Annotated in this window: 51 protein-coding genes and 3 tRNA genes (2 of these 54 only partly in view); 35 read left to right on the forward strand and 19 right to left on the reverse strand. The window is 73.1% G+C overall.

Annotated features, from left to right (window positions below):
- The 4 genes in view from AB0Q96_RS33565 to AB0Q96_RS33580 are tightly spaced (at most 14 nt apart) and all read left to right on the forward strand, a layout consistent with a single transcriptional unit that may run on beyond the window.
- On the forward strand, positions 1 to 94 hold the end of the coding sequence (locus tag AB0Q96_RS33565) for an ABC transporter ATP-binding protein (RefSeq protein WP_365332255.1). Its footprint begins 863 nt before the window's first position; the window shows 94 of its 957 coding nt (coding positions 864-957); its start codon lies off the left edge, out of view; the stop codon is at positions 92 to 94.
- Complete coding sequence (locus AB0Q96_RS33570; protein ID WP_365332154.1) at positions 91 to 996, forward strand: ABC transporter permease; 906 nt, start codon at positions 91 to 93, stop codon at positions 994 to 996. The genes AB0Q96_RS33565 and AB0Q96_RS33570 overlap by 4 nt, the downstream gene beginning before the upstream one ends.
- The gene (locus AB0Q96_RS33575) at positions 993 to 1,907 is read left to right on the forward strand and encodes an ABC transporter ATP-binding protein (RefSeq protein WP_365332155.1); all 915 of its coding nucleotides are present in this window, start codon (positions 993 to 995) and stop codon (positions 1,905 to 1,907) included. Before AB0Q96_RS33570 ends, AB0Q96_RS33575 begins: the two co-directional genes overlap by 4 nt.
- Positions 1,908 to 1,921: 14 nt before the next feature.
- On the forward strand, positions 1,922 to 2,641 hold the full coding sequence (locus AB0Q96_RS33580; protein WP_365332157.1) for an ABC transporter permease subunit: 720 nt from the start codon (positions 1,922 to 1,924) through the stop codon (positions 2,639 to 2,641).
- A 59-nt stretch (positions 2,642 to 2,700) separates the two neighbouring features.
- Here the strand turns inward: AB0Q96_RS33580 and AB0Q96_RS33585 are convergent, their stop codons facing one another.
- On the reverse strand, positions 2,701 to 3,951 hold the full coding sequence (locus AB0Q96_RS33585; RefSeq protein WP_365332257.1) for an MFS transporter: 1,251 nt from the start codon (positions 3,949 to 3,951) through the stop codon (positions 2,701 to 2,703).
- An 80-nt stretch (positions 3,952 to 4,031) separates the two neighbouring features.
- Positions 4,032 to 4,712 (reverse strand): FadR/GntR family transcriptional regulator, encoded by a 681-nt coding sequence (locus AB0Q96_RS33590; RefSeq protein WP_365332259.1) that lies wholly within the window; start codon positions 4,710 to 4,712, stop codon positions 4,032 to 4,034.
- 175 nt (positions 4,713 to 4,887) lie between these two features.
- Between AB0Q96_RS33590 and lpdA the strand changes: the two genes are divergently transcribed.
- Positions 4,888 to 6,291 (forward strand): dihydrolipoyl dehydrogenase, encoded by a 1,404-nt coding sequence (gene lpdA, locus AB0Q96_RS33595; RefSeq protein WP_365332159.1) that lies wholly within the window; start codon positions 4,888 to 4,890, stop codon positions 6,289 to 6,291.
- Positions 6,292 to 6,337: 46 nt separating this feature from the next.
- Complete coding sequence (locus AB0Q96_RS33600) at positions 6,338 to 7,012, forward strand: rhomboid-like protein (RefSeq protein WP_365332161.1); 675 nt, start codon at positions 6,338 to 6,340, stop codon at positions 7,010 to 7,012.
- A 186-nt stretch (positions 7,013 to 7,198) separates the two neighbouring features.
- Here the strand turns inward: AB0Q96_RS33600 and AB0Q96_RS33605 are convergent, their stop codons facing one another.
- The 9 genes from AB0Q96_RS33605 to AB0Q96_RS33645 form a co-directional block, all read right to left on the reverse strand.
- Positions 7,199 to 8,005, reverse strand: a complete 807-nt coding sequence (locus AB0Q96_RS33605) for an HAD family hydrolase (RefSeq protein WP_365332163.1) — start codon at positions 8,003 to 8,005, stop codon at positions 7,199 to 7,201.
- Positions 8,002 to 9,291, reverse strand: coding sequence for a serine--tRNA ligase (gene serS / locus AB0Q96_RS33610; protein WP_365332165.1), 1,290 nt, complete (start codon positions 9,289 to 9,291; stop codon positions 8,002 to 8,004). Before serS ends, AB0Q96_RS33605 begins: the two co-directional genes overlap by 4 nt.
- Before the next feature lie 398 nt (positions 9,292 to 9,689).
- Positions 9,690 to 10,625, reverse strand: a complete 936-nt coding sequence (gene pheA, locus AB0Q96_RS33615) for a prephenate dehydratase (protein ID WP_365332167.1) — start codon at positions 10,623 to 10,625, stop codon at positions 9,690 to 9,692.
- A gap of 38 nt (positions 10,626 to 10,663) precedes the next feature.
- A complete protein-coding gene (efeB, locus tag AB0Q96_RS33620) occupies positions 10,664 to 11,968 on the reverse strand; it encodes an iron uptake transporter deferrochelatase/peroxidase subunit (protein WP_365332261.1) in 1,305 nt (434 codons plus the stop codon).
- A gap of 53 nt (positions 11,969 to 12,021) precedes the next feature.
- A complete protein-coding gene (locus tag AB0Q96_RS33625; protein ID WP_365332168.1) occupies positions 12,022 to 13,947 on the reverse strand; it encodes a copper resistance protein CopC in 1,926 nt (641 codons plus the stop codon).
- Positions 13,948 to 13,970: 23 nt separating this feature from the next.
- A complete protein-coding gene (locus AB0Q96_RS33630; protein WP_365332170.1) occupies positions 13,971 to 14,426 on the reverse strand; it encodes a copper chaperone PCu(A)C in 456 nt (151 codons plus the stop codon).
- A complete protein-coding gene (locus AB0Q96_RS33635; RefSeq protein WP_365332172.1) occupies positions 14,423 to 15,166 on the reverse strand; it encodes an SCO family protein in 744 nt (247 codons plus the stop codon). The genes AB0Q96_RS33630 and AB0Q96_RS33635 overlap by 4 nt, the downstream gene beginning before the upstream one ends.
- Before the next feature lie 30 nt (positions 15,167 to 15,196).
- On the reverse strand, positions 15,197 to 15,958 hold the full coding sequence (locus AB0Q96_RS33640) for a YcnI family protein (RefSeq protein WP_365332174.1): 762 nt from the start codon (positions 15,956 to 15,958) through the stop codon (positions 15,197 to 15,199).
- A gap of 164 nt (positions 15,959 to 16,122) precedes the next feature.
- On the reverse strand, positions 16,123 to 16,911 hold the full coding sequence (locus AB0Q96_RS33645; RefSeq protein ID WP_365332176.1) for a hypothetical protein: 789 nt from the start codon (positions 16,909 to 16,911) through the stop codon (positions 16,123 to 16,125).
- Between the two features lie 219 nt (positions 16,912 to 17,130).
- Here AB0Q96_RS33645 and AB0Q96_RS33650 point away from each other — a divergent pair, with 219 nt between their 5' ends.
- Complete coding sequence (locus AB0Q96_RS33650) at positions 17,131 to 17,574, forward strand: ATP-binding protein (protein ID WP_365332178.1); 444 nt, start codon at positions 17,131 to 17,133, stop codon at positions 17,572 to 17,574.
- A 103-nt stretch (positions 17,575 to 17,677) separates the two neighbouring features.
- Here the strand turns inward: AB0Q96_RS33650 and AB0Q96_RS33655 are convergent, their stop codons facing one another.
- Together AB0Q96_RS33655 and AB0Q96_RS33660 are read right to left on the reverse strand one after the other, a co-directional pair.
- Positions 17,678 to 19,147, reverse strand: coding sequence for an aminopeptidase P family protein (locus AB0Q96_RS33655; protein WP_365332180.1), 1,470 nt, complete (start codon positions 19,145 to 19,147; stop codon positions 17,678 to 17,680).
- A 153-nt stretch (positions 19,148 to 19,300) separates the two neighbouring features.
- Positions 19,301 to 20,707, reverse strand: coding sequence for a GAF domain-containing SpoIIE family protein phosphatase (locus AB0Q96_RS33660; protein WP_365332263.1), 1,407 nt, complete (start codon positions 20,705 to 20,707; stop codon positions 19,301 to 19,303).
- Positions 20,708 to 21,281: 574 nt separating this feature from the next.
- Between AB0Q96_RS33660 and AB0Q96_RS33665 the strand changes: the two genes are divergently transcribed.
- A complete protein-coding gene (locus AB0Q96_RS33665) occupies positions 21,282 to 22,019 on the forward strand; it encodes a bifunctional DNA primase/polymerase (RefSeq protein ID WP_365332182.1) in 738 nt (245 codons plus the stop codon).
- A 142-nt stretch (positions 22,020 to 22,161) separates the two neighbouring features.
- Positions 22,162 to 22,818: a hypothetical protein gene (locus AB0Q96_RS33670; RefSeq protein ID WP_365332184.1), complete on the forward strand. Its 657-nt coding sequence runs from the start codon at positions 22,162 to 22,164 to the stop codon at positions 22,816 to 22,818.
- 220 nt (positions 22,819 to 23,038) lie between these two features.
- Here AB0Q96_RS33670 and AB0Q96_RS33675 read toward each other — a convergent pair whose 3' ends face one another.
- From AB0Q96_RS33675 to AB0Q96_RS33685, 3 genes are all read right to left on the reverse strand, one after another.
- The gene (locus AB0Q96_RS33675) at positions 23,039 to 24,016 is read right to left on the reverse strand and encodes a DUF5926 family protein (RefSeq protein ID WP_365332186.1); all 978 of its coding nucleotides are present in this window, start codon (positions 24,014 to 24,016) and stop codon (positions 23,039 to 23,041) included.
- A gap of 355 nt (positions 24,017 to 24,371) precedes the next feature.
- The gene (locus AB0Q96_RS33680) at positions 24,372 to 24,974 is read right to left on the reverse strand and encodes an ATP-binding protein (RefSeq protein ID WP_365332188.1); all 603 of its coding nucleotides are present in this window, start codon (positions 24,972 to 24,974) and stop codon (positions 24,372 to 24,374) included.
- A gap of 73 nt (positions 24,975 to 25,047) precedes the next feature.
- Positions 25,048 to 25,869 (reverse strand): glycerophosphodiester phosphodiesterase, encoded by an 822-nt coding sequence (locus AB0Q96_RS33685; RefSeq protein ID WP_365332190.1) that lies wholly within the window; start codon positions 25,867 to 25,869, stop codon positions 25,048 to 25,050.
- A 166-nt stretch (positions 25,870 to 26,035) separates the two neighbouring features.
- On the opposite strand from AB0Q96_RS33685, the gene AB0Q96_RS33690 reads away from it, so the two are divergent.
- The 11 genes from AB0Q96_RS33690 (at position 26,036) to AB0Q96_RS33740 (ending at position 36,998) form a co-directional block, all read left to right on the forward strand.
- A complete protein-coding gene (locus AB0Q96_RS33690) occupies positions 26,036 to 27,601 on the forward strand; it encodes a trypsin-like peptidase domain-containing protein (protein ID WP_365332192.1) in 1,566 nt (521 codons plus the stop codon).
- 54 nt (positions 27,602 to 27,655) lie between these two features.
- A tRNA-Ser gene (locus AB0Q96_RS33695) sits at positions 27,656 to 27,742 on the forward strand.
- Positions 27,743 to 28,203: 461 nt separating this feature from the next.
- Positions 28,204 to 28,515: a hypothetical protein gene (locus AB0Q96_RS33700; protein ID WP_365332194.1), complete on the forward strand. Its 312-nt coding sequence runs from the start codon at positions 28,204 to 28,206 to the stop codon at positions 28,513 to 28,515.
- 194 nt (positions 28,516 to 28,709) lie between these two features.
- Positions 28,710 to 29,882 carry an acyl-CoA dehydrogenase family protein gene (locus tag AB0Q96_RS33705; RefSeq protein WP_365332196.1) on the forward strand — a complete coding sequence of 391 codons (1,173 nt, stop codon included), beginning with the start codon at positions 28,710 to 28,712 and terminating at the stop codon, positions 29,880 to 29,882.
- Positions 29,879 to 30,859 (forward strand): bifunctional MaoC family dehydratase N-terminal/OB-fold nucleic acid binding domain-containing protein, encoded by a 981-nt coding sequence (locus AB0Q96_RS33710; RefSeq protein WP_365332198.1) that lies wholly within the window; start codon positions 29,879 to 29,881, stop codon positions 30,857 to 30,859. Before AB0Q96_RS33705 ends, AB0Q96_RS33710 begins: the two co-directional genes overlap by 4 nt.
- Before the next feature lies 1 nt (position 30,860).
- Positions 30,861 to 31,919 carry an acyl-CoA dehydrogenase family protein gene (locus AB0Q96_RS33715; RefSeq protein ID WP_365332200.1) on the forward strand — a complete coding sequence of 353 codons (1,059 nt, stop codon included), beginning with the start codon at positions 30,861 to 30,863 and terminating at the stop codon, positions 31,917 to 31,919.
- A gap of 5 nt (positions 31,920 to 31,924) precedes the next feature.
- Positions 31,925 to 32,323: a MaoC family dehydratase gene (locus AB0Q96_RS33720; protein WP_365332264.1), complete on the forward strand. Its 399-nt coding sequence runs from the start codon at positions 31,925 to 31,927 to the stop codon at positions 32,321 to 32,323.
- Positions 32,320 to 33,486, forward strand: a complete 1,167-nt coding sequence (locus AB0Q96_RS33725; RefSeq protein ID WP_365332202.1) for a lipid-transfer protein — start codon at positions 32,320 to 32,322, stop codon at positions 33,484 to 33,486. The genes AB0Q96_RS33720 and AB0Q96_RS33725 overlap by 4 nt, the downstream gene beginning before the upstream one ends.
- 52 nt (positions 33,487 to 33,538) lie before the next feature.
- On the forward strand, positions 33,539 to 34,459 hold the full coding sequence (locus AB0Q96_RS33730) for a DUF1906 domain-containing protein (RefSeq protein WP_365332204.1): 921 nt from the start codon (positions 33,539 to 33,541) through the stop codon (positions 34,457 to 34,459).
- A gap of 125 nt (positions 34,460 to 34,584) precedes the next feature.
- Positions 34,585 to 35,202, forward strand: a complete 618-nt coding sequence (locus AB0Q96_RS33735) for a SigE family RNA polymerase sigma factor (protein WP_365332206.1) — start codon at positions 34,585 to 34,587, stop codon at positions 35,200 to 35,202.
- Positions 35,203 to 35,345: 143 nt separating this feature from the next.
- The gene (locus AB0Q96_RS33740) at positions 35,346 to 36,998 is read left to right on the forward strand and encodes a long-chain fatty acid--CoA ligase (protein ID WP_365332208.1); all 1,653 of its coding nucleotides are present in this window, start codon (positions 35,346 to 35,348) and stop codon (positions 36,996 to 36,998) included.
- A 143-nt stretch (positions 36,999 to 37,141) separates the two neighbouring features.
- On the opposite strand, the gene AB0Q96_RS33745 is transcribed toward AB0Q96_RS33740, so the two are convergent.
- The gene (locus AB0Q96_RS33745) at positions 37,142 to 41,059 is read right to left on the reverse strand and encodes a PAS domain-containing protein (protein WP_365332210.1); all 3,918 of its coding nucleotides are present in this window, start codon (positions 41,057 to 41,059) and stop codon (positions 37,142 to 37,144) included.
- A 138-nt stretch (positions 41,060 to 41,197) separates the two neighbouring features.
- Positions 41,198 to 41,635: an SSI family serine proteinase inhibitor gene (locus tag AB0Q96_RS33750; protein WP_365332212.1), complete on the reverse strand. Its 438-nt coding sequence runs from the start codon at positions 41,633 to 41,635 to the stop codon at positions 41,198 to 41,200.
- Between the two features lie 306 nt (positions 41,636 to 41,941).
- Between AB0Q96_RS33750 and AB0Q96_RS33755 the strand changes: the two genes are divergently transcribed.
- The 15 genes from AB0Q96_RS33755 (at position 41,942) to AB0Q96_RS33825 (ending at position 55,695) form a co-directional block, all read left to right on the forward strand.
- A tRNA-Ser gene (locus AB0Q96_RS33755) sits at positions 41,942 to 42,032 on the forward strand.
- 280 nt (positions 42,033 to 42,312) lie between these two features.
- Positions 42,313 to 42,385 (forward strand) — tRNA-Arg (locus AB0Q96_RS33760).
- Positions 42,386 to 42,540: 155 nt separating this feature from the next.
- Entirely contained in the window at positions 42,541 to 42,897 is a 357-nt protein-coding gene (locus tag AB0Q96_RS33765; RefSeq protein WP_365332214.1) for a hypothetical protein, read from the forward strand.
- A gap of 193 nt (positions 42,898 to 43,090) precedes the next feature.
- On the forward strand, positions 43,091 to 43,351 hold the full coding sequence (locus tag AB0Q96_RS33770) for a hypothetical protein (RefSeq protein WP_365332216.1): 261 nt from the start codon (positions 43,091 to 43,093) through the stop codon (positions 43,349 to 43,351).
- A 29-nt stretch (positions 43,352 to 43,380) separates the two neighbouring features.
- Positions 43,381 to 44,007: a histone deacetylase gene (locus AB0Q96_RS33775; RefSeq protein ID WP_365332218.1), complete on the forward strand. Its 627-nt coding sequence runs from the start codon at positions 43,381 to 43,383 to the stop codon at positions 44,005 to 44,007.
- A 66-nt stretch (positions 44,008 to 44,073) separates the two neighbouring features.
- Complete coding sequence (locus AB0Q96_RS33780) at positions 44,074 to 44,853, forward strand: Bro-N domain-containing protein (RefSeq protein ID WP_365332220.1); 780 nt, start codon at positions 44,074 to 44,076, stop codon at positions 44,851 to 44,853.
- Positions 44,854 to 44,967: 114 nt separating this feature from the next.
- Positions 44,968 to 45,840, forward strand: a complete 873-nt coding sequence (locus tag AB0Q96_RS33785; RefSeq protein WP_365332222.1) for a DUF2797 domain-containing protein — start codon at positions 44,968 to 44,970, stop codon at positions 45,838 to 45,840.
- Between the two features lie 141 nt (positions 45,841 to 45,981).
- Positions 45,982 to 46,317 (forward strand): antibiotic biosynthesis monooxygenase, encoded by a 336-nt coding sequence (locus tag AB0Q96_RS33790; protein ID WP_365332224.1) that lies wholly within the window; start codon positions 45,982 to 45,984, stop codon positions 46,315 to 46,317.
- Positions 46,318 to 46,444: 127 nt separating this feature from the next.
- Entirely contained in the window at positions 46,445 to 47,293 is an 849-nt protein-coding gene (locus AB0Q96_RS33795) for an amidohydrolase family protein (RefSeq protein ID WP_365332265.1), read from the forward strand.
- 127 nt (positions 47,294 to 47,420) lie between these two features.
- Entirely contained in the window at positions 47,421 to 48,158 is a 738-nt protein-coding gene (locus AB0Q96_RS33800) for a response regulator transcription factor (protein ID WP_365332226.1), read from the forward strand.
- A 6-nt stretch (positions 48,159 to 48,164) separates the two neighbouring features.
- Positions 48,165 to 49,655, forward strand: coding sequence for a HAMP domain-containing sensor histidine kinase (locus AB0Q96_RS33805; RefSeq protein ID WP_365332228.1), 1,491 nt, complete (start codon positions 48,165 to 48,167; stop codon positions 49,653 to 49,655).
- Between the two features lie 171 nt (positions 49,656 to 49,826).
- On the forward strand, positions 49,827 to 51,098 hold the full coding sequence (locus tag AB0Q96_RS33810) for a bifunctional glycosyltransferase family 2/GtrA family protein (protein WP_365332230.1): 1,272 nt from the start codon (positions 49,827 to 49,829) through the stop codon (positions 51,096 to 51,098).
- Positions 51,095 to 53,275 (forward strand): glycosyltransferase family 39 protein, encoded by a 2,181-nt coding sequence (locus tag AB0Q96_RS33815; protein ID WP_365332231.1) that lies wholly within the window; start codon positions 51,095 to 51,097, stop codon positions 53,273 to 53,275. The genes AB0Q96_RS33810 and AB0Q96_RS33815 overlap by 4 nt, the downstream gene beginning before the upstream one ends.
- 71 nt (positions 53,276 to 53,346) lie before the next feature.
- Complete coding sequence (locus tag AB0Q96_RS33820; RefSeq protein ID WP_365332233.1) at positions 53,347 to 54,864, forward strand: MFS transporter; 1,518 nt, start codon at positions 53,347 to 53,349, stop codon at positions 54,862 to 54,864.
- A 36-nt stretch (positions 54,865 to 54,900) separates the two neighbouring features.
- Positions 54,901 to 55,695, forward strand: a complete 795-nt coding sequence (locus AB0Q96_RS33825; RefSeq protein ID WP_365332235.1) for a TetR/AcrR family transcriptional regulator — start codon at positions 54,901 to 54,903, stop codon at positions 55,693 to 55,695.
- Between the two features lie 94 nt (positions 55,696 to 55,789).
- On the opposite strand, the gene AB0Q96_RS33830 is transcribed toward AB0Q96_RS33825, so the two are convergent.
- Positions 55,790 to 56,630, reverse strand: partial view of an MDR family MFS transporter gene (locus tag AB0Q96_RS33830; protein WP_365332237.1) — the 3' portion only. 791 nt of this gene lie beyond the right edge of the window; 841 of the gene's 1,632 nt are visible here — the last part of the coding sequence; its start codon lies off the right edge, out of view; it ends in the stop codon at positions 55,790 to 55,792.

Raw genomic sequence — 56,630 nt, forward strand, 5'->3', positions numbered from 1 at the left:
CCTCGGCCTCGGCCTGGTCCGGATGGAGCAGCGCCGGCACCACATCGCCGAGGTCTTCAAGCCGCAGCAGCAGGAGGAGGTGCCGACGCGATGAGCTCCCAGGCCACTGACAGCACGGCGAACACCCAGATCCACAACATCGGCTACCGCGGCTACGACGGAGCCCGCCTCGGCCGCCCCGCCGCACGCCGGGCGCTGTTCTCCCAGTCGCTGCGCGGCGCGTACGGACTGGGCCGCAGTGCCAAGTCCAAGGTGCTGCCGATGCTGCTCTTCGCCGTGATGTGCGTGCCGGCGCTGATCATCGTCGCCGTCGCGGTCTTCACCAAGTCGTCGAAGCTGGCCATCGAGTACACGCAGTACGCGATCTTCCTCCAGATGGTGATCGCCATCTTCGTGGCCTCCCAGGCCCCGCAGTCGGTCTCCCGCGACCTCAGGTTCCGCACCGTCCCCCTCTACTTCGCCCGTCCGATCGAGCGCGTGGACTACGTGCTCGCCAAGTACGGGGCGATGGCCTCCGCGATGTTCATCCTCACCGCCTCCCCGCTGCTGATCCTCTGGATCGGCTCGCTGCTCGCCAAGATGGACTTCGCCGAGCAGACGAAGATGCTCGGCCAGGGCCTCGTCTCCGTGGCGCTGCTCTCGCTGCTCTTCGGCGGCATCGGCCTCGTCATGGCGGCCCTCACCCCGCGCCGCGGCTTCGGCGTCGCCGCCGTCATCGCCACCCTGGTGATCTCGTACGGGGCGGTCTCCACCCTCCAGGGCATCGCCTACGGCACCGACAACGTCGGCGCGGTCAAGTGGATCGGCCTGTTCTCGCCGATCACCCTCATCGGCGGCGTGCAGGACGCCTTCCTCGGTGCGCCCACCGCCGCCCCCGGCGGGGAGGCCGCCGCACCCGGCACCGCGGTCGGCGCGCTCTACGTGCTGGTCGTCCTCGCGCTGATCGCCGGTTCGTACGGCGTGCTGATGCGCCGCTACCGAAAGGTCGGGCTGTGACCACCCTGAACATCGACCACGCCTCGCGCTGGTTCGGCAACGTCGTGGCCGTCAACGACGTCACCATGACCGTCGGTCCCGGGGTCACGGGCCTGCTCGGCCCCAACGGCGCCGGAAAGTCGACGCTGATCAACATGATGGGCGGCTTCCTGCCCCCCTCCACCGGCACCGTCACCCTCGACGGCGAGGCGATCTGGCGCAACGAGTCGGTCTACCGGAAGGTCGGTGTCGTCCCCGAGCGGGAGGCGATGTACGACTTCCTCACCGGCCGCGAGTTCGTCGTCGCCAACGCGGAGTTGCAGGGCCTCGGCGACGAGGAGGCCCGACGGGCCCTCGCCACGGTCGAGATGGAGTACGCCCAGGACCGCAAGATCTCCACGTACAGCAAGGGCATGCGGCAGCGCGTGAAGATGGCCTCGGCCCTCGTCCACGAGCCGTCCGTGCTGCTGCTCGACGAGCCCTTCAACGGCATGGACCCGCGCCAGCGCATGCAGTTGATGGACCTGCTGCGCCGGATGGGCGCCGAGGGCCGTACGGTCCTGTTCTCCTCGCACATCCTGGAGGAGGTCGAGCAGCTCGCCTCGCACATCGAGGTGATCGTGGCCGGACGGCACGCCGCCTCCGGCGACTTCCGCCGCATCCGCCGCCTCATGACGGACCGGCCGCACCGCTACCTCGTCCGCTCCAGCGACGACCGGGCCCTGGCGGCGGCGCTGATCGCCGATCCGTCGACGGCCGGCATCGAGGTCGACCACACGGCCGAGGGCGGGCTGCGCGTCCAGGCCGTGGACTTCGGGCGGTTCACCGAACTGCTGCCGAAGGTGGCCCGGGAGCGGGGCATCCGGCTGCTCACGGTCTCGCCCTCGGACGAGTCCCTCGAATCCGTGTTCTCGTATCTCGTAGCGGCCTGAAAGGAGCCCGACCGATGTACAACCCCACAGTCGCCCGGCTCACCTACCGGGCCCTGCTCGGCCGCCGACGGGCGCTGATCCTCTTCCTGCTGCCCGCCATGCTGATCGTGATCGCCGCGGCGGTCCGCCTGTTCAACGGCGCCGACGACCAGGTCGCCGCCGACGTCCTCGGCGGATTCGCGCTGGCGACGATGGTGCCGCTGATCGGTGTCATCGCCGGCACCGGCGCCATCGGCCCGGAGATCGACGACGGCTCGATCGTCTACCTGCTGGCCAAGCCGGTGAAGCGGCCGACGATCGTCTTCACCAAGCTGATCGTCGCCATCGCCGTGACGATGGTCTTCTCGGCCGTGCCCACGCTGATCGCCGGATTCATCCTCAACGGCAACGGGCAGCAGGTCGCGGTCGCCTACACGGTGGCGGCCCTGGTGGCCTCCATCGCCTACAGCGCGCTGTTCCTGCTGCTCGGCACGGTCAGCCGCCACGCGGTCGTCATCGGCCTGGTCTACGCCCTGGTCTGGGAGGCCCTGTTCGGCTCCCTCATCGCCGGCGCCAAGACGCTCAGCGTGCAGCAGTGGGCGCTGGCCCTCGCGGAGAAGGTCACCGGCGACGGCCTGGTCACCTCCGACGTGGCCCTGCCGACCGCGGTGGTGCTGCTGGCCGCCGTGACGGTCGGGGCGACCTGGTTCGCCGGCCGGAAGCTGCGGACGATGACGTTGGCGGGCGAGGAGTAGCCCGCCCGTCCCCGGAGCCGTACGTGTCCTCAGACCACGTGTCCTCAGACCACGTGTCCTCAGACCGTACGGTTCCGGGCCGCGAACAGGCCCACCGTGAGGGCCGCCGCGCACACGCCCAGCACGGCGACGATCGGCGTGGTCCAGGTGCCGGTCGCCTGGTGCAGGGCGCCGGCGGCCAGCGGGCCGGCCGCGGCCAGCAGATAGCCGACGGTCTGCGCCATGCCGGACAGCCGGGCCGCCGTCACCGCGTCGCCCGAGCGGAGCACGATCAGGGTGAGCGCGAGGCCCACCGCACCGCCCTGGCCCACGCCGAGGATCCCCGACCAGAGCCAGGCGCCCTCCACCGGAGCCACCATCAGCCCGGTGTAGCCCGCCGCGACCAGCGTCGTGACCAGCACGATCAGCGGGCGCTGGCTGCGCATCCGGCCGGCGAGCAGCGGCACGGCGAAGGCGCCCGCCACCTGGATCAGGTTGTTGAAGGCGAAGACCACACCGGCCGTCGAGCGGCTCATCCCGTGGTCCGTGAAGATCGTCGGCATCCAGGCGATCAGGACGTACGACCACAGCGACTGCAGCCCCATGAACAGCGTCACCTGCCAGGCCAGCGGCGAGCGCCAGACGGACCGGACGGGCGCCGCGGCGGGGCTCCCGGCCCGCACCTCGTGCCCGGTACGGCCCCGGGCGATCAGCACCTGCGGCAGCCAGGCCAGCGCCGCCACCGCGGCGAGCAGCGACCAGAAGCCGAGCGAGGCCTGCCAGCCGCCGAGCGCCCGCTCCAGCGGCACCGAGGAGGCCGCGACGACGGTGGCGCCCGCGATCATCGCGCCCGTGTAGACGGAGGTCATCGAGGCGGCCCGGTCCGGGAAGTCCCGCTTGATGAGGCCGGGCATCAGGACGTTCAGCAAGGAGATGGCGGTGCCGACCAGGACGCCGCCCGCGTAGAGCGCGGCCGACCAGGGCAGGACCCGCGCGAGGACGCCGACGCCGAGCAGCAGCAGCGCCGCGAACAGCACCCGCTCCGCGCCGAAGCGGCGCCCGAGCCAGGGCGCGACCATCGCGCCGATACCGAGGAAGAGCACGGGCACCGAGGTCACCAGGGAGGTCGCGGCCGACGACAGGCCGTACGCCGCGGATATCTCGCCGACCAGCGGTGACACGCTGGCCAGCGCGGCCCGCATGTTGAGCGAGGCCAGCACGATCCCGACCAGCAGCACCGCCGGGTGGGCGAGCAGCGCCCGCCGGGCCGCCCGGCCCGCCGCGGAGGGCCGGACGTCCGCCTCGGCGTCGACGAGGACGTCGGCGGGCACGGCGGCGGGGAGGGCGCCGAGCGCGTCGGCGGGAGAGTCGGCGAGCGGGTCGGCGACGGGTGCCTCGGAGGTCTCCCGGCTCACCGCGACTCCTCCGTCAGCGCCGCGACGGTCTCCATCGGGGGCCGCAGCAGTTCGCGCGTCCGCGCCTCCGCCGCGTCCGGGTCCGCCGCCTCGATCGCCGCGACCAGCGCCTCGTGCGCGTCGATGTCGACCGGCGGCATGGCGTGGTCGCCGAGCGCCTCGGTCAGGGACTCGTGCACCTGGGCGGAGAAGAAGCGGTACACCTCGCGGAAGGCCGCGTTGTGCGTGGCCTCGACGACCGCGAGGTGGAAGGCGACGTCGGCGGCGGCGTCCCGGTCGCCGCACTCGCGCAGGCCGGCCAGGGCCGCCCGCAGCCGCAGCAGGTCATGGGTGTCCCGCCGGACCGCCGCCAGCCGGGCGGCCTCCGTCTCCAGGGCCACCCGGAGCTCCAGGATGTCCAGGGCGCCGGCGTGCCGCACCCCGCGCAGCACGGCGGCCGGGTCGGCGGTGGACCTGACGAAGGTGCCGTTGCCCTGCCGGGACTCCAGGAGCCCGGCGTGGACCAGGACGCGGACGGCCTCGCGCACGGTGTTGCGGCCGACGCCGAGCAGCTCGGCGAGCTCGTGCTCGGTCGGGATGCGGTCGCCGACCGCCCATTCGCCCTCGGCGAGCTGGGTCCGCAGCTGTTCCACCACGGAGTCGACCAGCGAGACCCGTCCCGCCGCCTTCAGCGCCATCACCGTTCCACCACTCCTTGATTCGCCCGGTTGCCCAGTCATCCTACAACTGGCCTGCCGTCACTCCTCCGCACTCCTCCGCCCCTCCGTGGCGGCGGGACTACTGTGGCCTCGTACGGGGGCTCGTAGGACTCGTACGCGGACCGAACACCCTCACCACCCTCGGGAGTCAGTCATGTCAGACCGCTTCGACGTCGTCGTACTCGGAGCTGGCCCCGGCGGCTACGTCGCCGCCATCCGCGCCGCCCAGCTGGGCAAGCGGGTCGCGGTCGTCGAGGAGAAGTACTGGGGCGGTGTCTGCCTGAACGTCGGCTGCATCCCCACCAAGGCGCTGCTGCGCAACGCCGAGCTGGCCCACATCTTCAACCACGAGGCCAAGACCTTCGGCATCAAGGTCGACGGCACGGTGACCTTCGACTACGGCGACGCCTTCGCGCGCAGCCGCACGGTCGCGGACGGCCGGGTCAAGGGCGTCCACTTCCTGATGAAGAAGAACGGCATCACCGAGTTCGACGGCCGGGGCACCTTCCTCGACGCGCACACGCTCCAGGTGAACAAGGCCGACGGCACCGCGCAGACGATCACCTTCGACCACTGCATCATCGCCACCGGCGCGACCCCGCGACTGCTCCCCGGCACCGCGCTCAGCGACCGCGTCGTCTCCTACGAGCAGCAGATCCTCGCCGAGGACGCCCCGAAGTCGATCATCATCGCCGGCGCCGGCGCGATCGGCATCGAGTTCGCGTACGTGCTGAACAACTACGGCACCAAGGTCACCATCGTCGAGTTCCTCGACCGGATGGCCCCGCTGGAGGACGAGGAGGTGTCCAAGGAGCTCGCCAAGCAGTACCGCAAGCTGGGCATCGACGTCCTGACCTCCACCCGCGTCGAGGCCATCGACGAGTCCGGCCCGCAGGTCCGCGTCACCGTCACCGGCAAGGACGGCGCGAGCAAGGTCCTGGAGGCCGACAAGGTCCTGCAGGCCATCGGCTTCGCCCCGAACGTGTCCGGCTACGGCCTGGAGAACACCGGGGTCGCCCTGACCGAGCGCGGCGCCATCGAGGTCGACGGCCGCTGCCGCACCTCCGCGCCGCACATCTACGCGATCGGCGACGTCACCGCGAAGCTGATGCTCGCGCACACCGCCGAGGCCATGGGCGTCATCGCCGCCGAGACCATCGCGGACGCCGAGACCATGGAGCTCGACTACGTGATGATCCCCCGCGCGACCTACTGCCAGCCGCAGATCGCGAGCTTCGGCTACACCGAGGCGCAGGCCCGCGAGAAGGGCTACGACGTCAAGGTCGCCAAGTTCCCGTTCATGGCGAACGGCAAGGCGCACGGCCTCGGCGACGCGACCGGCTTCGTGAAGATCGTCGCCGACGCGAAGTACGGCGAGATCATCGGTGCCCACCTGATCGGCCCCGACGTCACCGAGCTGCTGCCCGAGCTCACCCTGGCGCAGCAGTGGGACCTCACCGTCCACGAGGTCGCCCGCAACGTGCACGCCCACCCGACCCTGGGCGAGGCGGTCAAGGAAGCGATCCACGGCATCGCCGGACATATGATCAATTTCTGAGGTTTCGCACGCGTTTCACTCAGGTTCGGGTGATAGGCACGGTGATGTGCCACGCGAATCCTCTTCTCCCGCCCCGGGTGGCGAACCGTCCCGGCCGATCAGGTCGTGGGTGCGTTCGTCACCCGGTACGCACGTCTGGCTGGCTGTCATCGCGGTCACCAGCCTGTCCATCGCGCTCTCCCCGGACGACCTGGACCGCTATCTGCTGCACCGCAACAGCAGCAATCTGCACGAGCTCTCCCGCAACCCGGTGCAGGCGCTGCTCGGCAGCGCGTTCTGGATCGAGAACCCGGCGAGCCTGCTCCTGTACGCGGTCCTCTTCGAGGTCTTCCACGCGCCCGTCGAGCGCTGGCTCGGTACGGCGAAGTGGCTGGTCGTCGTCGCGACGGCGCACATCGCCGCCACCCTCATCAGCCAGAAGGTCGTCCTGGAGGCGATCCAGCACCACGACGTGCCGCGCAGCATGGCGCACGTCGTCGACATCGGGGTGAGCTACGGCCTGGCCGCCTCGGTCGGCATCCTCACCTACCGGCTGCCGCGCCCCTGGCGCTGGTTCTACCTGGCGGGCGCGGTGGCCTTCTTCGCGGTCCCGCTGGTCTCGAACCATACGTACACCGATCTGGGGCACGCGATCTCGCTGCTCATCGGGCTCGCGTTCTGGCCGCTGACCTGGCACACGCCGGGGGCGGCGGACGCGGCGCACCTGGCCCGTCCGGGATAAACCGGTGGTCCCGGCGAGGGCGTCCGGCCCACACTGGGGGTACGGAAACGGGGCGGCCGCTTCGAGCGCGCGGGGGCGAACCGCGCGGGCCGCCCCGCTTCTTCTTCCCTGTCTTCCGTCGCGGACTTCCCCGCTCAGGCGCTGAGCGGACGCTCCCCGCTCAGGCGCTGAGCGGACGCTCCGCGCTCAGGCGCTGAGCAGCCGCTCCAGGACGAGCGCGATGCCGTCCTCCTCGTTGGAGGCGGTCACCTCGTCGGCCACCGCGCGCAGCTCCTCGTGGGCGTTGCCCATCGCGACGCCGTGCGCCGCCCAGCCGAACATCGGGATGTCGTTGGGCATGTCGCCGAAGGCGATCGTCTCCGCCGCCTTCACGCCGAGCCGGCGCGCGGCGAGGGAGAGCCCGGTCGCCTTGCTCAGGCCGAGCGGGAGGACCTCGACGATCCCCGGGCCGGCCATCACGACGTCGACGAGCCCGCCGACCGTCTCGCGCGCGGCGCGGGTCAGCTGGTCGTCGTCGAGCGTCGGGTGCTGGAGGTACAGCTTGGTGAGCGGGGCCGCCCACAGCTCCGCCGGGTCCTCGTACGGGACGTACGGCAGCGGTCCCTCCTGGACCCGGTAGCCGGGGCCGATCAGGACCTCGCCCTCCAGGCCGTCGCGGCTCGCGGCGAGGGCCAGCGGGCCCACCTCGGCCTCCAGCTTGGACAGGGCGAGCCCGGCGAGCTGCCGGTCCAGGGTGAGCGAGGTCAGCAGCCGGTGCTCACCGGCGTGGTAGACCTGCGCGCCCTGCCCGCACACCGCGATCCCCTCGTAGCCGAGGTCGTCGAGGATGTGCCGGGTCCAGGGCACCGCCCGGCCGGTGACGACGATGTGCGCGGCGCCCGCCTCCGTGGCGGCGACGAGCGCGTCACGGGTGCGGCCCGAGACGGACTCGTCGGCCCGCAGCAGCGTGCCGTCGAGGTCCGTCGCCACCAGGCGGTAGGGGAAGGTGCTCACTTGGAGATCGGCTCCAGGACCTCACGGCCGCCGAGGTAGGGGCGCAGCACCTCGGGCACGCGCACCGAGCCGTCCGGCAGCTGGTGGTTCTCCAGGATCGCGACGATCGTGCGCGGTACGGCGCACAGCGTGCCGTTCAGGGTGGAAAGCGGCTGGACCGTCTTCTTGCCGCCCTGCTCCTCGCGCATGCGGACGGACAGGCGGCGGGCCTGGAAGCCGTCGCAGTTGGAGGCGGAGGTCAGCTCGCGGTACTTGCCCTGGGTCGGGATCCAGGCCTCGCAGTCGAACTTGCGGGAGGCGGAGGAGCCCAGGTCGCCGGTGGCGACGTCGATCACCTGGAAGGGCAGCTCCAGGGAGGTCAGCCACTGCTTCTCCCAGTCGAGGAGCCGCTTGTGCTCGGCCTCGGCGTCCTCCGGAGCGACGTACGAGAACATCTCGACCTTGTCGAACTGGTGGACGCGGAAGATGCCGCGGGTGTCCTTGCCGTACGTGCCGGCCTCGCGGCGGAAGCACGGCGAGAAGCCGGCGTACCGCAGCGGCAGCTTGTCCGCGTCGATGATCTCGTCCATGTGGTACGCGGCGAGCGGGACCTCGGAGGTGCCGACCAGGTAGTAGTCGTCCTTCTCCAGGTGGTACACGTTCTCCGCGGCCTGGCCGAGGAAGCCGGTGCCCTCCATGGCGCGCGGGCGGACCAGCGCGGGGGTGAGCATCGGGATGAAGCCGGCCTCGGTGGCCTGCGCGATCGCCGCGTTGACCAGGGCGAGCTCCAGGAGCGCGCCGACGCCGGTCAGGTAGTAGAAGCGCGAGCCGGAGACCTTGGCGCCGCGCTCGACGTCGATGGCGCCCAGCGCCTCGCCGAGCTCCAGGTGGTCCTTGGGCTCGAAGCCCTCGGCCGCGAAGTCGCGGATGGTGCCGTGCGTCTCGAGGACGACGAAGTCCTCCTCGCCGCCGACGGGCACGTCGGGGTGGACGATGTTGCCGAGCTGGAGGAGGAGCGCGCGGGCCGTCTCGTCGGCCTCGTTCTGCTCGGCCTCGGCGGCCTTGACGTCGGTCTTGAGCTGGTCGGCCTTCTGGAGGAGCGCGGCGCGCTCCTCGGGGGAGGCCTTGGGGATCAGCTTGCCGAGCGCCTTCTGCTCGGATCGGAGCTCGTCGAAGCGGACGCCGGACGACCTGCGCCGCTCATCGGCGGAGAGCAGGGCGTCGACGAGCGCGACGTCCTCTCCACGGGCGCGCTGGGAGGCGCGAACACGGTCGGGGTCCTCACGGAGCAGGCGAAGGTCAATCACCCCACCAGGCTACCGGTGCGCGATCGCGCGACCCCACTCGATAAGGACTTGCGTGTCGCTTTGCCCGAATTGCTTTGTTTTTCCATGATTTCCCCATTCGGACTTCCCTGGGGGATCTCCGGGGGATCTCCGAGGGATCTCTGGGGAAGTCCCAGGGGTTCTCCACAGGAATGCGGGACTCCGAAGGGTTATCCACAGGCTGTGTGGAAGATCTGTGGACCAAGAGGGCCGCCGGCATTTTCCCACTCCTTCGAGTGGGAATACCTCGCCCCAAAGAGTGGGCCCCCGGAGCAGGGGTGACGACGATTTGTCGACCCTGCCGGGGACGGCCCGGGACGGGGTGGACGCGCTTGTCGACTTGTCCCCAGGTCGAGACGCAAGCCTGTGGATAACTCGGGCTAGGCCCGGCCGTCCTGGGCCCGCGCCAGCCAGTCCGAGGCGTCCGTGAACTCGCCGTCCGAGGTCCCGCGCCGCAACGGCCGTACGTCCTCGACCGCCACGCCCGCGCGCGGATACGAACCGAGGAAGCGCACCTTCGGGCAGATCCGCTTCAGCCCCATCAGCGCCTCGCCGACCCGCCGGTCCGAGATATGGCCCTCGGCGTCCACGGCGAAGCAGTAGTTCCCGATGCCCGCGCCCGTGGGCCGGGACTGGATCAGCATCAGGTTGACCCCGCGCACGGCGAATTCCTGGAGCAGTTCCAGCAGTGCGCCGGGGTGGTCCTCGCCCAGCCACAGCACGACCGAGGTCTTGTCCGCACCGGTCGGCGCCGCGGGCCGGGCCGGACGGCCCACCAGGACGAAACGCGTCTCGGCGTTCTCCGCGTCGTGGATCTCGGTGACCAGGGGCTCCAGGCCGTAGGTGGCCGCCGCGAACTCGCCGGCGAAGGCCGCGTCGAAGCGGCCCTCCTGGACGAGACGGGCCCCGTCCGCGTTGGACGCGGCCGACTCCCACACCGCCTCCGGCAGATGACGCCGCAGCCAGTTCCGCACCTGCGGCTGGGCCACCGGGTGCCCCGTGACGGTCTTGATCTCCGACAGCTTCGTCCCGGGCCGTACGAGCAGGGCGAAGGCGATCGGCAGGAGCACCTCGCGGTAGATCATCAGCGGCTCGCCCGAGGACAGCTCGTCCAGGGTCGCGGTCACCCCGCCCTCGACCGAGTTCTCGATCGGCACCAGCGCGGCCGCGGCCTCACCGTTGCGGACGGCGTCCAGCGCGGCCGGGACCGAGACCATCGGGACGAGCTCCCGCGTCGCGGCCTCGGGCAGCGTACGCAGCGCGGCCTCCGTGAAAGTGCCTTCGGGACCGAGATACGTATACCGGGTGGCTGACATACGGTCACCCTAATGGCAGCCGCTCGGCAGCGACGTGCCTACGACTCCAGCAGCCGCTGGCCCACGTACTCGCCCTCCGCGGCCCCGCCCGGCACCGCGAACAGCCCGCTCGCCTCGTGCCGGACGAACGGGGACAGCGCGTCGCCCCGGTCCAGCTTGCGCTGCACGGGCACGAAGCCCCGCAGCGGATCCGCCTGCCAGCAGACGAAGAGTAGCCCGGCGTCCGGGGTGCCGTCCGCGGCGATCCCGTCGTGGAAGGAGAAGGGCCGGCGCAGCATCGCCGCGCCGCCGTTCTGTTCGGGTGCGGAGATCCGGGCGTGGGCGTTGTCCGGGATGACGGTCCCGCCGTCCGGCCCCCGCTTGTCCAGATCCAGCGGGGTGGTCTCGCTCCCGCCGGTCAGCGGAGCCCCGTCCGCCTTCCGGCGCCCGATCACCTTCTCCTGCTTGTCCAGGGACAGCCGCTCCCAGTCGTCCAGGAGCATCCGGATCCGCCGCACGACCGCGTACGACCCGCCGGCCATCCACTCCTGGAAGCCCTGGGACCCCTGAGAGCCCCCGCTGCCCGTCTCCGGGCTCTGCGGGACGAAGATCCGCCGGTCGAAGTCGGCGTCCGTCCGCTTCGGGTTGTTCGTGCCGTCGACCTGGCCCATCAGGTTCCGGGCGGTCATCGGCCGGGCCGTGGCACCGGCCGAACGGTTGAAGCCGTTCATCTGCCAGCGCACCCGCGCCGCGCCGTCCGCGTCCTTCTGCAGCGCGCGCAGCGCGTGGAAGGCGACCAGCGCGTCGTCGGCGCCGATCTGCACCCACAGATCGCCCTCGGAACGCTTCGGGTCGAGCGCGTCGGAGGAGAAGGCCGGCAGCGGGTCCAGCTGCCCGGGGCGGCGCGCGGTGAGACCGGTGCGGTCGAAGAAGGTGCGCCCGAAGCCGAAGGTCACGGTCAGCGAGGACGGCCCGGCGTCGAGCGCGACGCCGGTGTCGCCGGTCGAGGGCTTGCCCGCCATCAGTGCCTTCGCGGTGGCCGACCAGCGGCGCAGCAGCGCGGCGGCCTCCTTGCGGCCGGCGCCCGGGGCGAGGTCGAAGGCGACCAGATGCCCGCGGGACTGAAGCGGAGTGGTGATCCCCGCTTGATGTTTCCCGTGAAACATCACCTCGGTCGAACCGACCGAGGTCAGCGCGGAGGAGCCGCCGGAGCCCGTGCCGGAACCGCCCCCGTCCTCCGTCGAGGCGAAGCCGACACCGCCGGCCGCGCCGATCAGCAGACCGGTCGCGCCCGCGGCGCCGACGGTGCCGAGCAGCCGCCGCCGGGAGATGTCGAGGCGGGCGTCGTCCACGGGGGTGTCCACGGCGTCGGCCGCGGGGGTGTTCGCAGGGGCGTTCACGGGCTCGTTCACGGGGCTCAGCCGATCTTCACGTTCTTGTCGATGGTGGTCTGGTCGATCTCGGACGTCCGCACGGTGACCTGCATCCGCCACTCGCCCGCCATCGGGAGCTGGACGCTCGACGCGGTCCAGTGTCCGGTCTGGATCCGGTCCGGCAGCACCGGCAGCGGGCCGATCTGCTTCTCCGTGAGGGTGAAGGACACCTTCACCTCGGGCACGTCCAGGGGGCGCCCGTTGGGCCGCAGCACGAAGATGTGCAGCGCGTTGGCGCCGGTGCGCCCGGGGGAGAGGGTCAGCTGCACGGTGCCCTTGCCGTCCACGCCGCCGGTGTCGAAGGGCAGCCGGACGTCGATCGGACGGTTGGGCACGGCGGAGGAGCCGGATGACGCCTTGAGGCGGCCCGCCTCCTCTTCCGTACGGGCCGGCTCGGTCGAGGTCAGCACGGTCGTCACGGCGAGGAGCACGACCGCGACGGCCGCCTCGGTCAGCACCGAACGGCGCAGCCCGGCCCGCTCGGGGTCCGCGTCCCGCTCCCGCTTGCGCCGGGCGGTGGCGACGGCGGCCCGCTGCCGCGCGAGCTGCTCGGAACGAGCACCGTCGACCTCGTCGGCCTCGTCGGCCCCGCCGGGGGCAGCACCCTCATCGGCGGCTTCCGAGGACTCCGTGGCGTCCGTCGCCTCCGAGGGCTCCGTGGTCTCCGCCGCCTCCCCCAGCCGCTGCACCCACCGCCGCGACACCCAGGCGATGCCCAGGAGGACGGCGACCAGGCCGATCTTCACGAGGAGCAGCTGTCCGTACCGGGTGTCCGTCAGCGCGGACCAGGTGCCGACCTGCCGCCAGGACTGGTAGACGCCGGTGGCGACGAGCACGACGACCGAGCCGAAGGCCAGCTTCGAGTACCGCTCGACCGCCGAGCGCTCGACCGACGGCGCCCGGTACAGCGCGACCAGCAGCGTCGTCAGGCCGCCGAGCCAGCCGGCCACCGCCAGCAGGTGCAGGATGTCGACCGGCATGGCGATGCCCGGCTGGAGCCCGGTCGAGGCGTGTTCGGCGAGCGCCCAGGTGCCGGCGATGCCGGCCGCGACGACGGTGCCGCCGAGCGCGAGGCCGAAGGTGAGGTCCTTGAGTTCCTTCTCGTCGGTGCGCCGGGCGTACGCGCCGAACAGCACGGCCACGAACAGCGCCGCCGCGCCGAGGAGCAGCATCCGGGAGGAGAGCGCCGCCCCGGTCTTGGTGGCCAGGACGGCCTGGAGCCCGGCCAGGTCGAAGACGTCGGCCAGCTTGCCCGAGCCGGTGTACGGGTTGCGGAGCAGCAGCATCGCGAGGGTGGCGCCGGTCAGCGTGAGCCAGCCGCGGACCACGAGCCGCTGCACCGGCCGGACGCTCGCCCCGCGCGGCCAGCAGGCCAGGACGAAGGCGCCGCCGCCGACGAGGACGACGAATCCGGCGTACGAGAGGTAGCGCGCGATCCCGTACAGCGCGCCGACGATCCCGCCGCCCGCGGTCTGTTCGGGCAGGGCGACGGAGGTGGTCGAGGGGGCGCCGACGGAGAAGGTGAAGGCTCCGGAGACGGGGTGGCTGTCGGCGGAGACGGTCTGCCAGGCCACCGTGTAGGTGCCGTCGGGCAGTCCGGGCAGCAGCTCGACGCCGTAGCGGACGATCGAGCCGCTGCACATGTCACGGATCTCGCCGGTGTCGGCCCGCTTCCCCGAGGGGTCGAGGACCCGGATCGAGTCGGCGCCCATGGCGACCTGCTCGGAGAAGGTGAGGTTGACGTCCTTGGGAGCGGTGGCGACCACCGCCCCGTCCTGCGGGTCGCTGCCGGTCAGGGCCGCGTGCGCGGACGCGGGGCCCGCGGTGGCGAGCAGCGTGCCCAGGAGCGCGGCCACGACGAGCAGCAGCCGGGTGACGGCGTGCCCGAGGCGCGGGGCGGTGGTGGTCATCGTCCGGTTCTCCCTCGACTGGCTCAGTGCTGCTTCGGGTTGTGGTTCGGTGCCTCGACGGGGAGCTCGACCTTGAGGGCGCCGGACTTCTCGAAGTGGAGCTCGATGCTCACCTTCTCGCCCTGCTTGGGCTGCTTCTTCAACTCCATGAACATGAGGTGGTTGCCGCCGCGTTCCAGCTTGAGCTCACCGTTGGCCGGGATGTCGAAGGCCTTCACCTCCTGCATCTTCTGGTTCTTCGTCTCGTGCATCGTGACGTCGTCCGAGAGGCCGCTGGTGACGGAGGTGAGCTTGTCGGCGACGTCGCCGCCGTTGGTGATGGTGAGGAAGCCGCCGGCCATGTCCATCACCGGCTGCGGCATGAACGCGCCGCTCACCTTGAGTGCGGGCTTGTCGTCGCCGGAGGACGAGCAGCCGGTCAGGGCGAGCGCGGCGGCGAGTGCGACGGAGGCGGTCAGGGCGGTGGTGCGGCGGTTCACGGGTTCTCCCCCTTGATGAGCTTCGGCAGGTCCTTGGCGTAGTCGTCGGCGCTGGTGCTCTCGCCGTACAGGACGTAGCCCTGGTCGGTGGTCGGCGAGAAGGCGATGACCTGGGCGCCGTGCATGGAGACCACGGTGTTGCCCTCCTTCTTCGCCGGGTCGATGCCGATGCCCATGGAGCGGGCGCCCGCCTGGATCGTCTTGAAGTCGCCGGTGAGCCCGACGAAGGACGGGTCGCCGGCGGCGGGCAGCCACTTGCCCAGCTCGGCGGCGGTGTCCCGCTCGGGGTCGGTGGTGACGAAGACGACCTGGAGCTTGTCCTGGTCCGCCTTGGGGAGCTGCTTGCGGGCGATGGCGATGTTGCTCATCGTCAGCGGGCAGACGTCGGGGCAGTGGGTGTAGCCGAAGTAGACGAGCGTCGGCTTGCCCTTGGTGGCCGTACGCAGGTCGTACTTCTGGCCCTTGGTGTCGGTGAGGACGAGGTCGGGCTTGGCGAACGGCCGGTCCAGGACGGTGGCGGCCTTGTCGCTGTCGGTGCCGCCGGAGACGTCGGCTACCGGCCCGCTCGTGGTGCCGGGCGTCTTGTCGTCGCCGCCGCCGAGACCGACGGCGGCCGTGATCCCGAGCGCCGCGACGATGGCGACGGCGGCGGCGATCAGCGGGGCACGGCGGCCGGGTCGGCCGCCGTCCTTCGCGTCGTCGGCACCGGACTTCTGAGCAGCTGTCTTGCTGTCGGACATGGTGATTCTTCCGGGTCGATGGAGGGGCCGTCAGGCCGAGCGGCGGCGTCCGGCCAGGACGCCGAAGGCGATGCCGGCGAGGCCCACGAGGATGCCGACCACGCCGAGGACACGGGCCGCGCTGTCGGTGGAGCCGGCGGCCTCCTTCTCCTTGTGCTCGCCGGCCTTCTCGTCGTGGCCGGCCTTGTCGTCGGCGGCCTTGTCGTCGCCGGCCGGGGCGGCGCCACCGTGGTGGTCGGCGCTCGCGGCGGAGAGCTTCAGCACGGGGGCGGGGTTCTCGGGCTCCGGCGCGCCGTCCTTGGGCTCCTCGATCCAGCGCACGACCTCGTTGTTGTCGTAGGTCTGGATGGCCTTCAGGACGAGCCGGTCGGTGTCCTCGGGCAGCTGGCCGAGGGAGAGCGGGAACTGCTGGAACTGGCCGGGGCCGATCTTCGAACCGGCCGCGGTCCAGGTGACCTTGGCGACCGCCTCGTTGATCTTCTTGCCGTGCAGCTCCAGCGGCTTGGCCAGCTTGGCCTTGGTGACCTCGACCTTCCAGCCGGGGACCGGCTGCGGCATCACGGAGGCCAGCGGGTGGTCGGTGGGGAAGTTGACCTCGACCTTGACGGTGGAGGCGTTGTCGCGCTCGTTGGGCACCTTCACGTTGACGGTCGCGTAGCCGCCCTTGGCGGCCTCGCCCTGCGGCTGGACGCCGACGTGCGCGGACGCGGTGCCGGCCAGCAGCAGGACGGAGGCGACGGCGGCGCCGCCGGTGAGGACGGCGCGGGAGACGTGGGTACGGGAAACGCTCATGGCAGAAGACACTCCAGCTCGGAGGAGGGTTCGGAAGCGGACGACCGGACACGGCGTCACGTCACCGCGTGCCGCGCGGGGGCGGCCGGGCGGGCCGGCGGTTCGTCCGGGGGTCGTCCGCGAGCGCGGACGACCGCGGATCCGCTCCCTGCGAGCGGTCCGCGTCAGGCTGCGAGGACGCAGGAGGCGGCCGGGGGGCCGCGCCTGATCACGGTGTGCTGGAGCGCCTCGGCCACCGGCGGCGGCGAGGAGTCGAAGGCGGTACGGGCGGGGCCGCGCGGTCCGGTGGCCGGAGCGCCCGGCAGTCCGGCGAGCAGGGCCCGTACGAGGAAGAGCGCGGCGCGCAGGGAGCGTACGAGCGCGCACGCGGCGAGCTCCGTGGCGCCCTGCGTGGACAGCCGGACCAGCCGGCCGAGCGCGAGGTCGCCGCGGCGCAGCAGCCAGCCGGTGGCCAGCGCGGCCAGCAGGTGTCCGAGCAGCATGGGCAGACTCGGCATCAGCTCGGCGGCCCCGGTGCCCGCGCCGCCGGTCATGCCGGCCATGTGGCCGTGCCCGGTGGCGGCGGTCGGGGAGAGCCCGGCGTCGCTGACGATCCGGGCCGCGTCGGCGGGGCTCAGGGACGTGCCGCCCTGGCCGCAGACCAGCTTGGCGGCCAGCCGGACGAGGGCCTGGTCGGTCTCCGCGCCCATGGCGAGCCGGCGCTGGCCGAACCCGAACAGGGCGTGCAGCCCGAGCTGTCCGACCGTCAGCGCGCCGACGATGGCGGGCAGCGAGCGCTCGCGTCCGGTGAAGAGCACGGTGATGCCGAAGACGCCGAGGAATCCGGCGGCGATCGACCACAGCGCGATCCCCGCGCAGGCGGCCAGCGCGTGGCCGAGCGCGGACAGCACGACGCAGACCGCGGTGAACACCGCGGCCCTCAGCATGCGTGGTGCGAGCGCGGGGGCAGACATGGCGGGCCCATCATCGCACCAGCCCCACACCTCCCATACGGCAGGTCCGGAAGGTCACTCTTGGGGGCGTTCGGGCTGACATACACCGGCGCAAGGGAGGAGTGCACCCGCCGAACGGGCGCTCTTGACGTGGCTCGGGGCTTATGGACCACGCGGGACGGCAATACGTATCGGTATGTCGTGCCGCAGCATGTCGAGCCGCAGCCAGGAGGCTGGAGCATGAGCATCTGGTGGTCCCTGCATCTGCGGCGCGAGGCGGCGAGCGTGCCGCTCGCCCGGCGGCTGTTGCTCGGCACGATGGAGACCGCTGGGGTCGACCCGGACGTGTCGTACGAGCTGTCGGTGGCCCTGACCGAGGCGTGCGCGAACGCCGTCGAGCACGGCGGGGCGGTGGGCCGGGGCGGCGGCTCGCAGGCGTACCGGGTGACCGCGTACCTGGACGGCGAGACCTGTCGCATCGAGGTGGCCGACTCGGGCCCCGGTTTCGCCCCTGCCCCCGAGCGGCGCCCGGCGGCGCCCGACGCGGAGAACGGGCGCGGGCTCCGGCTGATCGAGGAGCTCGCCGACCACGTGCACTTCGGGCGGACGGGCCGGGGCGGCGCCCTGGTCAGCTTCGACAAGATCATCAAATGGCGCCCGGACGCCCCGCTGGCGCTGACCTGAGCGGCGAGGGGTCGCGCGGCACGTCCGTCCCCCCGCCCGTACGGAAAAGGGCCCCGCCGACACGAATCGGCGGGGCCCTTTCCCGTACGGGCGGGGGGACGGGTCAGCCCTTCAGGCCGGCCATCCACGCCTCGACCTCGTCGGACCGGCGCGGCAGCGCGGCCGAGAGGTTCCGGTTGCCGTCCTCGGTGACGAGGATGTCGTCCTCGATCCGGACGCCGATGCCCCGGTACTCCTCGGGCACGGTCAGGTCGTCGGCCTGGAAGTAGAGACCCGGCTCGACGGTCAGGCACATGCCCGGCTCCAGCGTGCAGTCGACGTACGCCTCGGTGCGCGCGGCGGCGCAGTCGTGGACGTCCATGCCGAGCATGTGGCCGGTGCCGTGCAGGGTCCAGCGGCGCTGGAGGCCCAGCTCCAGGACGCGCTCGGCCGGGCCCTCGACGAGGCCCCACTCGACCAGCTTCTCGGCGAGCACGCGCTGGGCGGCGTCGTGGAAGTCGCGGTAGCCGGCGCCCGGCTTCACCGCGGCGATGCCGGCCTCCTGCGCCTCGTACACGGCGTCGTAGATCTTGCGCTGGATCTCCGTGTACCGGCCGTTGACCGGCAGGGTGCGGGTGACGTCGGCGGTGTAGAGCTCGGTGGTCTCCACGCCGGCGTCGAGCAGCAGCAGGTCGCCGGAGCGGACCGGGCCGTCGTTGCGGACCCAGTGCAGGGTGCAGGCGTGCGGGCCGGAGGCGCAGATGGAGCCGTAGCCGACGTCGTTGCCCTCGACCCGGGCGCGCAGGAAGAAGGTGCCCTCGATGTAGCGCTCGCTGGTCGCCTCGGCCTTGTCGAGGACCTTGACGACGTCCTCGAAGCCGCGGGCGGTGGAGTCGCAGGCCTTCTGCAGCTCGGAGACCTCGAACGCGTCCTTCACGAGGCGGGCCTCGGAGAGGTAGACGCGCAGCTCCTCGTCGCGCTCGGCGGTGACCTTGTCGGTCAGGGCGGCCTCGATGCCGGCGTCGTGGCCGCGCACGGCGCGGACCGGGCCGGTGGCCGTCTTCAGCGCCTCGGGCAGCTCGCGGACGTCCTTCGCCGGGATCCCGAGCAGCTTCTCGGCCTCGGTGAGGGAGTGGCGGCGGCCGACCCACAGCTCGCCCATGCCGTCCAGCCAGAACTCGCCGTTCTCGCGGTCGGAGCGGGGCAGCAGGTAGATCGTGGCCCGGTGGCCGTCCTCGGCCGGCTCCAGGACCAGGACGCCGTCGTGGGCCTGGTCGCCGGTGAGGTAGGCGTACTCCGTGGAGGCGCGGAAGGAGTACTCGGTGTCGTTGGACCGGGTCTTCAGGTTGCCGGCCGGGATCACCAGGCGCTCGCCCGGGAAGCGGGCGGACAGCGCGGCGCGGCGGTCGGCGGTGTGCGCGGCCTGGGCGATGGGCGCCAGGTCGTGCAGCTCGGTGTCGGCCCAGCCGGACCGCATGTTCTCGGCGAGCTCGTCGGAGACGCCCGGGTACAGGCCGTTCTTCCGCTGCTTGATCGCCTGCTCCTCGGACTCTTCCGGGGTCTCCGGGTTGTCCGGCGTGAGCTCATCGGCCACGGGTCTGCCTCCTCTGGTACGACACTGAACCCTTCCCATCGTACGGTCGTGCGGAAGGGGGCCCAGAGCCGGAAGACCCATTACCGGCGGGTCAGGACGGTGGCGGTTCTCACTCCGGTCACGCTCCGATCGCCGCCGGAGGCCCGGCGGCGCTCACTCGAAGCGCGCGGCGAGCAGCACCACGTCCTCGCCGTCGGCGTCCGGACCCTCCAGTCCTTCGGGCAGTACGGTCCGCAGGACGTGGTCGGCGACGGCGCCCGGATCGGCCCGGTCCGCCTTGGGTACGCCCGCGGCGGCGGCGTGCAGCCGGGCGAAGGCCCGGTCCATGGGGTCGCCGGTCCGCCGGAGCAGCCCGTCCGTGTACAGCAGCACCGTTTCTCCGGGCCGCGGGGACAGCTCGACGCTCGGCGCCTCCCAGCAGGACAGCATGCCCAGGGGGGCGGAGAGCGAGGTCTCGACGTACTCGGTGCGCTGGTCGCCGATGATCAGCGGCGGGGCGTGGCCGGCCCCGGCGAGCACGATCCTGCGGGCCTGCGGCTCGCAGAAGGCGAAGAGCGCGGTCGCCGAGCGCGCGGGTTCGGTCAGCCGGAGCAGCAGCTCCAGGTCGGAGAGGACGGCGACCGGGTCCTCGCCCTCCATCACGGCGTACGCGCGCAGCGAGGCGCGCAGGCGTCCCATCGCGGCGAGGGCGCTCGGCCCGCTGCCGGTGACGGAGCCGACGGCCAGCCCGAGGGCGCCCTCGGGGAGCGGCAGCGCGTCGTACCAGTCGCCGCCGCCGCGGGGGCCGGTGCGGTGCCGGGCGGCGAGCTGGACGCCGGGGATCCGGGGGAGGCGGCTGGGCAGCAGCTCCTCGGCGACGGTGGCGACCTGGGCACGGGCGCGCTCGACCTCCAGGAGGCGGCCGAGGTGCTCGGTGGCGAACCTGCCGTAGAGCTGGACGAGGTGCCGCTGGCGCTCGGCGGGCTCCGCGGGCTCGTCGTACAGCCAGACGACGGCGCCGAGCCGGCCGGCCTTCTCGGTGGCGAGCGGCAGCGCGTAGCTGGCGGCGTAGCCGAGGCGGGCGGCGACCTCGCGGAGGCGCGGGTCGAGACCCTCCTCGTCGCGCAGGTCGGGGATGGCGATCGGGCGGGGCAGCGAGCCCTCCGGCAGGGCGTCGAGCCCGTCGAGGATGCGCCCGTACGAGGTGACGCTGCGCGGCACGGTCTCGATGGTGCCGAGCTCGGCGTGGGCGAGGCCGAGGCCGACGGTGGAGGTCGGGCCGAGGCCGTCGGCCGGTTCCAGTACGGCCATCCCGCGACGGGCCCCGACCAGGGCGGCTCCGGCGCGCAGCAGCTCGCGCAGGGCGTCGTCGAGCGAGCCGGTCCTGATCAGGGACTCGGTGAGTTCGTGGAGGAGGGTGAGGTCCGAGACCCAGCCGGCGAGGCGGTCCTGGAGGAGGGCGTCGGCGGCCTGGGACGGCGGGGCCGGCGGGGACGCCGCGGGGCGGGGAGGGACGGCCGCCGGGTGCGGAGGAACCGCAGTGTGCGGCGGAAGGGAAACAGCAGAATCGATTCCGGCCACTTTCGGCGCGGGCGGTGTACTCATGGCCCGCGCCTTTCAGACCTGCGCGTTTCATGCAATAGCATCGCAAACCCCCAAGTCATTCTGCGCCACTACCCAGCGATCCACATCTACACGCACATGTAGAGCGATGTCCAGCATTGTCACCATGGGACTTGTGGTGTCCGTGGGATGGGGCGAGGGGGTTGAAGACTAGGGGAAGTTGGCTGAAAATTGCCCCCAGTGTGCACCATTCGCGGTCGACTGGCGTCGTTTGAAAGCGCGTCATTTTGAGCGGGACGGGTACGTAATCGGTGACGGGCAGGGGCAGTTGGACACGCCCCTGAATACGGACGCGGAACCCGGGCGTCCTCATCACCGCAGGCCGCACCCTCCAACCGAGTGGCGGGGAACCTCTACCGCCAGGACCGGCCGGCAGCGACTGCCGAGCCTGGATGCAGCTCGTACGCGCTGAGATGCATGCTGACACGCACGCTGAGACGCACAGTGATACGCACGGTGAAGAGATCCGCACGTGGAGTCACGCACGTGGTGTGATGTGGATTCGGCGTTCAACGGAAAGGAACGAGCGCTCATGCGCGAGATCCTCGGAAGGCGACGCAGGCTCCGGTTCCGGCGCAAGGGGCGCGAGGAGCGCGCGGAGCGCGATGCGGTCGTCGCACAGCTCGACTCGGCGCTCCTGTGCGCCACCGAATGGGACTGGCCCGTCCTGCCCGGAGTGGGCCTGCGGACCGCGGCGTCCAAGGCGACGGGAGCGCGCGCCCTGCTCGGCGCGCCCGCCGCCGTGACCTGCGCCTGCCCCGACCCCCAGTGCGTGGTGCCCGGAGCGCACCCCTTCGATCCCGGGCTGCTGGCGGCCACCACCGACGCCCGCATGATCCGCTGGTGGTGGGGCGAGCGCCCGGGCGCGCCGGTCCTGCTGGCCACCGGCGGCCGGGCACCCTGCGCGGTGAGCCTGCCGGCCGTCGCGGGCGCCCGCGCGCTCGCCGCGCTGGACGCGCTGGGGATGCGGCTCGGCCCGGTCGTGGCCTCGCCCACGCGCTGGGCGATCCTCGTCGCCCCGTACAGCCTCGAACGGCTGGGCGAACTGCTCTACACGAAGGACAGCGTGCCGAGTTCGCTGCGCTTCCATGGAGAGGGCGGCTATCTACCGCTGCCGCCCTCGACCATCGGGAGCGGACAGGTCCGCTGGGAGCGGGCGCCCCTGGCGGGTTCGGCCCGGCCGTGGCTGCCGGACGTCGAGGCGGTCGTGGACGCCCTGGTCGAGGCGAGCACGAGCACGCCGGGCGGCGGCAGCAGACTCACGTACTGAGCCGGACCGGCACGGGCGTTCACCCGAACGGGTGTGTCGCACCCCGCATCCAGGGGAAACGGGCGCGCGGCCCGTCGCCCGCCCGCCGGCCGCCGCTATCTTCGCCCCGAGGGGTCGTTCCGAGGGAACAGGTGGCTGCGGCATGGGGCAGATGAGTCCGGCGAAGTGGCGCGCGATCGGGCTCGGGACCGCGGTGGTGATCGCCGTCCTGGTGCCGATCGCGGCGACGGCCGGCCCTTCGTGGACAGGATCCGGCTCCGGGGCACGCTCCGCACCGGGTGCCGGTCCCGACACCGCTGCCGGCTCCGCTGCCGCTGCCGACTCCGCTGCCGGCTCCGTTGGTGACGACGGGAAGCCGAAGGCTCTCCTCGCGGAGCTCGGCCTGACGCCCGGGCGGACCGCCGGGGCCGTCGGCTCCGCCCCCGGCGCCGCTTCCGCCGCGCTGCCCTCCGCGACCCGGTGCGGACCCGAACTCGCCTCCCCCGACGGGGTCGAGGCGCAGACCTGTGTGGTGACCGAGGGCGCGGACGTCCGGGCGCGTACCTACTACCGCAACGCCACCGGCCAGGAACTCGACGCCGTCCTCACCCTGATGGCCCCCGGAGGCCGCACCGTACAGGTGCGCTGCGCGGTCGAGGCGCAGGACGAACCGGATACCTGCGAGACGCCGAGAGAGCCGGTCAGGGGTGGCGCCGAGGACTATTCGGCGGTGTCGGAATTCGCCGGCGCGGGCGGGGGTGACAGCACTCCGCTGCTGCTGCGCTCGGGGAGCAACGCGGCCGGGCCGGACGGTAGTTGAACCGTCAGCGGGCTTACGCGGGCGCACGCGGGCATGAGAAGGCCCGATCGCTGGCGACGGGGGATGCACCAGCGACCGGGCTTCTAGAACGGTAACAAGAGATCTGCCGTTCGCAAATTCGATCTCGGTTATTCGGACAGGGATTTAGGCCTGCGAACGAGGGGTTGTGGCGGAAGTCACCGACTGGTCGGTCTGTCCGTCACGGATACCACCTGGGGTATCAGCTGAGCGTGACCTGACGGTTGGTGAGACCGCCCCGCGCGCGCCGCTCCTCGATGCTGAGCGGGGCGTCGGAGGCGAGGGCCTCCGCGAGCCGCTCGGCGAACTCGGCCGCCGGCTTCTCGCACTCCTCCGCCGTCATGCCGGTCGGCAGGTCCCACACCGGAACCATCAGGCCGTGCGCGCGGAAGGAGCCCACGAGACGGGTGTCCGCGCCGAGCGAGGTGGCGCCGGCGGCCTGGAGCCGGGCCAGCGCGTCGAGCAGCTTCTCCTCGGCGTGCGGCATGACCCAGCGCAGGTGGTTCTTGTCCGGGGTCTCGCACCAGTAGGCCGCGTCCACACCGGTCAGCTTGACGGTGGGGATGGCGGCGGCGTTGGCGCGCTCCAGGGAGGCGGCGACCTCGGGGCTGGAATTGTCCGAGGTCTCGGGAATCCAGAATTCGAAACCGGTGTGCACGTCCGGCGCGAAATCGCCGTCCGGGTCGAGCAGGTCCTGGAGTCGCGGGCCCTCCGGCGTCACGCGGCGGGGCTCGACCGGCGTGCCGGGCTCGGTCTCGAGCGCGCGCTGGAGGGTGTCGGCGAGGTCGCGGGCGAGGTCGCCGGAGGAGGCGTCGTTCTGCAGCGCGAGCAGCACGGAGCCGTCGTCGCGGCGCAGCGCGGGCCAGGCCATCGGCAGCACGGTCGCGAGGGTCACCGACGGCACGCCCTCGGGCAGCCCGCCCTTGAGGGTGAGCGGCACGGTGGCGGCGGGCACCAGCTCGCGCAGCGCGACCCAGTCGCACTCGCCGGGCAGCCCCTCGAAGGGGCGCTGGACGATCTCGGTCACGGCGTGCGAGGCGGCCCGCCCGTGACACGCCTTGTAGCGGCGGCCCGAGCCACAGGGGCACGGCTCGCGCGCACCGACGACCGGGATCTCCCCGCTCGTGACCTGTGCCTGGCCGGTCTTGCCGGGCTTCGTCTGGGGGCGCTTCTTCGCCATGGTGTGGCTTTCTCCCGATCGCGGCGGTGCTGTCTAGGGCGCGAGCCTAGCCGCACGCGATCCCGCATGCCGGGATGCCGCCGTCACCGGTGCCGGTCCGGCCGGTCGCGGGGACGGCTTCCGGCCGATCGAGCCGGGCCGGACCCGAGGTCCGGGACGGCGTCCGGATGACGGCCCCGGAGGACCCGAGGGCGCGAGGCCCGAGGGTCCGAGGAGGGGACCCGGCGGTCGCGCCGCCGGACCCGCGGCGGCGGCCCGCCACAGCTCCCGCCGCCACTCCCGTCGACGCTCCCGCCACCGGCCCCTGCCGCGGCTCCCGGTCCCGTCCCAGTCCCGTCCCGTACCCGCCCCGGTCTCATTCCAGGTCGTCGTACGCGTCCAGGAAGTCCAGTCCGGAGCCGCCGCCGACCCGTGCCGCGAAGTCCTCGCGGCGGTGGCCCTCGGTGACGACCACCCAGACGGTGACCTCGCCGGTCGCGCTGTCCCGTACGCCCCAGTCCTGTGCCAGCGCGCTGATGATGTTCAGCCCGCGTCCGCCGCGTGCGGTGACCGAGGGCGTGGCGGGAACGGGGCGGGTCGGGCCGCCGCCGTCCGTCACCTCGACCGTCAGCCCGCCGGATCTGTCGATGCTCCAGGCCGCGCGTACGTCGCCGTCGCCCACGTCCGCGTGACCGAGCGGCCGGCCGTGCCGACACGCGTTGCTCAGCAGTTCGGAAAGGATCAGCACCGCGTCGTCGACGACCGTTTCGGACATCCCGTTGCGGTGCAGCTGCTCCCGCATCCGGTGTCGCGCCTTGCCCACGCCCGCAGGGCCATGGGGTACGGCCATGCTCGACGACGTGGGCACCTCCTGTGCCACCACCAACGCCACCCCCGAGACCTCCTTTGCCCCACGCCACGGTGTGAATGCCCCAATGGCCTGGACCGGAAACCGGCCAGTACGGGTCTGGTGACGCACTCGTGACGATCGCGTACGTCCCGAACGCGCCGGGGCACACCCGTCACCCCTGTGACAGGGGTGACGGGAGGGGCTAGAGGCGGCCCAGCTGGGACAGCACGCGCTTCGGGCGGTTGGTGATGATCGCGTCCACGCCGAGCCGCTCGCACAGCTCCACGTCCTCGGGCTCGTCGACGGTCCAGACGTGCACCTGGTGGCCGGCCTTCTGGAGCCGCAGGATCACGGCGGGGTGGTGCCGGACGATCCGGATCGAGGGTCCCGCGATCCGGGCGCCCGCGGGGAGCCGCCCGTCGCGCAGGCGCGGGGTGACGAACTGGGCGAGGGAGACGGTGGGCAGGGTCGGCGCGGCGGCCGCGACGCGGTGCAGGGAGCGGGCCGAGAAGCTCATGACGCGCACCTGGGACTCCTCCGGCGCGGCGGGCGCGGCGAGGTCGAAGCGGCCGAGGAGCTGGAGCAGCTTGTCCTCGACCTGCCCGGCCCAGCGGGTGGGGTGCTTGGTCTCGATGGCGAGCTCGATCCGGCGCCCGGCGTCGGAGACCAGCTCCAGGAGGCGTTCCAGGGTGAGGACGGAGGTGTCGCCGGGGTCGCCCCGGTCGGGGCTCTCGCCGGCCTCCTCGCGTCCCTTCCAGGTGCCGAAGTCGAGGGCGGCCAGATCGGCGAGCTCCAGGGCGGAGACGGCGCCGCGGCCGTTGGAGGTGCGGTTGACGCGCCGGTCGTGGACACAGACGAGGTGCCCGTCGGCGGTCAGCCGTACATCGCACTCCAGGGCGTCGGCGCCGTCCTCGATGGCCTTCACATAGGCGGCCAGAGTGTGTTCCGGGGCGTCCTCGGAGGCCCCGCGGTGGGCGACCACCTGGACAGGGGGACGGTTCGGTTGCTGCGGTGCGTGGGTCACCGCGACATGGTAAGGCTGTGTCGTATATGCCCCCATATAAAGAAGAGGGGTGCGGACACACAGCTCCGGCTTACAGTGGCCTGACGTCCGGTGGGAAAAGCTGAGCACAGCACCATGGACCAGGCATCCATCCACCCGCATCCGTGCAGTGAACGAGGAGAGAGCTGTGAGCACCGAGAACGAGGGCACGGCGGTTCCGGCGGACCGGAGTGCCCCGTCCGTCCCTCCCACGCCTCCCGCCCCGCCCGCGGCCCCTCCGACGCCTGCCGCCCCCGAGGAAACGCCCGAGCCGACGCGGTCCGAGCCGAAGACCGAGCCGCAGGCCGAGTCAGAGTCCGATCCGCAGGCCCCGACGGAGACCCTGCCCCAGACCCACGCCCAGGCCCCCGCCATGCCCCCCGCGGCCCCGGAGCCCGCCTCTGAGCCCACCCCGGCACACGCTCCGGCCCCCGCCCCTGTCCATGCCCACACCCCTCAGCCCGCTTCCGCCCCCACCCCCGCCCCCGTTCCCGCCCCGGTCCCCGACCCGGCGGCCGGTGGCTGGCCCCCCGCCCCGCCGGTGACCCCGTCGTGGGGCGCTCCGGCGCAGCCGGCCCCCGAGGCCCCGCGCAGGCGCTCGGGCGGTCTGGTGGCGGCCGTCCTGGTCGCGGCGCTGGTCGCGGGCGGCGTCGGCGGCGGCATCGGCTACTGGGCGGCGTCGCAGCGCGACGACGACCCGACCGCGTCGACCACCGTCTCCTCGGGCGACTCCCCCGCCTCCTTCAAGCGCGACCCCGGCACGGTCGCGGCGGTGGCGGCGAAGGCGCTGCCGAGCGTCGTCACGATCCAGGCGAAGTCCGGCGGCACGGACGGCGAGGGCGGCACGGGCACCGGCTTCGTCTATGACAAGGAGGGCCACATCGTCACGAACAACCACGTGGTGGCCTCCGCGGCGGACGGCGGCACGCTGTCGGTCACGTTCTCCAACGGCAAGACGTACGACGCGGAGGTCGTCGGCCGCGCCGAGGGCTACGACGTGGCCGTGATCAAGCTGAAGAACGCCCCGTCGAACCTGGCGCCGCTGGCGCTGGGCGACTCGGACCGGGTGGCGGTCGGCGACTCGACCATCGCGATCGGCGCGCCCTTCGGCCTGTCGAACACGGTGACGACCGGCATCATCAGCGCCAAGAACCGTCCGGTGGCCTCGGGCGACGGCTCCAGCGGCAAGAACTCGTACATGAGCGCCCTGCAGACCGACGCGTCGATCAACCCGGGCAACTCGGGCGGTCCGCTGCTCGACGCGAGCGGCGCCGTGATCGGCATCAACTCCGCGATCCAGTCGGCGGGCAGCGGCTACGGCCAGTCCCAGGCGGGCTCGATCGGCCTCGGCTTCGCCATCCCGGTCAACCAGGCCAAGAACGTCGCCGAGCAGCTGATCAAGACCGGTAAGCCGGTCTACCCGGTGATCGGCGCGACGGTGAACATGCAGGACAAGGGCGAGGGCGCCACCATCGCCCAGCAGGGCACCGGCGGCACCGCCTCGGTCACCCCGAACGGCCCGGCGGCCAAGGCGGGCCTGAAGGCCGGCGACGTGATCACCGCCTTCGACGACCACCCGATCGACAGCGGCCCGACCCTCATCAGCGAGATCTGGACCCACAAGCCCGGCGACCAGGTCAAGCTCACCTACGAGCGCGCGGGCAAGACCGCCACGGCCACCGTCACCCTCGGGGAACGCACGGGCGACAGCTGATCCTTTACGCTCCCGGTACTCTGTACTCGCTCCGCCCCCGGCGGACGGAGCGAGGGTGGGTTGCCCGAGCGGCCTAAGGGAACGGTCTTGAAAACCGTCGTGGCAGCGATGTCACCGTGGGTTCAAATCCCACACCCACCGCGGTGCCTGGAACGGCCCCCGACCGGTATCTACCGGTCGGGGGCCGTCGGCTTTCCCGTGTTCGCCGTTTCGCCCCCCGGGTGGTGTGCGCCGGTTCTGCGCCCGCGCTCCCGGCCCGTTTTTCGCTCCGCTCTCGACTCTCGGGCGGGGCTTTTCGGGCAGGAGGGCGGATTGGCTGAAAAGGTGCCGAAACGCTTCGTCCCTTGGGAGGGGCGGGCTCCCGTGGTGGTGTGCGGGCTTCGGGTGGGTGGCCTGGGGGTTTGCCGGGGGTGAGGGGGTTTATCGACTTGTCCTCACGCTTGAGGGGGAATCAGGGGCTAGGGGGTGGTTCGCCGGGGATTCGGTGGGCAACTCTGATCTCGCGACGTCGAGCAGGAAACGAACCGGGGTGGTCGGCCAACCGCCTTGGAATGAGCAGCAGTTAGCAGTTTTCAGAGCTTTCAGTTCCTGGAGGAACAGACATGGCAAGCATCCGTACCGCCCGCGTCATCGCCGTTGTCGCCGCCCTGCCCCTCGCCGCCGCGCTCTTCACCGGGGTGGCCCAGGCCGACAACGGAGGATTCGCGGACAACGGATCGAACACCAGCGTCGGCACGATCATCGGCAGTGGCGTGGGCGGCAGCAACAACGGCAACTCGACCACGACCCAGCAGGTGGCGACGGGTTCCGGTGCCTCCAACCAGAACAACACCGCGAGTGTGAACGGCTCGGCCTTCACGCACATCGACCAGTCCAACGTGAACGCGGCCGTCAACTTCTATCCGTGGTGGTGACCGGCCCGACGGGGGGAAGGTCCGCGGGGTGAACGGCGGCCCGTGCGGCGGCGCTTCGGCGCCGGCGTGCGGGCCGCCTTCCGTCGTGGGGCGGGCGGGCATCCGGCGGCCTCCGTGACCTTGACAGGGTGAGGGAATCTGACGGACAGTCAGAAACCTTAGGTGGAAGTCCTGTCCCGACGAGAGGCGTCGCCGTGCACCTCGCCCCGACCGAACGGCTCCTGCGGCTGCGCGCCGAACTCCGCGCGTACTTCCGCGACGTGATGCCCGACGGGCCCCCGCCCCCCGCCGACTCCGCCGCCCAGCGCCGGCTGCTGCGCCGCATCGGCGGCGACGGCATGCTGGGCCTCGGCTGGCCCGAGGAGTACGGCGGCCAGGGCCGCGGCCCCGACGAGCAGTTCGTCTTCTTCGACGAGGCCTACCGGGCCGGCGCCCCCGTCTCCATGGTCACCCTCAACACCGTCGGCCCGACCCTCATGAAGTACGGCACCGACGAGCAGAAGGCGTACTTCCTCCCCCGCATCCTCAGCGGCGAACTCGTCTTCGCCATCGGCTACAGCGAGCCCGAGGCCGGCACCGACCTGGCCTCGCTGCGCACCAGGGCCGTACGGGACGCCGACTCCTGGCTGATCGACGGGCAGAAGGTCTTCACCTCGAACGCCCAGAACGCCGACTGGATCTGGCTCGCCTGCCGCACCGACGCCGACCCCGGCACCCCCCGCCACCGGGGCATCTCGATCGTCCTCGTCCCCACCGACGCACCCGGCTTCTCCTGGACCCCGATCGAGACCGTCGGCGGGCTCACCACCACGGCCACCTACTACGACGCGATCCGCGTCCCGGCCGGCAACCTCGTCGGGCCCGAGCACGGCGGCTGGGGGCTCATCACCAACCAGCTCAACCACGAACGGGTCGCGCTCGCCGCGATCGGCATGCAGGCCGAGGACTTCTTCGCCACCGCCCTCCGGCACGCCCGCACCCCCGATCCGGTCACCGGCGCACGCCGGATCGACGAGCCCTGGGTCCGCATCCGGGCCGCCGAGGCGCACGCCCGGCTCGCGGCCACCCGCCTGCTCAACTGGCGCCTGGTCGGAGAGGTCGGGGCGGGCCGGCTGGCCCCGGGCGACGCGAGCGGGGTGAAGTTCGCCGGCACCGAGTCGGCGGTCGAGGTCTACCGCATGTGCCAGGAGATCGCGGGCGGCGCCGCACTCGTCCGGACCGGATCGCCGGGCGCGTTCGACGGCGGCGAGCTGGAGCGGATGAACCGGGCCGCCCAGATCAACACCTTCGGGGGAGGAGTGAGCGAGGTGCAGCGCGAGATCGTCGCGACGATGCGGCTCGGCATGAAGGGGAGGGGGCGGCGATGAGCCCGGACCAGGACGCCCGGGCCGGACACCGCGACCCGCGCGGAGAACCGCGCGACGACCCCTTCCACCAGCGGCTGAAGACGTACGAGGGGCGGCCGGCGGCCGTCGGCGGCACCGGCAAGGACCCCGTCAACGAGCCCATGATCCGGCACTGGTGCGAGGCGATGGGCGACACGAACCCCGGCTACCGGGGCCCCGACGCCGTCGCCCCGCCCACCATGCTCCAGGCGTGGACCATGGGCGGCCTCTCCGGCCACACGGACCGCTCCGGGGCGTACGACGAACTCTCCGGCCTCCTCGACGCCGCCGGGTACACCTCGGTCGTCGCCACCGACTGCGAGCAGGAGTACCTGCGGCCCCTGCGGCCCGGGGACGCGATCACCTTCGACGCCGTCATCGAGTCCGTCTCGCCCCGCAAGACCACCAAACTGGGCACCGGCCACTTCGTCACGACCCGGATGGACGTACGGGCCGACGGCGAGCTCGCCGGCACCCACCGGTTCCGCATCCTCAAGTACACGCCCGCGGCCCGCCCCGAGCGGCGCGAGGAGACCGCGCCCCGGGCCGCCGACCGGCCCCGGCGCCCCCGTCCCGTCGTCAACCGCGACAACGCCGGCTTCTGGGAGGGCGTGGCCGGCCACCGGCTGCTCGTCCAGCGCTGCGCCGACTGCGCGACCCTCCGCTTCCCCTGGCTGCCCGGCTGCAACGCCTGCGGCTCCCGGGAGTGGGACACCGTCGAGGCGAGCGGCGAGGGCACCGTCTACTCGTACGTGGTCATGCACCACCCGCCCTTCCCGGCCTTCGACCCCCCGTACGCGGTCGGGCTCGTCGAACTGGCCGAGGGCGTCCGGATCGTCAGCAACATCGTCGGGGTGCCCTACGACAAGGTGCGGATCGGGATGCCGGTCCGGCTGGAGTTCCTGAAGGCGGACGAGGAGCTCGAACTCCCCGTCTTCCGCGCGGGAGGCGAGGACTGACATGGACTTCACGCCCACGGAGGAGCAGCAGGCCGCGCGGGAGCTGGCCGCGCGGATCTTCGGCGACCTCGCCACGCACGACCGCCTCACGGCCGCCGGCACCGGCGGCGACGCCGAACTGTGGAAGGCCCTGTGCGCCGCCGGACTGCCCGAGGCCGTCGAGGAGACCGGGCTCCTCGGCCTCGTCCTCCTCGCCGAGGAACAGGGCCGCACGACCGCGCAGGTCCCCTTCACGGCGAGCTGCGTGTACGGGCTGCTCGCCGTCGCCCGGCACGGCACCGAGGACCAGCGGGCCCGGCTGCTGCCCGGCCTCCGGGACGGTACGACGGTGGTGACCGGCGCCTTCCCGGCGCTCGCCGGAGCGGGCGCGGTACGGGCCGACGCCGAGAGCCGGCTCACCGGCACCCTGGACCGGGTGCCCTGGCTCCGGGACGCCACCCACGTCCTCGTCCCGGCCGCCGACCGGACCCTGTGGCTGGTGCGCACGGCGGACGCCGCCCACCCGGTCGAACCCGTCGACCTCACCGCACCCTGGTCCGCCGGCCGCCTGACCCTCGACGGGGCCCGCGGCGAGCGGCTCGGGGCGCCGAAGGGGCCGGCCGCCTCCCCCTACGCCGACGTCCTCGCCGCCGCCAGGATCGCCTTCGCCGGGCTCCAGGCCGGGGTCTGCGCCGGGTCGCTGGCCCGGGCCGTCGCGTACACCTCGGAGCGCGAGCAGTTCGGGCGCCCGCTCTCCTCCCACCAGGCGGTGCAGCTGCGGGCCGCCGACGCGCACATGGACACCGAGTCCATCCGGGTCACCGCCTACGAGGCCGCCTGGCGCCACGACGAGGGCCTGCCCGTGGGCGAGCACGCGCTGACGGCGGCCTGGTGGGCCTCCGAGGCGGGCAAGCGGGTCGTGCACGCCGGCCAGCACCTGCACGGCGGGCTCGGCGCCGACCTCGACCACCCCGTGCACCGGCACTTCCTCTGGGGGCGGCAGCTCGACGCGTACCTGGGCTGCGGCACCGAACTCCTCGCCGAACTGGGCGACCTGCTCGCGAAGGGAGCGTCCGCATGACCGCCGTGCAGGCCGGCGACGAGCTCGCCCCGCTCGTCGTCCCGATCACCCGCACCCTGATCGTCGCCGGGGCCGTGGCCTCCCGCGACTACCAGGACGTGCACCACGACGCCGAACTCGCCCGGGCCAAGGGCTCCCCGGACATCTTCATGAACATCCTCACCACCAACGGCCTGGTGGGCCGGTACATCACCGACCGGTTCGGCCCCGGGACCGTGCTCCGCAAGGTCGCCATCCGGCTCGGCGCGCCCAACTACCCGGGAGACACGATGACGCTGACCGGCACGGTCACGGAGGTCGACGGCGACACCGCCCTGGTGCGGGTCGTCGGCGCCAACGGCCTCGGCCACCACGTCACCGGGACCGTGACGGTGCGGCTGCCCGGAGCGGAGCGGGACCGATGAGCGTCCGCGGCCGGGACTCGCTCGGCGGCCGGGCCGCCATCGCCGGGATCGGGGCCACCGAGTTCTCGAAGGACTCGGGGCGCAGCGAGCTCACGCTCGCCGTCGAGGCCGTGCACGCGGCGCTCGACGACGCCGGGCTCACCCCCGCCGACGTCGACGGCCTGGTCACCTTCACGATGGACACCAGCCCCGAGATCACCGTCGCCCAGGCGGCCGGCATCGGCGAGCTGTCGTTCTTCTCCCGCGTGCACTACGGGGGCGGCGCCGCCTGCGCCACCGTCCAGCAGGCCGCCCTCGCCGTCGCGACGGGCGTCGCCGAGGTGGTGGTCTGCTACCGGGCGTTCAACGAGCGTTCCGGGCGCCGCTTCGGCTCCGGGGTGCAGCAGCGGGAACCGTCCGCGGAGGGCGCGGCGCTCGGCTGGCAGCTGCCCTTCGGGCTGCTCACGCCCGCCTCCTGGGTGGCGATGATCGCCCAGCGCTACCTCCACGCGTACGGGCTGACGCCGGAGGCGTTCGGCCACGTCGCCGTCACCGACCGGCGGCACGCGGCCCGGAACCCCGCCGCGTACTTCCACGGCAAGCCGATCACCCTGGAGGAGCACGCCGCCTCCCGCTGGATCGCCGAGCCGCTGCGGCTGCTCGACTGCTGCCAGGAGACCGACGGCGGCCAGGCCCTGGTCGTGACCTCCGTCGAGCGGGCCCGGGACCTGCGGCGCCCGCCCGCGGTGATCGTGGCCGCCGCCCAGGGCGCCGGGCGCAACCAGGAGGCGATGACCAGCTTCTACCGGGACGACCTGACGGGGCTTCCGGAGATGGGCGTGGTGGCCCGGCAGCTGTGGCGCACCTCGGGGCTCGCGCCCGACGACATCGACGTGGGCATCCTCTACGACCACTTCACCCCCTTCGTGCTGATGCAGCTGGAGGAGTTCGGCTTCTGCGGGCCGGGGGAGGCGGCCGGGTTCGTGGCGGCGGACGCGCTGGCGCTGAACACCCACGGGGGGCAGCTCGGGGAGGCGTACCTGCACGGCATGAACGGGATCGCGGAGGCGGTGCGGCAGATGCGCGGCACGTCCGTGAACCAGGTGCCGGGGGCGGCCAGGACGCTGGTGACGGCGGGCACCGGGGTTCCCACGTCCGGGTTGATCCTGGGCACGGACGGCTGAGGCCGGGGCCCCAGCGGTGGCCGCGCGGGGCGCGGCGCTCTTCACTCGCGCCATGAACGCCATGGACGCACCGGAGACGCCCGCCCCGCCCGCGCCCCGCCCGAGGCCCCGGCCCCGGACCCGCCGCCGACGCCGCGCGGCCCCGGCGGCCGTCGCGGCGCTGCTGGCCTTCGCGCTCCTGACGGGAGCGGGACGGGGGACCGAGGGCTGGGGAAGCGGCGAGCCGGCGTCCGACGCCCAGCGGGCCGCCGCCGCCCCGCAGTACTTCACCGGCCGCGCCTTCGACACCTGCGAGGCCCCGCCCCTCTCCGTGATGCGGGCCTGGCGGGCGTCCCCCTACCGCGCGGTCGGCGTGTACTTCGGGGGGCGCGGGCGGGGCTGCCGTGCGCAGCGGCAGCTGACGCCCGGCTGGGTGGCCTCGGTCCACGGCCTCGGCTGGCGGCTGCTTCCGCTGTTCGTGGGCTCGCAGGCCCCGTGCGTGCTGTCCGAGGCCAAGCGGCGGTACGCGATCGGCGGCACCCCCTGGGCCCAGGGCACCCGCGAGGCCGGGGACGCGGTGCGGGCGGCCCGGGCCCTCGGGTTCGCCGCGGCGAGCCCGCTGTACCTCGACATGGAGGCGTACCGGCTCGGCGACGCCCGCTGTGCCGCGACGACGCTGCGTTTCGTGCGGGCGTGGAGCCGCGAGGTCCGGCGGCTCGGCTACCTGCCGGGCTTCTACAGCAGCGCCGAGACGGGCGTCCGGCACCTGGAGCGGGAGCGGCGGGCGGGGACGAGGGACCTGCCGTCGGTGGTGTGGTTCGCGCGCTGGCGCGGCGTGCCCACGCTGGCGGAGGCGGTGCTCGCCGCGCCGGCGTGGTGGCCGCACGGCCGGATCCACCAGTACGCCGGGAACGTCTCGGAGGCGTACGGCGGTCGGCGGCTGCTGATCGACCGCAGCCTCGTCGACGCCCCGGTGGCGCGCGTCCGACCCTGACCCGCGGCTCCGGGTGCTCCACCTGAAGGAGGTCCGGCGGGCCCTACCCCTACAACCTGAGGGGGAGTGCGGTTCGGGACCTGGGGCCGATCCCCGGGGCGGTCGGGCGCTCATAGCGTGGAGGCATGACTCCGCCGCCTTCTGGCCCCGTCTGTGCCGGCGCCTCGCAGTACGCGACGTACCCGTCGCTCGTGACGCGCCCGTCCGCCGCGACGCACCCGTCCGCCGCGACGCGTCCGTCGTACCCGTCGTACCCGTCGTTCACCTCGTACGTACGGGCTCGCGGCCCCGTCCTCCTCCGCACCGCGCGCTCGCTGACGGCGAACCCGTCGGACGCGGAGGACCTGCTGCAGACGGCGTTGGCCAAGACCTTCGTCGCCTGGGAGCGCATCGAGGACCACCGCGCCCTGGACGGCTACGTCCGCCGGGCCCTGCTGAACACCCGTACGTCCCAGTGGCGCAAGCGCAAGGTCGACGAGTTCGCCTGCGACGAGCTGCCGGAGCCGGCCGGGCTGCCGGAACCGGACCCGGCCGAGCGCCAGGTATTGCACGACGCCATGTGGAGTGCGGTGATGAAGCTGCCCGACCGGCAGCGCGCGATGGTCGTCCTCAGGTATTACGAGGACCTGAGCGAGGCGCAGACCGCCGAGGTGCTCGGCGTCTCCGTCGGCACGGTCAAGAGCGCGGTCTCGCGGGCGCTCGGCAAGCTGCGCGAGGACCCTGAGCTGTCGCCCGTACGCTGAGCCGACGGCCCCTCACGGGCATTACCCTGGGTTATGCCAGTGATCACTGGCAAATTCGTACTCCTGGGTAGTGACATACCGCATGGTACGTGCGCAGAATCGACGCATCCTTACTGCCGCGTAGCGCCCTCGGGAGGACGCCCGTGCTCAGCACCATGCAGGACGTACCGCTGACCGTGACCCGCATCCTGAACCACGGGATGACCATCCACGGGAAGTCCACCATCACCACGTGGACGGGGGAGGCCGAGCCGCAGCGCCGCACCTTCGCCGAGACCGGTGCCCGGGTCGCCCAGCTGGCCCACGCCCTGCGCGACGAACTCGGCGTCACCGGCGACGAACGGGTCGCGACCCTCATGTGGAACAACGCCGAGCACGTCGAGGCGTACTTCGCGATCCCCGCCATGGGCGCGATCGTCCACACCCTCAACCTGCGCCTCCCGGCCGAGCAGCTGGCCTGGATCGTCAACCACGCCGCCGACCGCGTGGTCCTCGTCAACGGCTCGCTCCTCCCGCTCCTCGCCCCGCTGCTGCCGCACCTGCCGACCGTCGAGCACGTCGTCGTCACCGGCCCCGGCGACCGCACCCTCCTCGACGGCGCGGCCCCGCGGGTGCACGAGTACGAGGAGCTGATCGCCGGCCGCCCCACCGCGTACGCGTGGCCCGAGCTGGACGAGCGCGCCGCCGCCGCCATGTGCTACACCTCCGGCACCACCGGCGACCCCAAGGGCGTCGTCTACTCCCACCGCTCGATCTACCTGCACTCCATGCAGGTGAACATGGCCGAGTCGATGGGCCTGACCGACCAGGACACCACCCTCATCGTGGTGCCGCAGTTCCACGTTCTGGCCTGGGGCCTGCCGCACGCCACCTTCATGTCCGGCATCAACATGCTGATGCCGGACCGTTTCCTCCAGCCGGCCCCGCTCGCCGACATGATCGAGTCCGAGAAGCCGACCCACGCCGCGGCCGTCCCCACCATCTGGCAGGGCCTGCTCGCCGAGGTCACCGCCCGCCCCCGCGACCTGACCTCCATGGCCCAGGTCACCATCGGCGGCGCCGCCTGTCCGCCCTCCCTCATGGCGGCGTACGACAAGCTGGGCGTCCGCCTCTGCCACGCCTGGGGCATGACGGAGACCTCCCCGCTCGGCACCATGGCGCACCCGCCGGCCGGCCTCACCCCCGAGGAGGAGTGGCCCTACCGCGTCACGCAGGGACGTTTCCCCGCGGGCGTCGAGGCCCGTCTGGTCGGCCCCGCCGGCGAGTTCCTGCCCTGGGACGGCGAGTCGGCCGGTGAGCTGGAGGTCCGCGGCAACTGGATCGCCGGCGCCTACTACGGCGGCGCCACGGGCGGCGAGCTGCGCCCCGAGGACAAGTTCAGCGCGGACGGCTGGCTCAAGACCGGCGACGTCGGCGTCATCAGCTCCGACGGCTTCCTCACCCTCACCGACCGCGCCAAGGACGTCATCAAGTCCGGCGGCGAGTGGATCTCCTCCGTCGAGCTGGAGAACGCCCTGATGGGCCACCCGGCCGTCGCCGAGGCCGCCGTCGTCGCCGTGCCGGACGAGAAGTGGGGCGAGCGCCCGCTCGCGACCGTCGTGCTCAAGGAGGGCGCGAGCGCGGACTACGAGGAGCTGCGGGCCTTCCTCGCCGCCGAGGGCGGCATCGCCAAGTGGCAGCTCCCGGAGCGTTGGGCGATCGTGCCGACCGTCCCGAAGACCAGCGTCGGGAAGTTCGACAAGAAGGTGATCCGCAAGCAGTACGCGGAGGGCGGCCTGGACGTCACCCAGCTGTAGCCACCCCACGCGCGAGGGTCGGCCGGAACGATCCGACCGGCCCTCGCGCGCACGTCCTTACGCCCTTACGCCCTTACGCCCTTACGCCCTTACGCCCTTACGTCCTTACGGCCTGACGCCCTTACGCCCGCACACCCGTACGGCTAGTTGGTGCCGATCTTCGCGAGCAGGTCGACGATCCGGGCCTGCACCTCGTCGCTGGTCGAGCGCTCGGCGAGGAACAGCACCGTCTCGCCCGAGGAGAGCGCGGGCAGTTCGGCCCCGTCGAGCCCGGCGGACGTGTAGACGACGAGCGGCGTGCGGTTCAACTGCCCGTTCGCGCGCAGCCAGTCGATGATCCCGGCCCGGCGGCGGCGCACCTGCATCAGGTCCATCACCACCAGGTTCGGGCGCATCTGGGTGGCCAGCGTGACCGCCTCGGTGTCGGTCGCCGCCCGCGCCACCTGCATCCCGCGCCGCTCCAGCGTCGCCGCGAGCGCCTGCGCGATGTCCTCGTGCTCCTCGATGAGCAGCACGCGGGACGGGTGCTGCTCGCTGTCCCGGGGGGCCAGAGCCTTGAGCAGGACGGCGGGATCGGCGCCGTACGCCGCCTCCCGGGTGGCCTGCCCGAGTCCGGCCGCGAGCAGGACGGGCACCTCGGCGGCGACGGCCGCCTGGCGCAGCGACTGCAGCGCGGTCCGGGTGATGGGCCCGGTCAGCGGGTCGACGAAGAGCGCGGCGGGGAAGGCGGCGATCTGCGCGTCGACCTCCTCGCGGGAGTGCACGATCACCGGCCGGTAGCCGCGGTCGCTCAGCGCCTGCTGGGTGGAGACGTCCGGCGCGGGCCAGACCAGCAGCCGGCGCGGGTTGTCCAGCGGCTCCGGGGGCAGTTCGTCGTCGACGGGCTGGGGCAGCGGCTGGTTCGACACCTCGACCGCGCCACCGGGCCCGTCCAGCGGCTCGGGCCCCTCGGCGGAGCCTTCGGCGGGCGCCCCTATCGCGTACGCGCGCCCCTCGGGGGCGGCGGCGGGCGCCGGGATCGGGGCGGGCTTCGGGACGGCGGGCACGGGCTGCATCGCCGGGACCGGCGGCATGGCCGGTACGGGCTGGGCCGCGGGCAGCGGGTGCGGCCGGGCGCCCGCCTCCGGCGCCGGGGCGGAGCCCGGACGGCTCTCCTCGGCCGGGTTGCCCAGCTTGCGGCGCCGACCGGAGGGGCCGGGCTGGCCGTTGGGCTGGGCGGCGGCGGGGCTCGCCGGGGCTTGCGCCGGGAGCGGGACCGGGACCGGGGCAGGTGCCGGGGCAGGTGCCGCGGCCGGGGCCGGTCCCGGGTGGGCGAAGGGGACGCCCTGCCCGAGAGTACGGACGCTGAACGCCCGCCCCTGCGTCGAGTCCGAGCCGTGCCCGGAGCCGTGCCCGGAGCCGGGCGCGGGGGCCGCCGCCGGAATCTCCGGCGGAAGCGGCACGGACCCCGTGCCCGTCCCGCTGGTGGTCTCCTGCGGCCCACGCCGCCGCCCGGGCAGCGGATGCGGCTGCGGCGGGGTGTGGTCGTCCTCGGGCAGCGCCCGCACGGCCTCGTGACGCTCAGCGCCCTCGACCGGAACAGCGGGGACGGCGGGCACGGCAGGCATGGCGGCCGCGGCAGGGACAGGGGCGACGGGGGCGATGGGAGTGACGGCGGGGACCGGAGTGGGCTCCTGGGTGCCCTCCTCGTCGCGGTCGGACTCGGCCGGCGGCAGCGCGAACGGCGTACGCGGCCCGGCCTCCGCCGCGGCGGCGCGCTCCTGCGCGGCCGCGAGCGCCCGGCGCCTGCGCCCGGTGGGCTGGGCGGGCGACTCCTCGGACGCGACGGCGGGCAGCGCGAGGGCGGGGGCGAGCGCGTGGTGCGGGGGCGCGTCGACCGGCACGCCCTGCGGGGGCACGGTGTCGCCGAGCGCCGGGCGGGCCAGCGCGCCCTCGGCGGCGGTCACGACGGCACCCTCGGCGGGCCGCCCACGGCGCCGTCCCGTCCCGGTCGGCTCGGCGGGCCCGGCGTTCTGAGCCGGGATCAGCTCACCCGACGCGCCCGCGGGGACACCCGTGGCGGGCGTGTCGTCCGTACGGCCGCGGCGGCGGCCGGTCGGCTCGGGAGCGGCACCGTCCTCGGGAGCCAGCGGGCTCTCCAGGAACGCGTCGGTGGAAGCCCGCCGGGCCCGCCGCCGCCCGCTGCCGTTGGTGCCGTCGGAGCCCTCGGGGGAGACCACGGGCACCCCGTCCGGCCCGCCGCCGGCCCCAGAGGCACCTCGGGCGCCCCCGGCAGCCTCGACGCCGCCCGACTCCCCGGCGCCCCTGGCTTCCCCGGCGTCACGTGCGTCCCCGGCAGCCACCTGCGCGGGCACGGGCGGCAACGCGGGCAACTCCCGGCCACCGCCACCGCCACCGCCACCGCCATCCCCGCTCCGGGCCCCCGCTCCCGCTCCCGCCGCGGGACCCAGCTCGGGCCGCCCTCCGGCGTCCTGGGCGGCGTCCGCGGCGGCGGGCGGTGCGGCGATGGTCCCGCGCCCCGCGCCGAGGGGAACCTCGACGACGTACGCGCTGCCGGTCGTGCCCGGCATGTCGTGCGTCTGGACGACACCGCCGTGGGCGTCGACGATCCCGCGCACGATCGGCTGGTGGACGGGGTCGCCGCCCGCGTACGGCCCGCGGACCTCGATGCGGACGACGTCGCCGCGCTGTGCGGCCGCGACGACGATCGTGGAGTCGGCGTAGCCGCTCGGCTGGGTGGCCTTGCTCTTGCCGGTGGCGTCGACGCCGGCGACGTCGGCGACGAGGTGGGCCAGCGCGGTGACCAGCCGTGCGGCGTCGACCTCCGCCTCGATCGGCGGCGCGTGGACGGCGAACTGGGCGCGGCCGGGCCCGATCAGCTCGACGGCGTGGTCGATGCCGGCCGTGACGATCTTGTCGAGGAGGACGACGTCCTTGTCGAGGTCCTCGGCGCCGGCGTCGAGCCGCTGGTAGCCGAGGACGTTGTCGACGAGGGTGGTCATCCGGGTGTATCCGGCGGCCAGATGGTGGAGGACCTGGTTCGCCTCGGGCCACAACTGCCCGGCGTCGTCGGCGGCGAGGGTGCCGAGCTGGGAGCGCAGCTCCTCCAGGGGCCCGCGCAGGGAGTCGGCGAGCACGGCGGTGAGCTGCTCGTGCCGGGCGGAGAGCGCGGCGTACCGCTCGCGCTGCTGCTCCAGTTCGGCCAGGTGCCGCTCGGCGCGGTCGGCGGCCTCGCCGGCGTGCTGCTCGACGAGCTGCTCGTACGGCCTGCGGTCGGTGAAGGTCATGACGGCGCCGACGAGCTGGTCCCCGTCCCGTACCGGCGCGGTGGTCAGGTCGACCGGCACGCGGTCGCCGCTCTTCGACCAGAGCACCTGGCCGCGGACGCGGTGCTTGCGGCCCGACTTGAGGGTGTCGGCGAGCGGCGAGTCGGCGTACGGGAAGGGCTCGCCGTCCGGGCGGGAGTGCAGCACCAGGGTGTGCAGTTCCTTGCCGCCGAGGTCGGTGGCGCGGAAGCCGAGTATCTGCGCGGCGGCCGGGTTGACGAGGACGACCCGGCCGTCGGTGTCGGTGCCGACGACACCCTCGGCGGCGGCCCGCAGGATCATCTCGGTCTGGCGCTGCGAACGGGCCAGCTCCGCCTCGGTGTCGACGGTGCCGGTGAGGTCCCGGACGACCAGCATGAGCAGCTCGTCACCGGTGTACCCGCTGTACGAGTCGTAGGCCTCGCGCCCGTCCTCCAGGCTGGCGCTGGTCACCTCGACCGGGAACTCGCTGCCGTCGGTGCGGCGGGCGACCATCCGGGTCGGCTTGGTGCGGCCCCGCTCGTCGGCGGCCTCGGGGAGGCGCATGGAGCCGGGGATGAGGCGCGAGTCGAACTCGGGGAGCAGATCCAGCAGCCCGCGCCCGACGAGCGCGGTGCCGGGCGTCTCGAACATGCCGAGGGCGATCGTGTTGGCGTTGACGACCGTGCCGTTGCAATTGACGAGCACGAGGCCGTCCGGGAGGGCGTCGAGTATGGCTGCGAGGCGAGCAGCGCCTCGGGATGGCCTGCTGCTCACGACGACGGTTCCTCCCTGACCCACTGCACGTGCCTGTTGCCTGTGCCTATCGCCTGTCGGCCGGGCCCATCTTGCCCCTCGGGTCGCGGCCTGTCACGGAGGGAGTCTAAGGGAGGAGCTCCCTCCGTTCCCCGGGGCTCACCCCTGGACGCGGGGAAGCACGGGCCGCAGGTTCTCCCAGCGGCTGATCTCGCACCCGTTCCCGCGGGAGAAACGGGCGTCGATCGACCGCCCCTGCCAGTCGCCGGTGATGTGCGCGGTGGCGGGCCCGCCGTACTGCTGGGTGCACATCTGGTCCGCGGGCACGGGGGCGAACGGATTCACTCCGGCGGCGGCGAACTCCTCCAGCCGCTTGCAGGCGTTCTCGGCCGCGGGATGCGTCCCCCCGGGCGTCCCGCCGCACTCCAGCCGGAACGTCCCGTCGGCCTCGGGGCTGCCGGCGTCGGCGACGACGACCGTGAGGGAGTCGGGCGAGGAGAGCAGCGGCAGCGGAGGCAGCGGCCCGAGCCCGGCGCCGGAGGCGGCGGCGCTGACGGCGAGCGGGGCGAGGGTGGCGAGGACGAGGCGGCGCAGCATACGAACTCCAGGAGAGGACGGAGGAAGCCGGAGCGACGGGAGGAACGGGAGAAGCCGGAGCGACGGGAGGAGCTGGAGGGAACCGCAATGGGGAAGGCAGCCCTGAAGGTCACAACCAGGCGCCCCCTCCTCTAACGCTCGGCCCTCCGCTCCGTTGCGCAACCGGGATGCGCCGGGTGGGGGGCGCGAGGGCGCGAGGGCTTTGCCCTGGGCCCCCGGGGCCTAGTACGGTGATAAGCGATTGGTGGCGCGGTGCTCGTCTGTGTCATCATCTGCACGCACCACTCGCGTACGCGCGGGGTGCGAGGAGGCGTCGCCTAGTCCGGTCTATGGCGCCGCACTGCTAATGCGGTTTGGGTCTTAAAGCCCATCGAGGGTTCAAATCCCTCCGCCTCCGCCCCACCGAAGCCCCGGCCCCCAAGGCCGGGGCTTCGCTCGTTCCCGCCCCGAGGCCGCCCCGCCGCCCAGCACTGTGACCCCGGTCTCTTTCCGGCCATTCCAGCGCCCCCGGCCCCGCCGCCGCCCCCGGCCCCGTTTCACCCCGACCCGACGTTTTCGCAGGTCACAAGGGGTGTGGTCTATGGATTTCACATGACGGCGGCAGTCATGTAATGTTCTTCCTGTCGCCGCGAGCGGGTCGAAAGACCGGGGAGCGAAGACGGAAAACAAAAAAACAAGCACTCGTAGCTTAACGGATAGAGCATCTGACTACGGATCAGAAGGTTGCAGGTTCGAATCCTGCCGAGTGCACACAGACAAAAGGCCCGGACGAGAGTCCGGGCCTTTTGCGTTGTCGGGCATAGGGTGCGGCCCCATGGGCGAGACGCGAGAGGCGGGGCCGAATGGCTGACGGCCGGCATCGGTGGATACGGCGGGGGTTCGTGGGTGCCGTGTGGGGATGCGCGGTGCCCTTCCTGCTGGTCTCCTGCTCCACGTACCCGGTGGAGGTCAGGACCGCCGATCAGCTGACGGGCACGTGGACGGACTTCGCCGGCAGGACGGTCGAGTTCAAGGACGACGGCACCTTCACTGCCAAGGACTTGGACAAGGCGGACGTCGGCGCCGAGTGCTCCGGGATCGCCGCCCTGCAGAAGGGGACCGTGTCCCTCTCCGGGGCGTACGGCGACGTCACCTTCGACGGCGTCGACTGCGAGGACATGAAGCTCGCCTTCTACGGCTCCCCGAGTTCGTTCGTCGCCTGCTTCACTCGGGACGTGACGGCCGGAGGGTGCACGGGCGAACTCCGGCGGGACAAGGACTGATTCGAGCTTCGGGGGGCGCGTGGTGAGTGGTGTGAAGGCGGGCCGGGGCTGGGGTGTGGTGCGGCCCTGGCAGGTTCTTGTGGTCGGGGGCGTGCTGGCGGCGGGGGCGCTCGTCGAGCGGGTGCAGGGGGTTCGGGGCGGGCGGCAGTACGTGCTGTGTCACGCGTCGGCGGGGCTGGATCACCTCACGCTCGTGGCTCTCGCACTGGTCGCCGGGGCCCTCCTGGTGGGCGTCGGCGGGGCCGCCGCGGGCGTCCTGCGGGGCAAGGGGTCCCGGCCCGCGTTCCTCGTCGCCTGCATGGTGGCCGCCCTGGCCTTCGTGGTGGCGGCCGACCGGGTCGACGCCGGCGCGGAGCGGCGGGCCGTGGCCCTGGCCGCCGAACCCTTCTCCGAGGGCGCCTGCGACTACGCGCCGCAGGTCTACTCCGCCACTCCCGGCTGGTTCTCCTGGTGAGCGGCTGACGGCCGGTAGCGTCGGATGGTGTGACGGCCGAGCGGGCATCGTGGGTCTGGTACGTCGCCTACGGATCCAACATGGACCTGCGGCGACTCCAGCGGTACCTGGACGCCGGCCGGGACGCCGCCGCCCCCGTCGAGTCCCGGGGCGTCGTCATGCCGGGCGTCGTCTACTTCGCCACCGAGTCCCCCGTCTGGGGCGGCGGGCGGGCGTTCTACGATCCCGCCGCCGAGGGGCGCGCGTACGCGCGGGCGCATCTGATCAGCGCCGGGCAGTTCTCCGACATCGCCGCCCAGGAGATGAACCGCCGGCCCGGCGCCGAGGCCGACATCGACCTCGACGAGGTCGTGCGGCGCGGGCGGGCCCAGGTCGGGCCCGGCAGGTACGAGACCCTCGTACGGGTCGGGGAGGCCGGTCGCGTCCCCATGGTCAGCTTCACCGCCCCCTGGCGGGTGGGCGAGGTCGAGCTGCGCCGGCCCTCCCCCTCCTACCTGCGCCATTTCGTGCTCGGTCTGCGCGCCGTGGGGGGACGTTCCGACCTCCAGATCGCCCGGTACCTGGCCGGGTGCCCCGGGGCCGCCGGAGCCTGGACCGTGCCCGCTCTGCTCGCCCTCATGAGGGCGGAACCTCCTGATTTCCACACGTTTGGGTGAACCAGACTGATTTCCATGTCAGTTGAATATGCCCTCGGCCTAGCTTGCAGGTGGAGGTGATGTCCGATGAACGCCAACGTCAACGCCGACGCCATTGACATCGACGACTTCGTTTTTTCCGCCACCGGCGTCCGGCTGCGCAGGCTCACTCTGGCCGACGGCACGCACTGGTTCCCCGCCGCCGACGTGGCCGGGGCCCTCGGCCACACCGACGTGCGCACCGTCCTCCGCGCCCACGTCGGCCAGGCCATGCAGGCGACCCTCGGCGAACGGATGATCAGCCTCGAGGGCCTCGTCCAGCTCGTCGCCGCCTCCACCACGGCCCGCGTCGCCCCCTTCACGGCCTGGATCGCCGAGCTCGTCACCGCCGTCCAGCGCCACGGCGCCTACGGGCTCGAACCCTCCTCCCTCCAGAGCGGGTTCGTGCCCCCGCCGCCCGTCCTCGACGAGCTCGTCCGGCTGGAGGCCGAGGAGCTCGACGACCGGGCCCTCACCCGGCTCGCCGAGGCCGGCGACCTGCTCGCCGTGCCCGTCCAGCGCGTCGGCCCCGACCCGTACGCAGGCCCCGCGCTCACCCCGCAGGACCTCCTCGACTCCTGGCGCGAGCGGAACGTCGAGCTCAGCGCCGACGTCCACGCCGTCGCCGCCTGCCTCGCCCCCGAGCTCGTCCGCGGTGGCGTCCGCTACCGCCTGGAGGAGGTCGCCCGCCGCACCGGACTCCCCTCCGACCGCGTCCGCGACTGCCTCCGCATGCTCGTCGAGCGGGGGTGCATCATGCGGCATGCCGAGGGCGGAAGCGGATCGGATGGAGGGGATGGTGGGGGGCTGCTGTATCTGCTGCCCTGATCCCTGATTCGTGATCGGTGATCGGTGATCGGTGATGGGTGGTTCCTGATCCGTGGTTCCTGACCGGTGATCGGTGCCTCCGGCTTTGTCAGTGGGCTGCGTCAGACTTGGGCCATGGTGTGGCGGAGTGCCGGAGTGTCCTGGCGGGGTGGCTCGCCCGCGCTGCGGTGGGACGGGGGGCGGGTCAGTCCGCTCGGGTACGGGCGGGTCATCGGGTTCCGCGCGGTGGGGGAGCGGCGGTGTGCGGGGGCCCGGGGGAACGCGTGTCCCCTCAGGGCCGTCGTCGGCGGGCGCGGTACGGGCGGGCGGTGCGCCGAGTGCGCGCGCCTCGACCGGGCGCACTCCGTCGCCGCCGACACCCTCCTCGACGACCCCCGGCCGTACCGCGTCTACCTCGCCTGGTTCGGGCCCGGCCTGGTCAAGGTCGGGATCACCCGGGAGGAACGCGGGGACGCGCGGCTCCTGGAACAGGGCGCGGTCGCGTTCAGCTGGCTCGGGCGGGGGCCGCTGATGGCCGCGCGGCGGACCGAGGAGGTGCTGCGGCACGCGCTCGCCGTGCCCGACCGCATCCCGTACGCGCGCAAGCGGGCCGTCCGCACCGCCCTGGCGCCCACCGCCGTACGGGCCCGCGAGGTCGAGGAGCTGTACGCGCGCGCGGTCGGCGTCGGCGCCTGGTCCGAGACGCTGGAGCGGCTGGAGTGCGAGGTCCGTGACCACGGGGGCGCCTTCCACCTCGACGGGCTGCCGCCGCTCGACGTGAGCGTCGTCGAGCTCGTGCCCGACGGGGTGGTCGCCGGGCGGCTGCTCGCCGCCGCCGGGCCCGATCTGCACCTCCTCGACCGGGACGGGCGGCACCTCGCCCTCGACACCCGGCTGCTGACCGGGTGGGGGATCGAGAGCGCCCCGGGCGAGGCGCCCGTCAGCGTGCCTCTCGGCGTCGTTCCCCGGGACGCGCGGGCGGGGGACGGGCAGGAGGAGCTTTTCTGACGGGCGCCCGGGTGCCCGGGCTGCCGGGCTGCCGGGCTGGCGGGATGCCCCGGCCGTCACCGCCGCCGTGATCGTAAAGTCTTGGATCCCTTCCGGCGGCGGCCATGGACACCTCCGCCCGGCCCGGACCAGGGTGATCACATGACTCCTCGCCCCGTCGGCGGCTTCGAACCGCCTTACTACACCGCTGTCTTCACCTCCGTCCGGCCCGACGCCCCCGAGGGTTACGCCGAGACCGCCGCCGCCCTGCACGCCCTCGTCCGGGACATGCCCGGCTTCCTCGGTTACGAGTCCGCCCGTACGCCCGGTGGCATCGGCATCACCGTCGCCTACTTCCGCGACCTGGAGGGGCTCGCCGCCTGGCAGCACCATCCCGAGCACATGGAGGCGAAGCGGCGTGGGCGGGCGGAGTGGTACGACAGCTACCGGGTCCACATCGGCAAGGTGGAGAGGACGTACGGCTTTGACCGCGACTGACGGCATCCACGGCGACGTCGGCGCTCACGGCGACGTCGGCGCTCACGGCGGCGCCCGCCCCCGCCTCGACGCCGCCCCCCGCCCCCACGAGGGCCCCGAGGTCCGGGCGTGGGCGGCTCGGCTCGGGCTGCCGGGGCTCGTCGACGTCCACACGCACTTCATGCCGCGCAACGTCCTCGACAAGGTGTGGGCCTACTTCGACTCCGCCGGGCCCCTCACCGGCGTGGCGTGGCCCATCACCTACCGCGAGGAGGAGGACCGCCGGGTCGCGCTGCTGCGCGAGTTCGGGGTGCTCGCCTTCACCTCGATGCTCTACCCGCACAAGGCCGGCATGGCCGCCTGGCTCAACGACTGGGCGGACGCCTTCGCCCGCCGCACCCCGGACTGCCTGCACACCGCCACCCTCTTCCCCGAGCCCGGCGCCCCCGCCTACGTACGGGACGCGCTCGACCGCGGGGCCCGGGTCCTCAAGGTGCACGTCCAGGTCGGCGGCTTCGATCCGAACGACGTGCTGCTCGACGAGGTGTGGGGCCTGGTCGAGGACGCCGGGACGCCCGTCGTCATGCACTGCGGCTCCGGGCCCGCGCCCGGCGCGTTCACCGGTCCCGGGCCGGTCGGGCGGCTGCTCGCCCGGCACCCGCGGCTGCGGCTGATCGTCGCCCACATGGGCATGCCCGAGTACGGGGAGTTCCTGGGCCTCGCCGAGCGGTACGAGGGCGTCCACCTCGACACCACCATGGCCTTCACCGACTTCAGCGAACGCCTCGCGCCCTTCCCCGGGGACGAGCTCAAGCGGCTCCAGGGCCTCGGCGACCGGATCCTCCTCGGTACGGACTTCCCGAACCTCCCCTACGCGTACGTCCACCAGCTGCACGCCCTCGAACGCCTCGGGCTCGGCGACGACTGGCTGCGGGCGGTCTGCCACGACAACGGCGCCCGGCTCTTCGGACTGCCACAGCGCCCACCGGTCTCCTAGGCCCCAGGGCCGGCCCCCGCCCGCCCCCGGGCACGCCCCGTCCGCCCCGCCCGCGCCCCCGGGCATTCTCAGGAGATTCACAGGGAAGGGAAAGAACGGTCTCAGTAGCGGCGGACACGGTGGTGCCATGACTGCGACCACTCCCCGCTCGCGTACCGATCTGCTCCGGCCCGACGGCACCGCCGTCCGTGTCCTCGTCGTCGACGACGAGGCCTCGCTCGCCGAGCTGCTCTCGATGGCCCTGCGCTACGAGGGCTGGCAGGTGCACAGCGCGGGCGACGGGGCCGGGGCGCTGCGCACCGCGCGGGAGTTCCGGCCCGACGTCGTCGTCCTCGACATGATGCTGCCCGACATGGACGGGCTCGCCGTCCTCGGGCGGCTGCGGCGCGAGCTGCCCGAGGTGCCGGTGCTGTTCCTCACCGCGAAGGACGCAGTCGAGGACCGGATCGCCGGGCTCACCGCGGGCGGCGACGACTACGTCACCAAGCCGTTCAGCCTGGAGGAGGTCGTCGCCCGGCTGCGCGGGCTGATCCGCCGCTCCGGGGCCGCGCAGGCGCGCACCGGGTCGCTGCTCACCGTCGGCGACCTCACCCTCGACGAGGACAGCCACGAGGTCACCCGCGGCGGCGACTCCGTCCACCTCACCGCGACCGAGTTCGAGCTGCTGCGCTACCTCATGCGCAACCCGCGCCGGGTGCTCAGCAAGGCGCAGATCCTGGACCGCGTCTGGTCGTACGACTTCGGCGGCCAGGCCAACGTCGTCGAGCTCTACATCTCGTACCTGCGCCGCAAGCTGGACGCCGGACGCAGCCCGATGATCCACACCCGGCGGGGGGCCGGCTACCTCATCAAGCCCGGCGAGTAGGGCGGCATGCGCATCCGCCCCCGGGCGCCCTGGTCGCTGCGGACCCGGCTGGTCGTCTCCGCCGTCGCGCTGATCGCCGTCGTGTGCGCGGTCATCGGCACGGTGACGACGATCGCGTTCCGCTCGTACCTGTACGACCAGGCGGACGCCCGCCTCCAGGAGGTCGCCAACCGGGCGTCCGGCCCGCCGCACTCCACCCCCGGACCCCTGCCCGAGTCCGGCTTCGAGGCGCCCCTCAACTTCGTCATCGGGCCCGGCGCACCGCTCGGGACGGTCGGCGCGCGGGTCGTGGACGGCGAGCTCGGCGCGGCGAGCGTCTCCGTACCGCCCGAGGACGGGGTGTACGGGCCGCGGTACCTGCGGGACCCGCTGAGCGGCGCCCAGTCCGCGGCCCTGGCCACCGTCCCCCGCGACGGCGGCCCGCACACCGTGGCGCTGCCCGGCGGCCTCGGCGACTACCGGGTGCAGTACGCCACCGGCAAGAACGGCGACTACCTCATAGGCATCCCGCTGACCGAGGTCCAGGACGCCCTCTCCACCCTCGTCGTCGTCGAGCTGAGCGTCACCGGCGCCGGGCTCGTCGCCGCCTCCCTCGCCGGCACCGTCCTCGTACGGATCGCCCTGCGGCCGCTGCGCCGGGTCGCCGCGACCGCCGCCCAGGTCTCCCGGCTGCCGCTGCACAGCGGCGAGGTGGCGCTCGACCACCGGGTGCCGGAGGCGCAGGCCGATCCCCGGACCGAGGTCGGGCAGGTCGGCGCGGCCATCAACCGGATGCTCGACCACGTCCACTCGGCGCTCGACGCGCGGCAGCGGAGCGAGACCCGGGTCCGCCGGTTCGTCGCCGACGCCAGCCACGAACTGCGCACCCCGCTGGCCTCGATCCGCGGGTACGCGGAGCTGACCCGGCGCGGGCGCGAGGAGTGCGGGCCCGACACCCGGCACGCGCTCGGGCGCATCGAGTCCGAGGCGACCCGGATGACCGACCTGGTCGAGGACCTGCTGCTGCTCGCCCGGCTCGACGCCGGACGCCCGCTCTCGTACGAGAGCACCGATCTCGCCCGGCTGGTCGTGGATGCCGTCTCCGACGCCCGTGCCGCCGGCCCCGGACACCACTGGCGCCTCGAACTCCCCCACGGCGGCGCCGCGGTGAAGATCCCGGCCGACGGCGCCCGGCTCCACCAGGTCCTCGTCAACCTCCTCGGCAACGCCCGTACGCACACCCCGCCCGGCACCACCGTCACCGGGCGCCTGCGGGTCGGCCCCGCCCACGTCGTCGTCGAGGTCGAGGACGACGGGCCGGGCATCCCGCCGGAGTCGGTGCCGTCCGTCTTCGAACGGTTCGCCCGCGGGGACGCCTCCCGCTCCCGGCAGGCCGGCAGCACCGGTCTCGGCCTCGCCATCGTCCGGGCCGTCACCCTCGCCCACGGCGGCGAGGTGACCGTCGACAGCGCGCCGGGCCGCACCCTGTTCGCGGTCAGGCTGCCGAAGCAGCTCTGATCCGGCGGGCCTTGAGCTCCCGGCCCCCCCTGTCCTCCGGGCCCCAGCCGCCCCCACGCCTCCACGCCCCCGCCCCCCACGCCCCCACCCCCCACCTCCCGCCCCCGACTCACAGCCACGCCACAGCCTCACCACACCGCCGTGACAGCGGCTCTGGCGAGGGTCGGGGTCATGCAGATGTCACCGACCGCCGAAACCCTTCCCGCCCGGGAGCACCTGCCCGTCGGCGCGGCCGGCCGGCCCGTCCTCGACGTGGTGATCCCCGTGTTCAACGAGGAGAGGGACCTGGAGCGCTGTGTCCTGCGGCTCCACGACCACCTCTCCCGCACCTTCCCGTACGACTTCCGCGTCACCGTCGCCGACAACGCCTCCACCGACTCCACCCCGGACGTGGCGCGTGCGCTGGCCGCCCGACTGCCCGCCGTACGGTCCGTACGGCTGGAGCAGAAGGGGCGCGGGCGGGCGCTGCGGACCGTGTGGTCGGCCTCCGAGGCGCCGGTCCTCGCGTACATGGACGTGGACCTGTCCACCGACCTCAACGCGCTGCTCCCGCTCGTCGCGCCGCTCATCTCCGGCCACTCCGACCTCGCGATCGGCTCGCGGCTGGCCCGCTCCTCGCGCGTGGTGCGCGGGCCGAAGCGGGAGTTCATCTCCCGCACCTACAACCTGATCCTGCGCGGCTCGCTCGCCGCCCGCTTCTCCGACGCCCAGTGTGGCTTCAAGGCGATCCGGCGCGAGGTCGCCGAACGCCTGCTGCCGATGGTCGAGGACACCGGCTGGTTCTTCGACACGGAGATGCTGGTGCTCGCCGAGCGGGCCGGGCTGCGCATCCACGAGGTGCCGGTGGACTGGGTCGACGACCCCGACTCGACCGTGCACATCGTGCGGACCGCCGCCGACGACCTGCGGGGCGTGTGGCGGGTGGGGCGGGCGCTCGCGACCGGTTCGCTGGCGCTGGACCGGCTGGCCCGGCCGTTCGGCGACGACCCGCGCGACCGCGACCTGTCCGGCGTGCCGGGCGGCCTGGCCCGCCAACTGGTCGGCTTCTGCGTGGTCGGGGCCCTGTCGACCCTCTTCTACCTGGCCCTCTACTCCCTGTTCCGGCTCGGCGTCGGCCCCCAACTCGCCAACGCCGGCGCCCTCCTCGTCTCCGCCGTCGCCAACACGGCCGCCAACCGGCGGCTCACCTTCGGCGTACGGGGCCGGGACCGGGCCGCCCGCCACCAGGCGCAGGGGCTCGTCGTCTTCGGCATCGGCCTCGCCCTGACCAGCGGCTCCCTCGCCGCGCTCGGTGCCGCGACGGGCGATCCGGCGCACTCGACCGAGCTCGCCGTGCTGATCGTCGCCAACCTCGCCGCGACCGTCGTGCGCTTCCTCCTCTTCCGGCTCTGGGTCTTCCCGGAGCGCGCCCACGCCCCCAGGACCTCAAGGACCTCTCGATGAACTCCCCGAACCCGTTCGTACGGCGCCTGTGGCGCGGGCGGCCCGAGGACGCCCCCTGGGTGCGGCCCGGCTTCCTCGGACTGCTCCTCGTCACCGCGGCGCTCTACCTCTGGAACCTGAGCGCCAGCGGCTACGCCAACTCCTTCTACTCCGCCGCCGTACAGGCCGGCAGCGAGAGCTGGAAGGCCTTCTTCTTCGGCTCGCTCGACGCGGCCAACGCCATCACCGTCGACAAGCCGCCGGCCGCGCTGTGGCCGATGGCCCTGTCGGTCCGCCTCCTCGGCCTCGGCTCCTGGCAGATCCTGCTGCCCGAGGTGCTGATGGGGGTCGCCACCGTCGGCGTCCTGTACGCGTCGGTCCGGCGCCGCTTCGGCGCGGGCGCCGGTCTCCTCGCGGGCGTGGTCCTCGCGCTCACCCCGGTCGCCGCGCTGATGTTCCGCTTCAACAACCCGGACGCGCTGCTGGCCCTGCTCATGACCGTCGCTGTCTACTGCGTGCTGCGGGCCCTGGAGCTCGCCGAGGGCGCGGCGCGGTGGCTGGTGTGGGCGGGCGTGGCGCTCGGCTTCGCGTTCCTCGCCAAGACCCTCCAGGCCTTCCTGATCCTGCCGGTCCTCGCGCTCGTGTACGTGGTGTGCGCGCCGGGCGGGATCGGGCGCCGGTTCGGGCGGCTCGGCCTCGGCGGGCTCGCGATGCTGGTGTCGGCGGGCTGGTGGGTGGCCCTGGTCGAACTGTGGCCGGCGTCCTCCCGCCCGTACGTCGGCGGCTCGCAGAACAACAGCTTCCTGGAGCTGACCTTCGGCTACAACGGCCTCGGCCGGCTCAACGGCGACGAGGTCGGCAGCGTGGGCGGCGGCGGTGCGCGCGGCCGCGGCACGGGCCTGGAGCTCCCGGCCGGCCTGGAGCTGCCGGTGCGCGGCGGCCGGGGTGGTGGCGGCTGGGGCGAGACGGGTCTCGGGCGCATGTTCAACGAGCAGGTCGGCGGCCAGATCTCCTGGCTGCTCCCGGCGGCGCTGCTGCTGCTCGTCGCCGGTCTCGTGGTGACCTGGCGGGCCTCCCGCACGGACACGGCGCGGGCGGCGTTCCTGGTGTGGGGCGGTTCGCTGCTGCTGACGACGGGTGTCTTCAGCTTCATGGCCGGCATCTTCCACGAGTACTACACGGTGGCGATGGCCCCGTACCTCGCCGCCCTGATCGGCATGGGCGCCGCCGTGCTGTGGGAGGAGCGGACGCGGTTCCCCGCCTCGGCGGCGCTCGCCGCGTCGGTCGCGGTGACGGCGGTGTGGGCGTGGGTGCTGCTCGGCCGGAGCCCGGACTGGCTGCCGTGGCTGCGCTGGACGGTGCTCGTCGCGGGCTGCGCGGCGGCGCTCGGGCTGCTGGTCGCGGCCCGGCTGACGCGGGCGGCCCGGCGGGTCGGCCTGACGGCGGCGGGCCTCGGCCTCGCGGCCGCGCTCGCGGGCCCCTTCGCGTACACGCTGGCCACGCTCGCCGACGGACACCAGGGCTCGATCGTCACGGCCGGCCCGGCGGGCACGGCCGGTCCGGGCGGGATGCGCGGCGGCCCGGGGGGCGGCCGGATGCTGTTCGGGGAGGGGCCGGGCGGGCAGGGCGGCCAGGGCGGTCAGGGCATGGGCGGCCGGTTCCCGGGCGGTCAAGGCGGCCAGGGCATAGGCCAGTTCCCGGGCGGCGGCGGCCAAGGCGGCCAAGGCGCAGGCCAGTTCCCCGGCGCCGGCCAGCTCCCGGGCGCCGGTCAGGCCCCCGCCGCCGGTCAGACCCCCACGGCGCCCGGCGAGAACGTCCGTCCCGGCACATCCGGCGGCCTGCTCGACGGGGCGAAGGTCGGCTCCGCCGCCAAGGCCGAACTGCTGGCCGACGCCGACGCGTACACCTGGGTCGCCGCCGCCGTCGGCGCGCAGAACGCGGCCAGCTACCAGCTCGCCACGGAGAAGCCGGTGATGGCGATCGGCGGCTTCAACGGCAGCGACCCGTCCCCGACGCTCGCGCAGTTCAAGCAGTACGTGGCCGAGGGGAGGATCCACTACTTCATCGGGTCCGGCGGCGGCATGGGCGGTGGTCCCGGCGGTGGCGGCAGCAGCGCGATCAGCTCGTGGGTCGAGTCCACCTTCGAGGAGACGACCGTGGACGGCGCCACCTTCTACGACCTGACCGACAGGAAGTAATCCCTATACAGCGTAAGAGAGCTCCTATACGGTGTACGAGAACTGACTCGTACACCGTATAAGGAGTTGCCATGACGGCGCCGAACGGGACCGGGGGCGGCCATCCACAGCGGTGGCTGATCCTCGGCGTCATCTGTCTCGCCCAGCTCACCGTGCTGCTCGACAACACCGTGCTCAGCGTCGCCATCCCCTCGCTGACCTCCGAGCTGCACGCCACCACCAGCGACATCCAGTGGATGATCAACGCCTACTCGCTGGTCCAGTCCGGCCTGCTGCTCACCGCGGGCAACGCCGCCGACCGCTACGGCCGCAAGAAGCTGCTCGCGGCCGGCCTCGCGCTCTTCGGCCTCGGCTCGCTCGCGGCCGGTCTCGCCGACTCCACCGCGCAGCTGATCGCCGCCCGCGCGGGCATGGGCGTCGGCGGCGCGCTCCTGATGACCACCACCCTCGCCGTCGTCATGCAGATCTTCGACGACTCGGAGCGGGTCAAGGCCATCGCGCTCTGGTCCACCGTCGCCTCGCTCGGCTTCGCCGGCGGGCCGCTGATCGGCGGCGTGATCCTGAACCACTTCTGGTGGGGAATGATCTTCCTGATCAACATCCCGGTCGCCGTCGTCGCCCTGGTCGCCGTCCTCAAGCTGGTCCCCGAGTCCAAGAACCCGCAGGGCGAGCGCCCCGACCTGCTCGGCGCGCTGCTCTCCACCATCGGCATGACCGCCGTCGTGTACGCGATCATCAGCGGCCCCGAGCACGGCTGGATCTCGGGAGAGGTGCTGGTCCCGGCGGGCGTCGGCGCGCTCGGCCTGGGCGCCTTCGCGCTGTGGGAGCTGCACACCCCGTACCCGATGCTCGACATGCACTTCTTCCGCAACCAGAAGTTCGTCGGCGCCGTCGGCGGCTCGATCCTGGTCGTCTTCGGCATGGGCGGCTCGCTCTTCCTGCTCACCCAGCACCTCCAGTTCGTCCTCGGCTACGAACCCCTTGAGGCGGGCCTGCGGATGGCGCCGCTCGCCCTGACGATCGTCGGCCTCAACCTGACCGGCATCGGCCCGAAGGTCGTCATGAAGCTGGGCACCCCGCCCACCGTCGCGGTCGGCATGACCCTGGTCGCCGCCGGTCTCACCTCGATCTCGCTGCTCGGCGGCGGCACGGACGGCAGCTACTGGGGCATGCTGCTCGGCCTGGTCCTGATGGGCGCCGGCATCGCCGTCTCCTCCCCGGCGATGGCCAACGCGCTCATGAGCGCGATCCCGCCGGAGAAGGCGGGCGTCGGGGCCGGGATCAACGGCACCCTCGCCGAGTTCGGCAACGGCCTCGGCGTCGCCGTCCTCGGCGCCGTCCTCAACGCCCGCTTCGCCGCCCTCGTCGCCGTCACCGCCACCTCCCTCCCGGCCGCCCTGGCCGCGGCGGGCAGCGACGCCCAACGGCAGCAGATCTCCGACGCCTTCGCCTCCGGCCTCCAGACCAGCCAGCTGGTCGGCGCGGTCGCCGTCTTCGCCGGCGGACTGCTCGCCGCGGCCCTGCTCCAGCGGGCCGAACGGACGGAGCGGCGCGAGCGGGACGTGGAGAACCTGGAAGTGGCTGCATAGCATGGGCACGGAAGGCTGATCGGACGGAGGAACGCGATGGTCAAGGCGGCGGACAGGGCCAAGAACCCTGCGCGTTCCAGCGTCTGGCTGGAGACCCGGGCCACCCGCAGCGGCGGGGGCCCGGCCGGGCTCGACCGCGAGCGGATCGTGAGCACCGCGATCCGGATGCTCGACGAGGACGGCCTCGCGAAACTGTCGATGCGCAGGCTGGCGACCGAGCTCAACGTCACCGCGATGTCCCTGTACTGGTACGTGGACACCAAGGACGACATCATCGAGTTCGCGCTCGACGCCGTCCACGAGGCGATCGACCTGGCGGCCGTCGAGGCGGCGGGGAGCTGGCAGGAGCGGCTCCGGCTGCTGTCGAACGACTACCGCCGGATGCTGGTCGCCCACCCGTGGGTCTCGTCGATCTCGGGGACGTACCTCAACGTCGGGCCGCGGGCGGTCGCCGTCGCGAAGGGCATCTACTACCTGATCGAGTCGACCGGACTGCCGCTGGACGGGCAGCCGGGGGCCACCTCGGCCGTCTTCCAGTTCGTGTACGGATTCGGCACGGTCGAGGGGAACTTCGAGCGGCGGGCCGTCGAGACGGGCATGTCGCAGGACGAGTACTACCGCTCGGCGATCGACGCCTTCGTGGACGAACCGCGGTTCGCCGACGACCTGAAGGTCATGCTGCCCGTCATCGAGGAGCGGGCCAGCCGCTCAATGGACTCGGTGTGGGACCGCGACTTCGACTACGCGCTGGACGTCCTGATCGCGGGCATCGAGGTCATGGTGGTCCGCGCGCAAGAGCGGCAGGAGCGGCAGAAGCGGCAGGAGCGGTAGGAGCAGGAAATGACGGAGCGGCGGGCCGTCCCCTGCCCGCCGCTCCGTACCGAACCCGGTCGCGCCTCCGCTCGAAGCGCGGCCGGGAGCTTTTCTACTGGGCGTCCGCCGTCGCGGCCGCCGTGGCGTCCGCCGGGCTCGCCGCCGGGGCGTCCTCCGGCTTGACGGTGTTGCTCTTCAGCGCGACCTCCTTGATGAACAGGGTCACGATGAAGGCCAGCAGCGCGAAGGGCGCCGAGTAGAGGAAGACGTCGCCGACGCCGTGGCCGTACGCGCTCTCCATGACCGTACGGATCGGGGCGGGCAGCTTGTCCATGTCGGGGATGCCGCCACCGCCGCCCTGGCCCATGGCCGCGGCGGCCTTCGGGCCGAGCTCGGCCAGACCGTCCTTGACGTAGTCGGTGACCCGGTGGGCCATGACCGCGCCGAGCGCCGAGACACCGATCGCACCGCCCAGGGAGCGGAAGAAGGTGACGACGGAGGAGGCGGCGCCGAGGTCGGAGGGGGCGACCTGGTTCTGCGTGCAGAGCACCAGGTTCTGCATCATCATGCCGAGGCCGAGGCCGAGGACCGCCATGAAGAGGGCGATGTGCCAGTACTCCGTGTCGTACCGGATCGTGCCGAGCAGCCCGAGACCGCCCGCGGCGAGGGCGCCGCCGGCGACCAGCCAGGCCTTCCAGCGGCCGGTCTTGGTGATGATCATGCCGGAGACCGTCGACGAGACGAACAGGCCGCTGATCATCGGGATGGTGAGGACGCCGGACATCGTCGGCGACTCGTTGCGGGCCAGCTGGAAGTACTGGCTGAAGAAGACCGTGCCGGCGAACATCGCGACACCCACGAAGAGCGAGGCCAGCGAGGCCAGCGTGATCGTGCGGTTGCGGAAGAGGCGCAGCGGGATGATCGGCTCGGAGGCCCTGGACTCCACGAGGAGG

The sequence above is a fragment of the Streptomyces sp. NPDC093111 genome (assembly GCF_040683955.1).
Taxonomy (GTDB): domain Bacteria; phylum Actinomycetota; class Actinomycetes; order Streptomycetales; family Streptomycetaceae; genus Streptomyces.

Excerpts from the sequence above, each read along its gene's own strand:
- AB0Q96_RS33570 (WP_365332154.1), top strand. The coding sequence starts at position 91 with ATGAGCTCCCAGGCCACTGACAGCACGGCGAACACCCAGATCCACAAC.
- AB0Q96_RS33675 (WP_365332186.1), bottom strand. The coding sequence starts at position 24,016 with ATGGCGAAGAAGCGCCCCCAGACGAAGCCCGGCAAGACCGGCCAGGCA.
- AB0Q96_RS33725 (WP_365332202.1), top strand. The coding sequence starts at position 32,320 with ATGAGCGTCCGCGGCCGGGACTCGCTCGGCGGCCGGGCCGCCATCGCC.
- AB0Q96_RS33820 (WP_365332233.1), top strand. The coding sequence starts at position 53,347 with ATGACGGCGCCGAACGGGACCGGGGGCGGCCATCCACAGCGGTGGCTG.
- AB0Q96_RS33710 (WP_365332198.1), top strand. The coding sequence starts at position 29,879 with ATGAGCCCGGACCAGGACGCCCGGGCCGGACACCGCGACCCGCGCGGA.
- AB0Q96_RS33640 (WP_365332174.1), bottom strand. The coding sequence starts at position 15,958 with ATGAGCGTTTCCCGTACCCACGTCTCCCGCGCCGTCCTCACCGGCGGC.
- AB0Q96_RS33800 (WP_365332226.1), top strand. The coding sequence starts at position 47,421 with ATGACTGCGACCACTCCCCGCTCGCGTACCGATCTGCTCCGGCCCGAC.
- AB0Q96_RS33665 (WP_365332182.1), top strand. The coding sequence starts at position 21,282 with ATGCGCGAGATCCTCGGAAGGCGACGCAGGCTCCGGTTCCGGCGCAAG.
- AB0Q96_RS33735 (WP_365332206.1), top strand. The coding sequence starts at position 34,585 with ATGACTCCGCCGCCTTCTGGCCCCGTCTGTGCCGGCGCCTCGCAGTAC.
- AB0Q96_RS33790 (WP_365332224.1), top strand. The coding sequence starts at position 45,982 with ATGACTCCTCGCCCCGTCGGCGGCTTCGAACCGCCTTACTACACCGCT.
- AB0Q96_RS33645 (WP_365332176.1), bottom strand. The coding sequence starts at position 16,911 with ATGTCTGCCCCCGCGCTCGCACCACGCATGCTGAGGGCCGCGGTGTTC.
- AB0Q96_RS33590 (WP_365332259.1), bottom strand. The coding sequence starts at position 4,712 with ATGGCGCTGAAGGCGGCGGGACGGGTCTCGCTGGTCGACTCCGTGGTG.
- AB0Q96_RS33825 (WP_365332235.1), top strand. The coding sequence starts at position 54,901 with ATGGTCAAGGCGGCGGACAGGGCCAAGAACCCTGCGCGTTCCAGCGTC.
- AB0Q96_RS33580 (WP_365332157.1), top strand. The coding sequence starts at position 1,922 with ATGTACAACCCCACAGTCGCCCGGCTCACCTACCGGGCCCTGCTCGGC.
- AB0Q96_RS33810 (WP_365332230.1), top strand. The coding sequence starts at position 49,827 with ATGCAGATGTCACCGACCGCCGAAACCCTTCCCGCCCGGGAGCACCTG.
- AB0Q96_RS33815 (WP_365332231.1), top strand. The coding sequence starts at position 51,095 with ATGAACTCCCCGAACCCGTTCGTACGGCGCCTGTGGCGCGGGCGGCCC.
- AB0Q96_RS33780 (WP_365332220.1), top strand. The coding sequence starts at position 44,074 with ATGAACGCCAACGTCAACGCCGACGCCATTGACATCGACGACTTCGTT.
- AB0Q96_RS33625 (WP_365332168.1), bottom strand. The coding sequence starts at position 13,947 with ATGACCACCACCGCCCCGCGCCTCGGGCACGCCGTCACCCGGCTGCTG.
- AB0Q96_RS33715 (WP_365332200.1), top strand. The coding sequence starts at position 30,861 with ATGGACTTCACGCCCACGGAGGAGCAGCAGGCCGCGCGGGAGCTGGCC.
- pheA (WP_365332167.1), bottom strand. The coding sequence starts at position 10,625 with ATGTCAGCCACCCGGTATACGTATCTCGGTCCCGAAGGCACTTTCACG.
- AB0Q96_RS33650 (WP_365332178.1), top strand. The coding sequence starts at position 17,131 with ATGAGCATCTGGTGGTCCCTGCATCTGCGGCGCGAGGCGGCGAGCGTG.
- AB0Q96_RS33670 (WP_365332184.1), top strand. The coding sequence starts at position 22,162 with ATGGGGCAGATGAGTCCGGCGAAGTGGCGCGCGATCGGGCTCGGGACC.
- AB0Q96_RS33700 (WP_365332194.1), top strand. The coding sequence starts at position 28,204 with ATGGCAAGCATCCGTACCGCCCGCGTCATCGCCGTTGTCGCCGCCCTG.
- AB0Q96_RS33785 (WP_365332222.1), top strand. The coding sequence starts at position 44,968 with ATGGTGTGGCGGAGTGCCGGAGTGTCCTGGCGGGGTGGCTCGCCCGCG.
- lpdA (WP_365332159.1), top strand. The coding sequence starts at position 4,888 with ATGTCAGACCGCTTCGACGTCGTCGTACTCGGAGCTGGCCCCGGCGGC.
- AB0Q96_RS33750 (WP_365332212.1), bottom strand. The coding sequence starts at position 41,635 with ATGCTGCGCCGCCTCGTCCTCGCCACCCTCGCCCCGCTCGCCGTCAGC.
- AB0Q96_RS33730 (WP_365332204.1), top strand. The coding sequence starts at position 33,539 with ATGAACGCCATGGACGCACCGGAGACGCCCGCCCCGCCCGCGCCCCGC.
- AB0Q96_RS33635 (WP_365332172.1), bottom strand. The coding sequence starts at position 15,166 with ATGTCCGACAGCAAGACAGCTGCTCAGAAGTCCGGTGCCGACGACGCG.
- AB0Q96_RS33805 (WP_365332228.1), top strand. The coding sequence starts at position 48,165 with ATGCGCATCCGCCCCCGGGCGCCCTGGTCGCTGCGGACCCGGCTGGTC.